The 53,747-nt window shown below is 51.0% G+C and carries 43 protein-coding genes and 1 CRISPR repeat array; of the genes, 13 read left to right on the top strand and 30 right to left on the bottom strand.

Translation table 11 applies throughout. The features are described from left to right. Positions 1 to 515: 515 nt before the first annotated feature. A CRISPR array of direct repeats spans positions 516 to 2,465; the repeat unit is 28 nt; unit sequence TTTCTAAGCTGCCTGTTCGGCAGTGAAC. Positions 2,466 to 2,687: 222 nt separating this feature from the next. Continuing rightward, the gene (locus JW499_RS17665; RefSeq protein ID WP_205211827.1) at positions 2,688 to 3,449 is read right to left on the bottom strand and encodes an RES family NAD+ phosphorylase; all 762 of its coding nucleotides are present in this window, start codon (positions 3,447 to 3,449) and stop codon (positions 2,688 to 2,690) included. Continuing rightward, the gene (locus JW499_RS17660; RefSeq protein WP_205211826.1) at positions 3,449 to 3,832 is read right to left on the bottom strand and encodes an MbcA/ParS/Xre antitoxin family protein; all 384 of its coding nucleotides are present in this window, start codon (positions 3,830 to 3,832) and stop codon (positions 3,449 to 3,451) included. The genes JW499_RS17665 and JW499_RS17660 overlap by 1 nt, the downstream gene beginning before the upstream one ends. A gap of 337 nt (positions 3,833 to 4,169) precedes the next feature. On the opposite strand from JW499_RS17660, the gene JW499_RS17655 reads away from it, so the two are divergent. Beyond that, on the top strand, positions 4,170 to 4,391 hold the full coding sequence (locus tag JW499_RS17655) for a TA system antitoxin ParD family protein (RefSeq protein WP_205211825.1): 222 nt from the start codon (positions 4,170 to 4,172) through the stop codon (positions 4,389 to 4,391). Continuing rightward, complete coding sequence (locus JW499_RS17650; protein WP_205211824.1) at positions 4,384 to 4,662, top strand: type II toxin-antitoxin system RelE/ParE family toxin; 279 nt, start codon at positions 4,384 to 4,386, stop codon at positions 4,660 to 4,662. The genes JW499_RS17655 and JW499_RS17650 overlap by 8 nt, the downstream gene beginning before the upstream one ends. A 141-nt stretch (positions 4,663 to 4,803) precedes the next feature. Here JW499_RS17650 and JW499_RS17645 read toward each other — a convergent pair whose 3' ends face one another. Both JW499_RS17645 and JW499_RS17640 read right to left on the bottom strand, forming a co-directional pair. Next, complete coding sequence (locus JW499_RS17645; protein ID WP_205211823.1) at positions 4,804 to 6,525, bottom strand: protein adenylyltransferase SelO; 1,722 nt, start codon at positions 6,523 to 6,525, stop codon at positions 4,804 to 4,806. Between the two features lie 38 nt (positions 6,526 to 6,563). After that, positions 6,564 to 6,785: a hypothetical protein gene (locus JW499_RS17640; RefSeq protein WP_205211822.1), complete on the bottom strand. Its 222-nt coding sequence runs from the start codon at positions 6,783 to 6,785 to the stop codon at positions 6,564 to 6,566. Between the two features lie 360 nt (positions 6,786 to 7,145). On the opposite strand from JW499_RS17640, the gene JW499_RS17635 reads away from it, so the two are divergent. Next, on the top strand, positions 7,146 to 7,478 hold the full coding sequence (locus tag JW499_RS17635; RefSeq protein WP_205211821.1) for a PBPRA1643 family SWIM/SEC-C metal-binding motif protein: 333 nt from the start codon (positions 7,146 to 7,148) through the stop codon (positions 7,476 to 7,478). 109 nt (positions 7,479 to 7,587) lie between these two features. Here JW499_RS17635 and JW499_RS17630 read toward each other — a convergent pair whose 3' ends face one another. Beyond that, positions 7,588 to 8,607 (bottom strand): TRAP transporter substrate-binding protein, encoded by a 1,020-nt coding sequence (locus JW499_RS17630; protein WP_205211820.1) that lies wholly within the window; start codon positions 8,605 to 8,607, stop codon positions 7,588 to 7,590. A 360-nt stretch (positions 8,608 to 8,967) separates the two neighbouring features. Between JW499_RS17630 and JW499_RS17625 the strand changes: the two genes are divergently transcribed. Continuing rightward, positions 8,968 to 9,891: a LysR family transcriptional regulator gene (locus tag JW499_RS17625; RefSeq protein ID WP_205211819.1), complete on the top strand. Its 924-nt coding sequence runs from the start codon at positions 8,968 to 8,970 to the stop codon at positions 9,889 to 9,891. Positions 9,892 to 9,971: 80 nt separating this feature from the next. Next, positions 9,972 to 12,086 (top strand): methyl-accepting chemotaxis protein, encoded by a 2,115-nt coding sequence (locus tag JW499_RS17620; RefSeq protein WP_205211818.1) that lies wholly within the window; start codon positions 9,972 to 9,974, stop codon positions 12,084 to 12,086. A 91-nt stretch (positions 12,087 to 12,177) separates the two neighbouring features. Here the strand turns inward: JW499_RS17620 and JW499_RS17615 are convergent, their stop codons facing one another. Further along, complete coding sequence (locus JW499_RS17615; RefSeq protein WP_232846494.1) at positions 12,178 to 12,702, bottom strand: response regulator transcription factor; 525 nt, start codon at positions 12,700 to 12,702, stop codon at positions 12,178 to 12,180. Further along, entirely contained in the window at positions 12,699 to 12,890 is a 192-nt protein-coding gene (locus JW499_RS17610) for a PTS sugar transporter subunit IIB (RefSeq protein ID WP_332874440.1), read from the bottom strand. Before JW499_RS17610 ends, JW499_RS17615 begins: the two co-directional genes overlap by 4 nt. 288 nt (positions 12,891 to 13,178) lie before the next feature. On the opposite strand from JW499_RS17610, the gene JW499_RS17605 reads away from it, so the two are divergent. After that, complete coding sequence (locus tag JW499_RS17605; protein ID WP_205211817.1) at positions 13,179 to 13,970, top strand: TSUP family transporter; 792 nt, start codon at positions 13,179 to 13,181, stop codon at positions 13,968 to 13,970. A gap of 65 nt (positions 13,971 to 14,035) precedes the next feature. Here the strand turns inward: JW499_RS17605 and fghA are convergent, their stop codons facing one another. Then, positions 14,036 to 14,878, bottom strand: coding sequence for an S-formylglutathione hydrolase (fghA, locus tag JW499_RS17600; RefSeq protein ID WP_205211816.1), 843 nt, complete (start codon positions 14,876 to 14,878; stop codon positions 14,036 to 14,038). A gap of 54 nt (positions 14,879 to 14,932) precedes the next feature. After that, a complete protein-coding gene (locus tag JW499_RS17595) occupies positions 14,933 to 16,057 on the bottom strand; it encodes an S-(hydroxymethyl)glutathione dehydrogenase/class III alcohol dehydrogenase (RefSeq protein ID WP_091360231.1) in 1,125 nt (374 codons plus the stop codon). Positions 16,058 to 16,182: 125 nt separating this feature from the next. Between JW499_RS17595 and JW499_RS17590 the strand changes: the two genes are divergently transcribed. Continuing rightward, complete coding sequence (locus JW499_RS17590) at positions 16,183 to 17,052, top strand: LysR substrate-binding domain-containing protein (RefSeq protein ID WP_205211815.1); 870 nt, start codon at positions 16,183 to 16,185, stop codon at positions 17,050 to 17,052. A gap of 47 nt (positions 17,053 to 17,099) precedes the next feature. Here JW499_RS17590 and JW499_RS17585 read toward each other — a convergent pair whose 3' ends face one another. From JW499_RS17585 to JW499_RS17495, 19 genes are all read right to left on the bottom strand, one after another. Then, a complete protein-coding gene (locus JW499_RS17585; protein ID WP_205211814.1) occupies positions 17,100 to 17,432 on the bottom strand; it encodes a hypothetical protein in 333 nt (110 codons plus the stop codon). Then, complete coding sequence (locus tag JW499_RS17580; RefSeq protein WP_205211813.1) at positions 17,422 to 18,306, bottom strand: alpha/beta fold hydrolase; 885 nt, start codon at positions 18,304 to 18,306, stop codon at positions 17,422 to 17,424. Before JW499_RS17580 ends, JW499_RS17585 begins: the two co-directional genes overlap by 11 nt. Beyond that, positions 18,290 to 19,927 (bottom strand): ATP-binding cassette domain-containing protein, encoded by a 1,638-nt coding sequence (locus JW499_RS17575; protein WP_205211812.1) that lies wholly within the window; start codon positions 19,925 to 19,927, stop codon positions 18,290 to 18,292. Before JW499_RS17575 ends, JW499_RS17580 begins: the two co-directional genes overlap by 17 nt. Next, positions 19,905 to 20,966, bottom strand: coding sequence for a P-loop NTPase family protein (locus tag JW499_RS17570; RefSeq protein ID WP_205211811.1), 1,062 nt, complete (start codon positions 20,964 to 20,966; stop codon positions 19,905 to 19,907). Before JW499_RS17570 ends, JW499_RS17575 begins: the two co-directional genes overlap by 23 nt. A 9-nt stretch (positions 20,967 to 20,975) precedes the next feature. Further along, positions 20,976 to 21,617: a hypothetical protein gene (locus JW499_RS17565; RefSeq protein ID WP_205211810.1), complete on the bottom strand. Its 642-nt coding sequence runs from the start codon at positions 21,615 to 21,617 to the stop codon at positions 20,976 to 20,978. Next, a complete protein-coding gene (locus JW499_RS22870) occupies positions 21,595 to 22,974 on the bottom strand; it encodes a sensor histidine kinase (RefSeq protein ID WP_205211809.1) in 1,380 nt (459 codons plus the stop codon). The genes JW499_RS17565 and JW499_RS22870 overlap by 23 nt, the downstream gene beginning before the upstream one ends. After that, positions 22,971 to 23,645, bottom strand: a complete 675-nt coding sequence (locus JW499_RS17555; RefSeq protein WP_205211808.1) for a response regulator transcription factor — start codon at positions 23,643 to 23,645, stop codon at positions 22,971 to 22,973. Before JW499_RS17555 ends, JW499_RS22870 begins: the two co-directional genes overlap by 4 nt. Before the next feature lie 5 nt (positions 23,646 to 23,650). Continuing rightward, a complete protein-coding gene (locus JW499_RS17550; RefSeq protein WP_205211807.1) occupies positions 23,651 to 23,965 on the bottom strand; it encodes a PepSY domain-containing protein in 315 nt (104 codons plus the stop codon). A gap of 190 nt (positions 23,966 to 24,155) precedes the next feature. Next, positions 24,156 to 26,372, bottom strand: a complete 2,217-nt coding sequence (locus JW499_RS17545; RefSeq protein WP_232846493.1) for a two-component system response regulator — start codon at positions 26,370 to 26,372, stop codon at positions 24,156 to 24,158. Next, on the bottom strand, positions 26,347 to 29,217 hold the full coding sequence (locus tag JW499_RS17540) for an ATP-binding protein (protein ID WP_205211806.1): 2,871 nt from the start codon (positions 29,215 to 29,217) through the stop codon (positions 26,347 to 26,349). Before JW499_RS17540 ends, JW499_RS17545 begins: the two co-directional genes overlap by 26 nt. A 9-nt stretch (positions 29,218 to 29,226) precedes the next feature. Then, the gene (locus JW499_RS17535; protein WP_205211805.1) at positions 29,227 to 30,360 is read right to left on the bottom strand and encodes an ABC transporter substrate-binding protein; all 1,134 of its coding nucleotides are present in this window, start codon (positions 30,358 to 30,360) and stop codon (positions 29,227 to 29,229) included. 56 nt (positions 30,361 to 30,416) lie between these two features. Then, positions 30,417 to 31,574 carry an ABC transporter substrate-binding protein gene (locus JW499_RS17530; protein ID WP_205211804.1) on the bottom strand — a complete coding sequence of 386 codons (1,158 nt, stop codon included), beginning with the start codon at positions 31,572 to 31,574 and terminating at the stop codon, positions 30,417 to 30,419. 72 nt (positions 31,575 to 31,646) lie between these two features. Beyond that, positions 31,647 to 33,212, bottom strand: a complete 1,566-nt coding sequence (locus tag JW499_RS17525; RefSeq protein WP_205211803.1) for a hypothetical protein — start codon at positions 33,210 to 33,212, stop codon at positions 31,647 to 31,649. Continuing rightward, complete coding sequence (locus JW499_RS17520; RefSeq protein WP_205211802.1) at positions 33,205 to 34,872, bottom strand: MFS transporter; 1,668 nt, start codon at positions 34,870 to 34,872, stop codon at positions 33,205 to 33,207. The genes JW499_RS17525 and JW499_RS17520 overlap by 8 nt, the downstream gene beginning before the upstream one ends. After that, positions 34,869 to 36,020 carry a diaminopimelate epimerase gene (locus tag JW499_RS17515; RefSeq protein ID WP_205211801.1) on the bottom strand — a complete coding sequence of 384 codons (1,152 nt, stop codon included), beginning with the start codon at positions 36,018 to 36,020 and terminating at the stop codon, positions 34,869 to 34,871. The genes JW499_RS17520 and JW499_RS17515 overlap by 4 nt, the downstream gene beginning before the upstream one ends. A gap of 262 nt (positions 36,021 to 36,282) precedes the next feature. Beyond that, positions 36,283 to 38,133 carry a diguanylate cyclase gene (locus tag JW499_RS17510; RefSeq protein ID WP_205211800.1) on the bottom strand — a complete coding sequence of 617 codons (1,851 nt, stop codon included), beginning with the start codon at positions 38,131 to 38,133 and terminating at the stop codon, positions 36,283 to 36,285. Between the two features lie 241 nt (positions 38,134 to 38,374). Continuing rightward, positions 38,375 to 39,856, bottom strand: coding sequence for a PhnE/PtxC family ABC transporter permease (locus JW499_RS17505; RefSeq protein WP_205211799.1), 1,482 nt, complete (start codon positions 39,854 to 39,856; stop codon positions 38,375 to 38,377). Continuing rightward, positions 39,843 to 40,493 (bottom strand): ATP-binding cassette domain-containing protein, encoded by a 651-nt coding sequence (locus JW499_RS17500; RefSeq protein ID WP_205211798.1) that lies wholly within the window; start codon positions 40,491 to 40,493, stop codon positions 39,843 to 39,845. Before JW499_RS17500 ends, JW499_RS17505 begins: the two co-directional genes overlap by 14 nt. Further along, positions 40,493 to 41,350, bottom strand: a complete 858-nt coding sequence (locus JW499_RS17495; RefSeq protein ID WP_205211797.1) for a putative selenate ABC transporter substrate-binding protein — start codon at positions 41,348 to 41,350, stop codon at positions 40,493 to 40,495. The genes JW499_RS17500 and JW499_RS17495 overlap by 1 nt, the downstream gene beginning before the upstream one ends. 313 nt (positions 41,351 to 41,663) lie before the next feature. On the opposite strand from JW499_RS17495, the gene JW499_RS17490 reads away from it, so the two are divergent. From JW499_RS17490 to JW499_RS17465, 6 genes are all read left to right on the top strand, one after another. Continuing rightward, positions 41,664 to 44,009: a transporter substrate-binding domain-containing diguanylate cyclase gene (locus JW499_RS17490; RefSeq protein WP_205211796.1), complete on the top strand. Its 2,346-nt coding sequence runs from the start codon at positions 41,664 to 41,666 to the stop codon at positions 44,007 to 44,009. A gap of 63 nt (positions 44,010 to 44,072) precedes the next feature. Beyond that, on the top strand, positions 44,073 to 44,687 hold the full coding sequence (locus tag JW499_RS17485) for a LysE family translocator (protein ID WP_205211795.1): 615 nt from the start codon (positions 44,073 to 44,075) through the stop codon (positions 44,685 to 44,687). A gap of 43 nt (positions 44,688 to 44,730) precedes the next feature. After that, on the top strand, positions 44,731 to 45,870 hold the full coding sequence (locus tag JW499_RS17480; RefSeq protein WP_205211794.1) for a methyltransferase: 1,140 nt from the start codon (positions 44,731 to 44,733) through the stop codon (positions 45,868 to 45,870). A 374-nt stretch (positions 45,871 to 46,244) separates the two neighbouring features. Beyond that, the gene (locus tag JW499_RS17475; protein WP_205211793.1) at positions 46,245 to 48,362 is read left to right on the top strand and encodes a TonB-dependent receptor plug domain-containing protein; all 2,118 of its coding nucleotides are present in this window, start codon (positions 46,245 to 46,247) and stop codon (positions 48,360 to 48,362) included. 19 nt (positions 48,363 to 48,381) lie between these two features. Further along, positions 48,382 to 49,344 carry an ABC transporter substrate-binding protein gene (locus tag JW499_RS17470; RefSeq protein WP_205211792.1) on the top strand — a complete coding sequence of 321 codons (963 nt, stop codon included), beginning with the start codon at positions 48,382 to 48,384 and terminating at the stop codon, positions 49,342 to 49,344. After that, entirely contained in the window at positions 49,341 to 52,037 is a 2,697-nt protein-coding gene (locus JW499_RS17465) for an ATP-binding protein (RefSeq protein WP_205211791.1), read from the top strand. Before JW499_RS17470 ends, JW499_RS17465 begins: the two co-directional genes overlap by 4 nt. On the opposite strand, the gene JW499_RS17460 is transcribed toward JW499_RS17465, so the two are convergent. Both JW499_RS17460 and JW499_RS17455 read right to left on the bottom strand, forming a co-directional pair. After that, positions 52,034 to 52,408, bottom strand: coding sequence for a hypothetical protein (locus JW499_RS17460; protein WP_205211790.1), 375 nt, complete (start codon positions 52,406 to 52,408; stop codon positions 52,034 to 52,036). The genes JW499_RS17465 and JW499_RS17460 overlap by 4 nt on opposite strands. 7 nt (positions 52,409 to 52,415) lie before the next feature. Continuing rightward, positions 52,416 to 52,895, bottom strand: coding sequence for a DUF2489 domain-containing protein (locus JW499_RS17455; protein ID WP_205211789.1), 480 nt, complete (start codon positions 52,893 to 52,895; stop codon positions 52,416 to 52,418). Between the last annotated feature and the right edge of the window lie 852 nt (positions 52,896 to 53,747).

Here is a 53,747-nt window from a genome sequence, read left to right as displayed (position 1 = left end):
TGCCTTGGGCTTCCTCCAGCCAGCCCCTCGCGGGACTAACCTTGCCCTTTGGCTAACCTTCGGCTCTGCGAATACCTGGTACGAGGACTTTCACCTCGCTAGTTAAGTGCCATGCCTGGCACACACGTTTGAAGAGAAAGCCTCGTTTTGCAACGGGGCTTTTTTGTGTCTGGCGTTTGGGCAGAATGACATAGGGGATTCGCTTTCTAAAAGATCTTGGCCCGCCCTTAAAAGCGTGCCGGTTCAAGCTCTGGAATCAGCGGCCACTGGTACCACTACTTAGAAGCCTCGTTAACTCTTAAAAAGAAACAGGGCTTTTTTGTATCTGAGGATTGGGCAGAAAAGACATAGGGGATTCGCTTTCTAAAAGTTCTTCGCCTGCCCTTAAAAGCGTGCCGGTTCAAGACCTTAAATCAGTAGCCACTGATAATTAAATAAATCTGTCCCCATTATTCTGTTCCATTATTCTGTTCGGCAGTGAACAAAGGGCGACTTTGAACATATTGTTAGATCATTTTCTAAGCTGCCTGTTCGGCAGTGAACTTGATGCAATGCCCGACTCGGTTGCTTATCTGTTTCTAAGCTGCCTGTTCGGCAGTGAACCTGAACATTCCAGGTCAAATTCGATCTTACTCTTTCTAAGCTGCCTGTTCGGCAGTGAACCTCTGGGAACAGGCTTTAGGTGATATTGCCGTTTTTCTAAGCTGCCTGTTCGGCAGTGAACACACGCATCGATATAGATACCTGACTCTTTCATTTCTAAGCTGCCTGTTCGGCAGTGAACGACCTACTAAATTGTTGGCATGCTCATCGGTTTTTCTAAGCTGCCTGTTCGGCAGTGAACTTTTTGTTGTCGATGAAGACGCAGACGAACCATTTCTAAGCTGCCTGTTCGGCAGTGAACTCTTCTACCTCGTCATCCATGTTCGGGTCGTTTTTCTAAGCTGCCTGTTCGGCAGTGAACAACGAAAGGATGCGTAAACGCAATAAACCCGATTTCTAAGCTGCCTGTTCGGCAGTGAACCGTCTATGCTCACAGGTATTGGCGTGGTCGAATTTCTAAGCTGCCTGTTCGGCAGTGAACACATGCAAAACAAGGGAATCCAGCCCCACCCTTTTCTAAGCTGCCTGTTCGGCAGTGAACAAGCTGCATCGACGGCGGCCTGATCGGTCACGTTTCTAAGCTGCCTGTTCGGCAGTGAACACCCTCCCCGAGCGCTTCAACACGCTTGATCATTTCTAAGCTGCCTGTTCGGCAGTGAACGATATCAATAGCTTAGCGTTCCGATATCATGATTTCTAAGCTGCCTGTTCGGCAGTGAACGTGAGATTATCGAAGTTTCGGGTGATGACTTGGTTTCTAAGCTGCCTGTTCGGCAGTGAACGTGTACAACCATCATCCCAGATAAAGCCATCTTTTCTAAGCTGCCTGTTCGGCAGTGAACGTCATAAACTCGGCCAGCCCCTCGGTCTGGGCTTTCTAAGCTGCCTGTTCGGCAGTGAACGTGGGTCAACTAGATACATGAATGGTCGTGCTTTTCTAAGCTGCCTGTTCGGCAGTGAACGTACCGGTACGCTCATTTTGTTAGCGTTACTTTTTCTAAGCTGCCTGTTCGGCAGTGAACGGTATGAGCTGCGAAAAGTGCGGCGGTGAAATTTTCTAAGCTGCCTGTTCGGCAGTGAACCCCGATGACCGCCAAGTAATCGGGACTCATGATTTCTAAGCTGCCTGTTCGGCAGTGAACCTGAAGCGCTTCGTTGGTATGAGTTGCCTCCTTTTCTAAGCTGCCTGTTCGGCAGTGAACGGATTGTGATCTGATTGATACTACTGTTAAGGTTTCTAAGCTGCCTGTTCGGCAGTGAACGTATACGAGCTGTTTGACGTGTTGCAGGCAAATTTCTAAGCTGCCTGTTCGGCAGTGAACTATTATGGAGTAAGCGCCCACAACAATATGCTTTTCTAAGCTGCCTGTTCGGCAGTGAACGTTGGCGTCGATCTCATTGGTGAGGTATGCAATTTCTAAGCTGCCTGTTCGGCAGTGAACTCGCTCAGAGGCTAGGCAGATGGTCGTCCAGTTTTCTAAGCTGCCTGTTCGGCAGTGAACGAGTGCACGTTCCCCATAGGAAGCTTTATCATTTTCTAAGCTGCCTGTTCGGCAGTGAACAAATCATTCACACGTTTGAGCCTTCGGAAGATTTTCTAAGCTGCCTGTTCGGCAGTGAACGACGCCGGGCACATTCACGGATGCGAGTGGCCTTTCTAAGCTGCCTGTTCGGCAGTGAACTGTTGTTGCTGGTTTAGGAAGGAACTTCGCATTTTCTAAGCTGCCTGTTCGGCAGTGAACCATATCTCGCCCTGCAGCACAGGGTTATTAGCTTTCTAAGCTGCCTGTTCGGCAGTGAACGACCCGTCACCAGTTGTCGCTGACTTTTTGCGTTTCTAAGCTGCCTGTTCGGCAGTGAACTGAAGTATAGCGCAGAAAAAGATTGCTGCATCAAACACTTAACCAGATATTATCAAAAATACCAATAGTTTTAGCGCTTTCTGCAACTATTTGTTTTTTAAGTAATTTTTAAAGAGCCTAAAATAAAGGGTTAAAACCAAGGGCATAAAGACGACAAATTTATTTATTGAAAGCTGCAAGACCGCTCTCTTTCTCAGCCCCCCTGCCCTAAAAATCATCCCATCACGCCGGCAACGGAAACTCACCATCGACTTTAAACTGAGACAACGGGTAATGCCAGGTTTGGGGAGAGGCTACGGCTTTGAAGGTGACACCTGTGGCGGTCAGTTCGCAGAGCCACTGGGCGGTGGTGTCAGGCTGATTGCTGGTGAACAGCGCGGCGGTATAGAGTGCAGCACATAGCCCGGATTGTATCGACCGGGCAGAACGATATTGAAACGCTTCCACACCGGCCTCACGCATCGCTGCACCAAGGGCCTGTGTGGCGGTGTAGTCCCGGGGGTGGGTAAGCTGATCGGTATAGTTATCAAAGGGTGAATGCTGGAGCTGTATCCCCCGCTGTGCACGGTAGCCGATGGTAAACAGGGTGTGTTCCGTACAGAGCCGCGTGCCGGGTGGCTCGCCCTCCATCGACAGCAGAAACACAAAGCGGTAATAGGCTGATTCGGCCAGTGTCGCTTCCAGTGATTCCCCGCCATAGAACAGGCCGGGTTCATGTTGGCGGCCAAAGCGCGATCCCCACGCCAGAGGAGGATAGCGAAAAGGGGTTTTCAGCAGGTAGTGCAGCTCTGAGGTTATCTCTTCCGGACTCGCTGTTGGATAGCCCGGTTTTGAGAGCTCCAGCAGTTCTTCGAGTATCGCCTGCTCTTCAAGGGTATTAACATAACCGGTGGTTGCCACCTGCTCCTGACTCTCAACCAGCCGGAACAGCGTGCCTGATATCGGCCTTATCTGTTCTGCACCTTGGCAGGCCTGCCAGATCATTACACCTTGCCCCGGATCGCATCCAGATAGGTGACCACCCGCATAAGGCCCTGAACACTCTGGATCTGCTGCGCGGGGATGCCGCCGGTCTGAGTGTTGTTTGAGCGCATGAAGTGTCTGATCCAGTCCTGATTACCACCGGACAGAGCAAACAGCGCCCGGGCAGCCCGAATCAGCAGCAGAGCCAGCTCCCCCCGTTTGGATGCAGGATCCAGTGTACCGCTCTGTTTAAGACGTGATACACCGGTACGATTGATCCCCACCACCTTGCCCAGCTCTTCCTGGTTTAGTGTCAGTTGCTCAGAAGCGTTGAACAGCGCCTTACACAGTACGGCGGCCGGATCAGGTCGTTGTTGCGGTTGTGCAGATAGTTGTACAGTCATAAGCCACCTCCCCTCTGCATACAGTATTCAACTCGTTACGATCGGTCTTATGATAGCCAACATGAGTGCATAAAGCACTATTTTAACCACATATGTGCGTAATGATCATGAACGACTATCTTTTACCAGCCGTCGACCTGCTGATAGAAAAGCCTTCCACCACGGAGAACACAGAGAATGAGAAAAGGGTGCGCCCTTATTTATTAAAAGAAGAAAGTCAGACTCTGTACACGACAGCTCTTGTTTGAGTTTCCTTGCATTAATGATGCTCATAGTTACAGATTGAGGCAGTATGCTACAATTTACTATTAATAACACTGATTAGCAGGAGTGTGTCATGTCCACCGCAAACTTACGTCTTGATCAAGAGCTAGTCTCTAACGCCAAAATCATGGGTGAAGTCATGAGTCGTTCTGCTGCCAAGCAGGTTGAACACTGGGCAAAGATCGGTCGTATCATGGAGGAGAACCCGGATCTGACTTACGAATTTGTGCGCAACGCTATGATCGCAAAGGCTGAAGCTGATGCAGGTCTGGTAGAGGAATACCAGTTTGGCTGAGACAATCAGGATTCTGCAGACCCGCTCTTTCTCAAAAGCAGTTAAAAAACTCAAAGCAAACCAGAAAAAAGACTTAGACAGCGCCGTCAAACAACTACAGATGACCCCGGAGGCCGGAGAGCAAAAGAAAGGTGATCTGGCTTATCTGCGTGTGTATAAGTTCAAAATGGTGAATCAGCTCACACTACTGGGTTACAGCTTCGTAGAGGGCGAACTGACACTACAGCTGATCGCTCTGGGCAGTCATGAAAACTTCTACCGGGATCTTTAGCGTTAACGGCAGCCAGTCACGAAAGAAAGGGCGCTGGGTACGCCCATAATAAAGCAAAGCCAAGGAAACAGATTTGTTTATTAAGATGAAGAAAGGTATCGGGGCAGCCCAACAGTAACCACCCCATCCGCGGCTATCAGTTCACGACGAACAACTGTAATGAGACACCCCGCCAAGCTCACTGAACTCGGACGGCTTCCGACGGTAGTATTTATCTTCAACCGCTTGTGATTGCTCTGCATAGGGTTGGGTCATCACCTCCTGCAGTTCCCGCACCAACGCGTAGTCACCCTCTGCGGCTTGCTGATAGGCAGGGGCAACCAGCCACTCCCGCAAACTGTATTTTGGATTAACCCGTTTCATCTGCTGCGCAATCTCATCACGGGAGCCTGACTGGCTATCGATCAGGGTATTCCATTTTGCCAGCCACGCTGACCAGCGCTGATCCATCGTTTCCGGATCGGCCTGATAGACCGAGCCTTTGTAGAAGCTTTTCTTGAGTGAACTGATGTCGTCAGGCAGATTCGATAGTTCGCGAAAGAGAATGGTGTAATCCACCGGTGTTTGCACCATCAACCCGCCCAGCTCATTGAGCAGTTCTTTGTTAAAGTGTTCCAGCCCGAGTTTGGCGGCCCACATCGCTTCCAGCTTCGCCTGCATCACGGTAGCAAAACCACTGCGAATATCGTCCAGCTGCTGCAAAGCCGCCTCATCTGCGGCCAGCAGCGGCCGCAATGCGGTCCAGAACATGTGGAAGTTTCGCTCCGCAGCGGCGGGCTGATTCAGAAAGGAGAAGTGTTGACCGCCGCCGGTCCAGGGTTGATATTGCGGATCGAACTGCTCACAGAATCCGAACGGACCATAATCGAGGGTGAAACCACCGGCAGCACAGTTGTCGCTGTTAAAGTTGCCCTGACAGTATCCTACGCGGATCCAGTTCGCCACCAGCGAGGTCAGGCGGTCGCGGAACGCGTCCGCGAGCAGCACCACTTTCCCGGCGAGGGACTGGGCGTTGTCAATAACGTCGGCGTACTCTCGTTCGATCAGGTGCAACACGATCATCTCCAGCTCCTGCAGCGCATGGGGATGCGCCTGTTTGCGGGCCCGGCGGGCGAATAGCTCCAGTTGTCCAACCCGCAGGAACGACGGTGCGACCCGGGTCGAGATGGCGACGGGCTCCGCTACCATGGTGTCGGGATCCATCGAGTGCGACCCCTCTGTATACCAGGGTCGTTGAACCTGCTCAATTTTAGACACGTACAGGCTCAGCGAACGGGAGGTTGGCACGCCCAGGGCGTGCATATGCTCCTGCGCCAGAAACTCCCGGACACTGGAGCGCAGCACCGCGCGCCCATCCGCGCCACGGCAGTAAGGAGTCCGACCGCCGCCTTTAAGCTGCATCTCCCAGCGCTGCCCCCTGATCACCGCCTCAAGCACCGAGATGGCCCGACCATCGCCGTAGCCGTTACCGGTTCGGAACGGGCACTGCTGATCGTATTCAGTGCCATAAATGGACAGTGCATAACCACAGGCCCAACCGGCCCTGCGCAGGGGCGCAGGCACCTGAGAGAGATCGCCTGAGAACATCCTCATAAAGTCGTCCGACTGTGCCAGACTGTCAGCGAAACCCAGTTCGCGAAACAGCGCTTTGCTGTGGGTGATGTACTCGGGATCGGCGATTGGTGTGGGTTTCACAGGGACATAGTGGCCCGTAAACACTTGGCGTGGCGCGTGGTCAGCGCCATCGGCTTTGGCATCAGGGTCGGCGTTGAGCCTGTCCATGAGCGAGTAGTTTGCCAACGGTGCGAGATCGTCAAGGGTCGCAACAACAGGTGAGGCTTCCTCGGTCTTTCGATTGTTCATAGGGGTACCTCATGATGCAGCCAGAACAATGATTTCCCTTAATAACAGGTGTGAGGCGTATTATCAGGATCAACCTCTCCATATACCTCTTCAGGGTCCACATCATTCAGCAGCAGGATCTCTCTGACAGTTTCAATATGAGCAAGAACAGCCTGGTAGCGATCACCGTACTCATACTGAGTCACTTCAATTGCTTTGGGCATATAAGTAAAGGCTATTTTTAATGCCTTCAGTGCATCTTCGTCCATCTTTTCACTCATATCAGATCCTGTATATTGAAATTGAATAGACAAAGAAAAGAGTAAAACGTCAGGCTTTGAACGTAAAGGCCCATGCAGAATGCCCGAAGAATTCACGCATAATGAATCATTCACCGCGAAAAGCATTAAGAATCGATGAACACAGCCGGGTTTACACTACAATCCTGGAGAAAATGAGTGGGAAAATCGTCAGAAACAGGAGCACTTTCTTTACAGTACCAAAGACTGGCATAACTATACGATCAAAGCTGATCCAATCAGATAGGCAGTGCAATCAATTTTCCCGCTCGTCCCCGTTTTCCTGCTAGAATGCCGCCCCTTTCACTGCGATCAGCGAAATAACATTATCAGGAGTCTCCCATGTCTAAATGTTTCTATAAAGGTACTCCCGATATTATGGGTCACTACGGTCAGAGCGGTTATAACACCAAAGCAAAGGTTAAGCCGGGTAGCGACAGCAGCCCATTATTACTGACAGTCACCTCGCAAGAGCGCAAGCGGGAAGTGGAAGCGATTGTTGCGGAACATGATCTGGTGGCAACGATAGAGGTCGATGCTGAGGCTGAAGAGAATATCGTCGAACTGACGGCACTGTTAGCGACACCGAAGACCGTGCAGATCGAAAAGACGCCGGAGAGAAACGCGCCCTGTTCCTGCGGCAGTGGTAAGAAATACAAAAAGTGCTGCGGCTAACTCCCCTTATCACAGCAGTTGACGGTGGGCCATCCGAACCGGTCATAAAAAAACCGGCGCAGTCTGATATAACAGGCTACACCGGTTCATTGACGCTGACGTTAGCGGGTTATTTGCAGTTTTCTGCCAGTTCTTTAGCACGCGCATAGACGGCTCGTGCGGGCAGCCCTTTCGCTTCCAGTTCGGCCAGATAGTCTTCAGACGCTTTATCCAACACCGGTTTCCAGGCCGGGTTCTCACTGCCGCTTTCAACGGTATAGATCTCATGCCCCAGCGCTACTGCCTGCGCACGCCCTTTAATATCCGCGTCATCGAACACACCGGCGGCGATCTGAGACCAGGTTTCACCGGAGTTATCATCAATCACCTTTTGCAGATCGGCGGGCATACTGTTGTACACATCCCTGTTCATAGTGACCAGAAACGACAGGGTGTACAAACCACCCACCTCAGTATGTTTTGGTGTCAGCTCATTCATACGGAAGGTCAGTTGTCCCTCCCATGGTAATGCAACACCGTCAATAACACCTCGCTGAACCGATTGAAACGCCTGCGGCGCAGGCATGCCGACAGGTTGTGCCCCCAACCCTTCCAGCAGTTTTGCCACAACCGCAGTAGGGCGACGGATTCTCAGCCCTTCAAAATCAGCCGGTTCTTTAATCATTTTTTCGGTGGTATGAATATGACCGGGGCCGTGGGTGAACAGGAACAGCGGCCGGGTATCGCTATATTCTTCACTGATCAGTTTTTCATCGTACAGGCGCTGAAGAATACAGGATCCCTGAGCCGCACTTTTGGTAATACCCGGCAGTTCAACCACCTGAGTCAGCGGGAAACGGTTGGCAGTATAGCCCTGTACGGTGAGTGACACATCGGCGATGCGACTGGTCACCGCATCATACAGCGCCGGAGGTTTGGCCAGTGTTGAAGAGGGGTACACCTCCACCGCAATACGCCCGCTGGAGTCAGCCATCACTTTATCTGCCCACGCCTGGGCAACATTTTTATGTATCCCCGCCACCGGAGGGAAGAAGTGCGCCAGACGCAAGGTGACATCTGCCGCCTGAACCGTCTGAACCATTGCGCCTGCTGTCAGAGCCAGAACGCTGCCTAAAATTAGTTTTTTCATTGCATAGATTCCATTTAGATTATTTTTGTTTTGTTTTTTCAGGATATAACGCTTATAACCATTTGATTTAAAAGATATATCTAAAAGGTTTTATAAGCTGACGAGCGTTGCTCAACACTCACTGCAACACGCGGACCTGAAGCCGGAAACCGGGATACTGTTCCGTGTCGGGTATGGCCTTAAAACCGCCACCACAACAGAAACCAGAGGATCAGAGAAACGGGGATAGCCCCGATAAGCGTTTTCACCATAAAGCTGCATCGTTAATCTGCCATTCTTATTATTAGAATGATCACTTTAAACCACAGACAATATAAGGAATAATCAGTTTTTAGCCCAAGATATAAAGAATGCGTATATATGAATCCTAACCTGTTGAAACAATTAGCCATCGTCGTTAAACAGGGATCGCTCACCAGTGCCTGTGAACAGCTGCATGTGACACAACCCACCCTCACCCGGAGTATTCAGCAGCTGGAGATGAAGGTAGGAGCCCCGCTGTTAAAGCGCACCCGTTATGGTGTTATTCCCACCGAGATCGGTGCGCGGCTGTCGCAGATTGGTGAGCGGATTCTGGCAGAAACGGTCCGGGGTGAAGAGGTTATCCGCCAGTTTCACAGTGGTTATAAAAGCGAATTTGTTATCGGTATCGATCCACTCTGGGAGTTTGCCACGGTGAGCAGCATGACCGATTACTTTTTGCAGGAGAAACGCTATGCATTTCATTTTCGCACCGGCTCCGCTGCATCACAAATCAACCTGCTACAGAATGGCGAGTTAGATTTCCTGCTGGCGCCGGCACATCTGTCGGTGTCACAGAAATCGCTGGACCGTCAGATTCTGTTCCGTGACCGCTCAGGCATATTTGCCGGGAAGAAATCAAAACTGATCGATTCAAACACGCCGGTGACAAAAGAGGATATCGCCCGGCAAAAGTGGTTTATCGCCGGGGCCAGCGCCGGCTTTCTCGAGAGCCAGACAGAAGTGACCGGAGCCAATGCTGCTCAGATGGCTTTTACCGGCAGCATCCGTTCTGTGATCCACCTTTTAAACACCACCGAGATGCTGGTCTGGTTGCCTGCCCGTTTGGCCCTGATGACAGAGCAGATCGCTCCCGAACAGATGCTCAGGGTGGAAGGCGTCACCTCATCACGGCGGGATATAGCACTGTGGTCATCGCTGGAACACAACGAGCGTCCCGAAGTGCTCAAGGTTCAGGCGCTGATCAGCGACTTTGTGAAGCAACTCGATCAGCAGAGCTCAACCTTTGGCCTTGAGCTATAGTGCAGGTACCTCCTGATAGGTATTGAATCCCCGGCCGTTACATAAGACGATCCCGTGCTGAATATACAATCGGGTGATCTATGAGCTGGACCTCTTTAATACGCAAAATATCCCTGCCGGTGGCACTGCTACTGGGACTGACCGTCATCATCCAGCTGATCATATCCACCCTGCTGATCAACGCCACAACAGAACAGCTGCGTAACACCATCGAACCGGCCCTGAGCAGCGCCGCTCAGGATAAGATGGAAACCTTTGCCAGTGCCGAGAAGTTACGTATTGAAAAACTGTTTACCTCCAACGTACTGGCCGCGACAGGCTATGCCCGTGATATAGCGTTTCTGCGCACGCAGTTTCGCTCACTCTATATCCCGTCGGATGATGTTCGCCATATTATCAACCAGTACATCGCCGGCACGTTGCAGAATAATCCGGATGTCCTCGGCGTCTACGCCGTCTTCCTGCCAAAAGCTCTGGATGGTGCCGATGAAACCCATAAAGGTGAAACCGATCTCGCCTCCAATGACGCCGGGCGTTTCGCTGTCTACTGGGCCCATAACGCTAAAGGCGAAGCGGTTCAGGAGGTGCTCACTGAACAGGCGCTCAGCGACACAACACCCAGCAGCAGCGGACACCCTTACAATAGCTGGTACAGCTGTCCGCTTGAACGCAAAGGTCCCTGCATTATCGACCCCTATACCGATGAAGTGGATGGTAAAAAAACACTGATGACATCGGTTTCCGTACCGATCTACTTTGCAGACCGTCTGGTCGGGGTAGTCGGTATCGATCTGCCACTGTCACAGATGCAGGCATCGGCGCAAGCCTTTGGCCGTAAACTGGCGGACGGTCAGGGCCGGGTGATGCTGATATCAGCATCCGATACCCTGGTGGCCGACAGTCAGAATAAAAGCACTGCCGGACAGAATGTTGCCGAGCTGCTGCCAGACAATGTTCAGCTCAGCCAGCCCCTGACCCGACAGGATGATCAGCGCTACGCCCTGATCCGCCACCTCGATCTGAATAAACTGGCCACCTGGAAGCTCTATATTGAAGTACCCGCCAGCCATGTTTTGCAGCAGGTAGATAGTGTTATCTCAGTACTGAAACAGGGACAAAACAAACAGACCACCGGCGTTATCATTGCCGGATTGCTGATCGTCGTGTTTGGCTCACTGATCGTCATCTGGCTGGCTATCCGTATTACCAAACCACTGCGTCAGGTAACCGATGCATTGGCACAGATCTCCAGTGGCGAGGGCGATCTGACCCAGCGCATAAGAGTGCAATCACAGGATGAGGTCGGCATTCTGGCAGGACATTTTAACCAGTTCGCCGGTCAGTTAGCGGATATGATACAGAGTATGGCCCACTCCATAAAAGAGGCGCTGCACCGATCCGAACATGCCACAAAGCTCGCTTTCAAAACCAACTATGATGTGGAACAACAGCAGCAACAGATTGTCATGGTTGCCACCGCGTCGGAGGAGATGTCCCAGTCGTCGGTTGATGTGGCAAAAAATGCAGCGCACGCCGCCGATGCCTCGCACCGGGCAGAACAAGCCTCGCTGTCGGGGCGGCAATCGATCCAGACTACCACCCATAACATTGAAACACTGGCGCAACAGATGCAGGTCTCAATGTCCCGGGTTGAGGGGCTGGCCGCTGACAGTGAAAATATTGCAGAAGTACTGCTGGTTATCCGTTCGGTGGCTGAGCAGACTAACCTGCTGGCCCTCAATGCTGCAATTGAAGCCGCCCGGGCCGGCGATCAGGGCCGTGGATTTGCCGTTGTCGCCGATGAGGTGAGAGCCCTGGCGGCACGCACGGCAACCTCTGTCAGCGAGATAGAAATGGTGATAAACAATCTGCAAAAAGCCACCCACTATGTGGTCAGCAGCATCCAGGAAAGCTCTTCTTTAGCTAAAGATTCCGCCGTTCAGGTGCTCGATGCCAGCCAGATGTTTGATACGATCGCCACCGCAGTGGAGGAGATCACCCATCGATCGACCCAGATAGCGACCGCAGCCGAAGAACAGAGTATGGTGGCCGGGGATATCAGCCAGACCCTGCAAACCATTCGTACGGTTGCTGAAGAGGTCACCGACCTGGCGAAAGAGTCGGCGACACTGAGCGATGAGATGACCCAGATGGGCCGGGAGCAGAATCAGTTAATCAGCCGGTTTAAGTTTTAAGACTGCGGATCTTTGCGCTCTAAAGCACCTGAAACCGATCGCGCTGGGGGGGAAGCAGAGGCTAACCACTCGCTGACACTTGTGACCCGAATCAGTCAATCAGATTATGTTCAATCGCATAGCGGGCCAAACCCGCCGCTGTCTGAATATCCAGTTTAGTTTTGATGTTCTGACGATGGGTTTCAACCGTCCTGACCGATATATCCAGTTGCCGGGCCGTCGCTTTATTACTGGCCCCCTGGGCCAGCAGCCGAAGCACTTCCTGCTCCCTGCAGGTCAACGCTTCTTTTGGCTCAGAGGCCAGGGCCGGCGTTAGAAAATCGGTCTGACTAAACAGGGGTTGAGACGCCCCCGCGCTAAAATAGGTCGCGCCGCTGTAGACAGTCTTGATAGCGGTAATCAGTTCGTCAGAGGATACATCCTTTAAGACATAGCCTGCCGCGCCACACTGAATCAGCTTAAGGATATACTCACGGCTCTCATGCATACTCAGAATCAACACCCGGACATTGGGTTGTTTTGCCCGAAGTCGCTCTGTTGCTTCAAACCCGCTCATCACCGGCATAGAGATATCCATCAACACCACATCGGGCTGCGCCTCAGCAATCAGCGTCAACGCCTGAGCTCCGTCATTAGCCGAGCCGCCATATTTTTTGGTGCATCACCAAAGACAGGGAAGTTCGTTGGCCAGGTTTCAGCCAGCTTCAGCCGGTACACTTTCTCGGCGGCCATCAGGGGGCTCGCCAGCAGTGATGCACAGGCGGCAACCGCCAGTAACTTTTTCGCAAAGTTCAGTTTTAACATTGTTATTATCTTCCTCTGTTTGCACCACCCCTTCAGGATTAAGGGCAGATTTATCAACGCCGATAACCGCAATAAAGCGGTATTCGCATAGCAAACAGTCTGACAAAACAGGACGACGGCCACTATTCGTGAAAGTGCGCAACCAGAGATGAAAGACTACGTAGAAAGGTCTCCGTAGTTTTACGGATTTCACCCTTGATCCGCTTCAGAATTTTACTATCGCGAAGACAACAGCAGCTGTTACAGTGCCTCCTGTTAAACAATGGAATATCAAATAAAGAGGTGACGATGGAGCTGGACCTGACACTTATCCTGCTGTTCGTGCTGACCGGCCTTGGCGCGGGGATTATCGATGCGATCGCCGGTGGTGGCGGTATGATTACCCTGCCGGTGCTACTGGCATCCGGTATGAGTCCGGTGGAGGCGCTGGCGACCAATAAGCTGCAGGGCAGTTTTGGCACCTTTGCCGCCTCTGTCTACTTCATCCGTAAAAAACTGGTCGATCTGACGCAGATGAAGCTGATGATCCTCTGTACTTTCATGGGGGCCGTTACGGGTACGCTGATTGTACAGCAGCTGGACACCACCCTGCTGGCATCCATTATGCCGCTCCTGCTGGTCTGCATCGCACTGTACTTTATGTTTTCAAAGCGGGTTGGTGATCTGGATCGCGACCGCAAAATCAGTCACGCTCTGTTCGCCTTGCTGTTCAGCACCGCCATCGGGTTTTATGATGGTTTTTTCGGGCCCGGCACCGGGACATTCTTCGCGCTTGGCTTTGTATCACTACTCGGTTTCAGCATGTCTCGGGCAACCGCTCACACCAAGATCCTGAACTTTACCTCCAACCTGGCTTCACTGATTTTCTTTGCCCTGGGAGGCAATATCCTCTGGCTGGCAGGCTTTATCATGGCTGCCGGACAGCTGATCGGAGGCCAGATAGGCGCTCATCTGGTGGTTAATCAGGGCGCCCGCCTGATCAGACCTCTGGTGGTCATTATCACGCTGATTATGTCGGCTAAACTGCTGTCAGATCAGTATCAAAACGATTCGCTGCTGTCGCTGCTATCGGTGTTTTGAAGTCGCTAAAAAAGGGGCTCATAAAGAGCCCCAAAACACACCTCAACAAACAACTGTAATCGCTATCAGTCAGCCAGCAGGTATCGCTGGTGAAATCTTAGCTGATCCTCAATAAAACTGGCGATGAAGTAGTAGCTATGATCATAGCCCTCATGCTGTTCAAGCTGCAGCGGGTAACCCGATTCTGCGGCTGCCGCTGCCAGTTTTTCCGGCTGCAACTGCTCTGCCAGAAAATCATCCGCCAACCCCTGATCCACCCGGGTTGGCAGGTGTACCGGACTGTTGCGCAACAACACCGTGGTATCGTACTGCTGCCAGTTGCTCTCATCGCTGCCCAGATAGGCGGTGAACGCTTTACGCCCCCAGGGGCAACTGACCGGATTACTGATCGGGCTGAAAGCGGACACCGAAGTATAACGTCCGGGATTACGCAGACTGATCATCAGGGCGCCGTGCCCCCCCATCGAATGACCGGCAATCGCCCGCTTTGAAGACACCGGAAAGGTTGCTTCAATCAGCGACGGCAGCTCTTCAACGATGTAATCATACATCCGGAAGTGCTCGCTCCAGGGTGCCTCAGTGGCGTTGACGTAGAAGCCCGCGCCCTGTCCCAGATCATACCCTTCATCGTTCGCTACATTATCACCCCGGGGGCTGGTATCCGGCGCGACGATGGCGATACCCAACTCAGCTGCAACCCGCTGGGCACCGGCTTTCTGCATAAAGTTTTCATCGGTGCAGGTTAACCCGGACAACCAGTATACTACCGGCACCTTCTCACCACTCTGCGCCTGTGGCGGCAGATAGATGGCAAATCGCATCGTCACACCCAGCGCCGATGACTGGTGATTATACTGTTTGTGCCAGCCACCAAAGCTCTTCGTCTGACTTACAAGCTCAAGACTCATAGATCCTGTCCTCAACGGCTGCCGTGCTGAAATAGCAGCCGCTATCGCTGATGGTTACTTGTCGTAATGAATAACGCTGCGGATACTCTTACCTTCATGCATCAGATCAAAGGCACTGTTGATATCCTCCAGACCCATGGTGTGGGTAATGAAGTCATTCAGTGCAAACTCACCCTGCAGGTAACGTTCAACAATCTCTGGCAGCTCAGAACGCCCTTTAACACCACCAAAGGCGGAACCACGCCATACACGCCCGGTCACCAGTTGGAACGGACGGGTAGAGATCTCCTGACCGGCACCAGCGACACCGATGATGACAGACTCACCCCAGCCCTTGTGGCAGCATTCCAGGGCGGAGCGCATCACATTAACGTTACCGATACACTCGAACGAGTAATCAACACCACCATCGGTCAGCTCAACAATCACTTCCTGAATCGGTTTATCAAAGTTTTGTGGGTTGATGCAGTCGGTCGCCCCCAGCTTACGCGCCAGGTCAAACTTAGATTCATTGATATCGATCGCGATGATACGGCTGGCTTTTGCCATGGTTGCACCGATAATCGCTGACAGGCCGATACCGCCGATACCGAAGATCGCTACCGTGGCGCCCTCTTCAACCTTAGCGGTATTCATGACAGCGCCCATACCAGTGGTCACACCGCAACCCAGCAGGCAGACCTCTTCCAGCGGCGCTTCTTTATTCACCTTGGCCAGCGAGATTTCTGGCAGCACAGTATATTCAGAAAAGGTAGAGCAGCCCATGTAGTGATAGATCGGCTGACCGTCTTTATAAAAGCGGGTTGTACCATCAGGCATCAGGCCTTTCCCCTGGGTCTCACGGATTTTCTGACACAGGTTGGTTTTGCCGGATTTACAGAACTTACACTCGCCACACTCAGGGGTGTACAGCGGGATAACATGGTCGCCAACCGCCACACTGGTAACGCCTTCACCAACCTGCTCAACAATGCCGCCGCCCTCATGGCCCAGAATCGCCGGAAAAATCCCTTCAGGATCTTCACCCGACAGTGTAAAAGCGTCAGTATGACAAACACCGGTAGCGACGATGCGTACCAGCACCTCGCCTGCCTTAGGTGGCATGACATCCACTTCTTCAATAGACAGAGGCTGATTCGGCCCCCATGCAATAGCGGCTCTAGATTTAATCATAGTCATTCTCTTCAACTCTCATTCTGGGTTGTATTTATGACGAGGGATAGTCAGTTAAGTCACCATTGTAGTTGTTAATGAAATCAGGATAATCTATCTTTTCATCAATATACTTTTACGAGACTGTAATAATGAACCGATGGGAAGGGGTATCTGAACTGATTGCAGTCACGGAAACAACCAGTTTTACGGCCGCCGCAAAGCGACTGGGTATCTCTACGGCACAGGTCAGCCGTCAGATAAGTTCACTGGAAAACCGTCTGGGGACCAAACTGTTCTACCGTACCACCCGCAGGGTGACTGCAACAGAAGCGGGCGAAACCTATTATCAGTACTGCCGGCAACTGCTGAATGGCCTGGAAGAAGCGGAACGGGCCGTCAACAATCTTCAGAACACGCCACGGGGTAAGCTGAAGGTCACCGCTCCGGCCACCTACGGTGAGCAAAAGATCGCCCCGCTGATCAACGACTTTATCAGTCTCTATCCGGAGCTGGAGGTACAGTGCCACCTGACCAATCAGACCGTGGACCTGGTGGCCTCTGGATATGACCTGGCGATCCGTCTGGGTAAGCTGGAAGACTCCAGCATGATCGCCCGGCAACTGATCTCCCGGCAGTTATATGTCTGTGCCTCTCCTGCCTACCTGGCAACCCATGGCGAACCCCATGTCCTGAATGAACTGAGTCACCATAACTGTCTGCTGGGCACGCTGGAGTACTGGCGTTTTCTGGAACAGGGACATGAACGTAATATCCGGGTCAGCGGTAACCTGCACTGTAACAGTGGTCAGGCACTGCTGGATGCAGCGCTGAAAGGGATCGGCATAGTGCAGCTACCCGACTATTATGTCGAACCCTATATTAAAAACGGGGGGCTGATCTCGTTACTACAAAACTACCAGCATTCAAGCGAGGGGGTCTGGGCAGTTTACCCCCATAATCGCCACTTATCCTCCAAAGTCAGAATGCTGGTTGATCATCTGGCAAAACACCTGAGTTAAGCGTCTGCCTGATGCAGATATCGCAGGTTGCTCAGAATCGCTTCTGATTACAACCGGTTACCCGTCAAAAATTGTCTATAACGGATGATCTTCTGCAACTGCCCCTGATCATCGGTACGATATTTATAGTAACGATCACCCACCTGGTACACAGATCTGCAACTCTCAGATTTTTGCTCCATCTGCAGGCAGATCTCATCCCCTTGTATTCGCCACTTTCCTTTTCGCCTCTCCCAGTACCGCTCCTGCTCAACCTGCCCATTTGTCGCGTAGTAAGTAAAACTGGTCGAGCCATTTATCAGATTATAAGACTCTACCGTTCGATCCATAAACAGATGTTGCAGCTCAGCTGCAGTTAACTGTGTGCTTTCATCCTTCACCTGACACCCTGATATAGCGGCTATCAGTGCGCCCATCAGCAAGATTTTTTTCTTCATCATTCGCATCTCTCTCACTCTCTAACAGGAATTGCAGAACCAGCTCTGCCATCCCCCCTAGTTGCATGTTGTTATAAAAATTGTGTTCCTGTCCCGCCAGCATTTTTAACTCAACCGGTCGATACGATTTTTTCAACTGTAAACGCCTGATAGCCTCCACCCAGCGAATAGCCCGCTGTATACGGTTTTCCCCCTGCTGCTGATCAAGGTTAACCGAAGTTCTCAGACTGCTGTCCCTGAGATTATCCTGATCGCCCACGGTAACCAGTATTGGAATTCGGAGCATCTCGTCCAGACGCACCCGATCCAGTGCAACGGTACGGGCGATCCCCCGGGGATATTTAACCTGATCATCAGGAAAGCTGTACCACCCCGCACTGCCCAGTGCCATAGCAGCGACTTGTTGCGGATGATGTAACGCATAGCGATGAGCAAACTGAGCGCCGCCGGAATATCCCACGAGCAGAATTTTCAGAGATGACTGTCCATGCATACAGCGCCACAATGCCAGAAAGCTGTTAAGTGCAAGATCGGCTCTGGGCTGACCGGAGCCAGCACAGAGCTGTTGATAACGGGGAAATTTTTCAGCGCTGAATGTTGGCACTATCAGCCAGCATCCCATCTCATCGGCCAATGGCCGGTAACAATCCAGTTGTTCTTTTACATCCCGGGATATCCCATGCACAGCAACCAGCACACGCCTCATATTGCGCACTTTTCGTGGTTGATACAGCCACAAAGGCAGCCCGGGAATCGCAGGAAAGATAACCCGGTTAGCCTCTCCCGGAGACGGTAGCAACTCATTTACCTTTCGCATACTGCTCCATCACTATCACCTTATTATTTGCCGATCCGGCGTCAGATACGCCTGTCAGATCCCAGCGCTGAGGACAGATCTCCTCTGCTCCACTGAAGTCAGCACACAAAACGATAGCCCCCTGAAACGTCCCGGCAAGTCTGCGGATAACCTGTTGTACATCCAGGCTCTGATGGGCAACATCCTCATCCAGCAACAGCAGGGAGGGCTTTCGCAACAGTGCCCTGGCCAGCATAATCCGGTAAATAAGAGAGGCTGATAAGTTTGCTCCGCCCTCTTCCAAGCGAGTCTGTAACCCTTGCGCCAACTCCTGCGGATTATTCAATTCACACAATGAACATACCGCCTGAAGGTCTTTATCATTGAGTTTACGGGCCCCATACAGAAGATTCTTTTTCAGTGTTCCCCGAAGCAATGGCAAATATGAACTGACAAGACAGATATGCTGACTGATTACACGGCTGCGATAACTTTTTATATTCTTATCACTGAGTAGAATCCTGCCGCCACTGATGCGAGTCAGCCCGGCAATCGCCGATAACAGTGTACTCTTACCACTACCCGACCCACCCCTGAGAAGAATCCTGCTATGGCTATTAATGGTAAAAGATTGGGGCGTCAGACGGTTAGAGCAAAACACCTGCTGCAGCTCAACCTTAAATATTCCAGAAATCCTGTTTCTCCGCCCTTCATGGAGCGAATTACGGCTAAGAAACTGTACTAACTTTTTCTCAGCAACCCTTTTCAGGGTCCAGAATTCATACAACCGGGTCAAGCGTCGCAACTGCCCCAACAGATACAGGGCGGCAGTCATCAACACCGCCATATACTGGGCACTGATAATATTCTGTTGTTGCAAATGCAGCCCGGTGCCGATCAGCGTCAGCATTGCGAACAGTAATATCGCCTCATTCATTCCCCGCATCAACGCCGACGTGCGGGCTCTGCAGATCTGGCTTTGCATCAACCGCTGGGACTGGCGAAGAAAACGCCGTGTCTCTTTGGCAGGCTGGTTATAGGCACGAATCAGAGGCAACTGACGCAACTTTTCGGTGACATTGCGTATCATCTCGCCACGACGACGGCGTAGCTGTTCTGATTGAACAAACAGGTAACGCCCCAGCAGATAATTACCTGCGACCGCCACCAGCAGAGGGACCAGCAAAGCAACCCCAAGCAGATAATGCAATTGCAGAAGCGCCAGCAAAGAAACGATAAACCACAGTCCGATAACAATCAGCGGCGCCATCCCCTGCACAATCCAGTTTCGAATCGCGGTCATATCGCCGGTTAGTCTCAGTAAAGTACCGCCCTTATCGGCAATACGGAAATCCTTAGGCGCTAAACTTTGTGACTTTTCAAACACCTTTTGTCTTAGCAAAAATATATATCGCTGTGCCAACAGCTCAGCGTAAAAGCGCTCAACGTATCGTCCGGCAGCCAGAAATATTATCGCCATGACACCCAGTCCCCAGGGAACTGGCGAATGTGGTTCAGCGCCTTCAACCACATGACGCCCCCAACTGATCAACAGAATCAGGCATACGGATTGCAGGATACCGGTTGCCGCTAGCAGTAACAGTTGCTGCCAGCGCTTATCAGCCAGAATTCGCGGCAGCATAGTGTTCTGCTCCAAACAGACTACCAAGGATATAATCCCGGATACTGTTCCGGTGAAAGTCATTCAGATCAAGAATAGGCAGCCCAAGGCTGGCTCTGGCTTCATCACAACTCAATGGAGAGCGCGATATCAGACCGCCAACCCCGAGTACAGAAATGCCAGCATGCAGCACCGTCTGCGCGGTCATCGTAGCGGCGATAGCACCATCAGCGGCAACCAGAGCGGCGCTGACCTCATTGATAAAACCGTCACTTTCCAGCAAAGCCCGGTTTTCCGGCTGCAGAACCCCGTCCGCTACCTCTACGATCAGAATATCGCTCCCCTGCTGCAGTGCATCGGCTTTAAACTGCCGTAATATAGCGATCAGCTGAGAAGGCTTCATGCCCACCGTTGAGGCATAGCCGGCATCAAGAAAATCAACCACCCGGGCCGCACCCGCATCGAGCATTCGCCAATAATCGGGACCAGCACCAGTACCGGTCAGTTTGGTCACGGATATCCGGTAACCCGCTTGTCGCAATCCATTTGCGGCAGCACAAGCCAGGGTTGTTTTGCCACTGTTCATGTCACTTCCCATCACCAGCAGTGTCGGTAACTGCTGCAATGAAACCGGCTTTACTTGCAGATTATTGAGGGGCGCAAACTGACTGAGATTGAGGGGGTTACCGCTGCCGTCACACAGCAATCCAAGTGCGGTAATTTCCGTCGCGCCTTTAACGCCGGCATTTCGCTGTATAACCTCCGCGGCAATACCTCCTGCGGCCACCAGATGACAGGCTCCCAGCTGCTCCGGTACCCGAGCATGAAACTGACCAGTCGCGTAGCGATCAGCCGCCGCGACGACAATTTCATCCCCGGGATAAAGATGTTCTCTGCGGCCAAAAATGTTTTCCAGCCGGGTATGATTACGTACCCGGTCTACCCGGGCCAGGATAAGATCACCCGAGCGAGGCTTCCCCTGACCCAGCGCTGTGGCAAGCGACAGATCTGCATTGCGGGTAATGTAACTACGTTTAGCCTGAGCAATTCGTTTCAGCATATCGATCACCTACCTGGATGTAATTTTGTAGACAGTGCGGGCTATGCGCTTCCTGGTGGCACGCTCTGGCGTGAGAATGCGTTCAACTTGCACCAGCTGTTCCTTACCATAACGATTGGTCTTCACCTGTTTCACGACCAGATTCAATTCTGGTGAATAGGACAGCAGCAACTGTTCGCGGACTTTTTCAATGAAACGTTTATCCACAACCAACCGCCGGCAACTGTACTCATGGGTTTTCAGCTGTTGTTTTCTCAGCACATAGCTCCCGATCCCTGCATAGCTACAGCGCCATAATCGTTTTTTTGTGCCTTTCTGAAGATCCCGGCGGGTCAGATCAAACTGCACAGACTCACGATCACTGAAGGGCTTTAGCTCTACTTCACTTAAATCAGGCACAAACTGATCATAACCACTGGGTTCTTCACCAAAGCGTCGATACTCCAACACAGGAAAATATGGCAGATAGGCGCGCTTATATTGACGCTTACGCTGATCTTCCCAAAGACTCCACTCTTTATTCGCTGCCAACAACTTCTCTGCATCGCCATCGGAATAAATCACAACACTACCTGGTTTAATTTCAGCCATACTCATGACTGGAACAATAACCAGAAGCGCAGCCAACTTAGTTAAATGCTTCTGTCTCATCACTTATTCCTTCTTCAACGGATGGGTTTCCTGACTGCGGTATATCAATAATGACTTGCAGGCCACCTAACTTTGCTGCATGCAAGCGCATCTTCCCGCCATAACTATTCACAACAGACTGACAGATCGACAGCCCCAGACCATGATTGTCATCCCCATGTTCATCAACACGGGTTCCTCTAACACACATTTTTTCAATTGAATCCGGAGGTATCCCCGGACCATCATCGCTGACAATAATGGTCCAGGCACCACGGTTCTCTCTGATACTTAACAGCACCCTTGAGCGGGCATAGCGCCAGGCGTTGTCGAGCAGATTACCCACCAGTTCCAACATATCATCGCGATCAAAAGGGACAGCAAACTCGGGAACATGCTGAACCAGCTCTATCTCACCATCAAGGTTACGTTTGCGGTTTAATAACTGAACCAGATAGGGCAGCTCCTCCACTGGGTTGAACAGTTCACCCGGTGTCGGTGAACCTGAAATTTTCGCGCGGCGTAACTCCCCCTCAATCCGGCGCTGTAATTGCGTATAGATCTGTGCCAGACTTTCGCGGTTGTCTTCAACCTCGATTGCCTCAGACAGTATCTGCAGATGCTGTAACGGAAGTTTCAACTCATGGGCAAGATTGGCGGTCGCTGTTCTGGAACGGCTCAGCTGTTTTCCCGAATATTCAATCAGACGCTCAATCGCATCAGCCAGTGGCTTAACCTCATCTGGAATACTCTGTGGAAGATCAACAGCACCGCTGACTTTTCCTCTGACCAAAGCGGTTTGCAGTGGCTTCAGGGTGGCAAACCCCCTTTGCAAAATACTGCGTTGAAGCAAGATAATTAACAGGGTCAGGGCGACCAACACAGTTAACAGGTAATACTCATATTCGTTCTGTCGGGCAATAAATGCACTGATATCTTCAGCTACCCATATAGTGACATCCTGATTTTGTTTACGGATACCCTGTTGCCATACCTGCCAGTATTCATCACCAATACCGCCAGCCTGTGACTGAGCCTGTTTACCCGGGGGAAGCAGCTCAACATCAGGCCTGATATCCCACAGGCTTCGGGAACGCAGCTCTCCCCCCTCCCAGCGAATGATATAATAATGCCCGGAACGGACCCGGTTAAAAATCTCAGACACTCTGCTTTCATTAATTGTCCAGCGCCCATCTGACCACTCCAGTGCGGTGATAATATTTTCAATATCACCTTCCAGTCTTGAGCCGATATACTCGCTGGTAATACGATTGATCCCCATATGCAGCAGCAGCAACAACAAAACAAAAGCCGGGGCAATCAACAGAATCAGCCCCCGTCGTATCTTCCGTTCCAGTGATTGCCTCTCTGCTTTCACGGATCACTCCTCTCTGTCTGCAGGCAGTATCCCTGCCCTCTGCGAGTTTTAATAAACTGTTTGCCAAACCGATGTCGTAAACGATTAATATAGACTTCGATGACATTGCTATCGCGAATCTGCTCCTCTTCATAAACATGTTCAGAGAGTATGGTTTTACTCACTAAACGGTCCGGATTCATCAACAGATAGCGGAGCAGACGAAACTCAATACCCGTTAACTGGAACTCATCGCCATCCTGACTGCGGGCAACCTGCGTGTCCAGATACAACGTGACCCCGGCATATTCCAGCTGTTGCGAAGTTTGACCATGCCGTCTGCGAATCAGGGCTTCCAGACGGGCCATCAGCTCCTCCATAAAGAAAGGCTTCCCCAGATAGTCGTCAGCTCCGGCTTTCAGACCATCAACCCGTTCTTGCCAGCTATCCCGGGCTGTTAGTATCAGAACCGGTGTATCAATCTGTTCAGAGCGGATCTCCCGAAGCACTTCCAGCCCCGATTTCTTCGGCAGGCCGAGATCAAGCACGATCACATCAAAGGGGATTTCCCGGATCAGGAAGACGCCATTAACTCCATCTGCAGACGTATCAACCACATAACCATTTTTTTGCAGCTGGTTACGCAGCTCATTCACCAATCTGACATCATCCTCTATCACCAGAACTCGCATCCAGATTACTCTCCGAAAGATTCCTGCAACAATTCACCTGTTACTGCATCAAACTCATACTCACTCACATGTCCATCGATATGAAGCATCTCAACCAAATAGGTAAAATCCTCATCGTTCTGCTCCAGCTCAAGATCCAGCATATGACCTTTGGTAAGATTCTGGTGCAGTGCAAGCAACTGATCGAGTGAGATGATCTTACCTGTTGAAACCAGTTCAACCGCCACATCAGAGTCGACCTCATCTTCTGGGTCTGCATAAACAGTGCTGGTACCTAGAAAGAATACTACTGTCAACAATGCCTTAAAGGGGTATGACATATCTGCCTTTTGCTTTCACAAGTTAACCCGTAGTTTAGACGTGCTAACTTAAATGAAACTTAAAAAACGAATAAATACGCGAAAAACAAGAGAAAATAACGGCCACAGGTTAATCATTGTGGCGCAGCATTGCATAGACTGATTGCAAGACCGGGGAGCGATCCCCCGGCGAAGAAACCACTGATCCTGATCAGTGTTCAGACTTTTTAAGTGGCATATAGCCGTTGGAGGCCCGCAGTAACGCTGCCAGATCATCGGCACTCAGCGGCCGGCTGAAGAGATACCCCTGCACCTCTTCACAGTCATGCTGTTGCAGAAATGCCAGTTGCGATTCATCTTCCACCCCCTCAGCGGTGACACTCAGCCCCAGATTATGGGCCACCGCGATAATAGCCTGGGTTACGGAGGCATCTCCGGGATCCGTGGTCACATGGGTGATAAAGGAGCGATCAACCTTCAAGCGGTCAATAGGGAAGCGTTTCAGATAGCTGAGACTGGAATAACCGGTGCCGAAATCATCAATCGCCAGCTGTACCCCCAACGCCTTTAAGCGATGCAGGGTTTCAACCGAACCATCAACATCATCCATCAGCATGTTTTCGGTGATCTCAAGCTCCAGACAGTGCACCGGCAAGCCGGTGTCCAGCAGCACCTGGTACACCAGTTTTTCAAGGTTTTGCTTGGCAAACTGGCGCACCGAAAGGTTAACCGCAACCCTGATCTGCGGCAGTTCTTCCAGTTGCCATTGACGGGTTTGCCGACAGGCTTCCCGCATCACCCACTCGCCAATCGGTGCAATCAGCCCGGTTTCTTCGGCGATCGGGATAAACTCAACCGGCGAAACAAAGCCCAGCTGTTTGCTATTCCAGCGCAGCAGTGCCTCAACACCGACGATTTTACCACTGCTCATCTCGATCTGAGGTTGATAGTTCAGTGACAGTTCATTCTCAGCTATCGCGTGACGCAAATGACTTTCCAGCTCCAGCCGTCGTTTTGCCACGACATTCATCGATTTAACAAATAGTTCATAGCCGTTTTTGCCCGCATGTTTTACATAGTACATAGCGGCATCAACGTTTTTCATCAGGCTGTCTACATCCTCACCATGATGAGGAAAAACAGCGATCCCAATGCTGGGCGTTATAACGACTTCATGCCCGGCAAGGTCGATCGACAGTCCAATAGAGTCGAGCACTCTGCGGGCAACATTTTCGGCATCCATCACCTGATTAATTTCAGGCAGCAGGACGGTAAATTCGTCCCCGCCAAACCGGGCCACCAGCGGGGGCAAGAGATCCTCATCAGTATTGGTGAAGTGATCATTCAGACCCGCCGTTGCAGAGTGGTCAGCGTGTCGGTCAGTCAGGCGGACACTCTCCGTCAGGCGCTGCGCCACCTCCTTCAGCAGCAGGTCACCGATTCCGTGTCCAAAGGTGTCGTTTATCCGCTTGAAGTTATCCAGATCCAGAAACAGCACCGCTCCCAGACAGCCTTTACGTTCTGCCTGATCGATAGCCAGCTGCACCCGGTCACAGAAGACACTCCGGTTTGACAGCCCTGTCAGACTGTCAAACCGCGCCAGCCTTAAGACCTGATCCTGAGCCCGCTTCAGCTCAGAAACATCCAGCATGGTTCCGGCAATGATGGTGGCTTTACCCTGATCATTACAAAACACCTCTGCCTGATGCTGTACACTCTTAATCTCCTGTCCGGCTACACTGATACTGTGATTGATCCCTGACATAAACCCGGAATAACCGCAGTTCAACAGCTGTTTAAGCCAGTGACGCATCTGCGGCCTCTCGTTGGCGGGGATGCAGCGCAAGAAGCTGCGAATGCCGGTATCAGTCACGCCTCGCCTTCCCCCCAACAGCTGAAAAAACTGATCAGACCAGTAGACTTCGCCACTTTCCAGATGCCATTCCCAGTTCCCCAGCCGGGCAATCCGCTGAGCGTTACCCAGTCGGGTTTCACTCTTCTGCAACTGGCGCAACTGCTCAGTGGTATTGCTGGCCCGGATCATATAGCTGAGACGGTGCCCCAGTATTTTCCAGTTGAAAGGCTTGGAAACAAAATCGGTAGCGCCGGCCGCATAAGCCTCGCGCACCGAGTCAATATCATCCTGACCTGTCGCCATCAGAATCGGAACCAGCTTGCCGCAGGGCATATTGCGTAACTGACGGCAAACTTCAAAACCGTTCAGTCCGGGCATCTCCACATCCATCAGAACAATATCCGGCTGAGCCTCCTGGAAAATCTGCAGCGCGGCAATACCATTTTCAGCCAGCAACACTTCAAACCCCTCATGCTCAAGGGAGTGACTCGCCAATATCCGGGCAGTGAGGTCATCATCCACCACCAGCACCCGGTAGATTGCGGGTTTACTCACCTGCGTGACTGTCATCATTGCCCTCTGCATGTCTGATCGCTATTAATATCTCCCGGGCGCTCAGATAGGCCTCCTCTATCTCTGCCAGCAGTGTCGGGGCCTGGTCCAGCATGCCATCCCTGCCTACCTGCTCTAAGGCCTTACATAACTCGGCCAGTGTCATGGCCCCCAGATTATAGCTACTTGATTTAAAACTATGGGCAGCAACCCTCAGCATCTGTCCATCCTGTGCTGCCAGTGCCTGCTTCAGCCGTTTGATGTCGTCCGGCGACTTTTCCAGATAGGCATCAATAATTTTACGCAGAAAAGCGCCATTGGCATCCATTTCGATCAGCTGAGATATAACCCCCTCATCGATAACGGCTTTATCCAACTGGAACTCCCGGTCATTTAACAGGGTTTCTCCGGCTACATAGTCTGTCAACCCGGCACGACTGTCCTCTGTTACCCCCTGAGGCAGCCAGTGCCTGAGAATATGAGCGATCTGTTTTTTGCCAAACGGTTTCGCCAGATAGTCATCCATCCCCGCATCCAGGCAGCGCTGCCGGTCATCTGACATCGCATTAGCCGTCAGGGCTATTATGGGCAGGTGGGCCCGCTGTTCAGCCTGCTCCTGCTTGCGAATCTCTGCGGTTGCCTGATAACCATCCATCTCCGGCATCTGACAATCCATCAATACCAGTTGATAATCGTTCTCACTGATCATTTTCAGTGCCTGAACACCATTGGCGGCAAGATCAACCCTGACCCCCAACCCCTTTAGTGCCTGAAGTGCATATTCCTGATTCACAGGATGATCTTCCACCAGCAAAATATGCCCCTCGATGACCTCCCGGTCCCCGGGCAATTGCAACTCAGAGGGTTCAGACTCGGGCTGAGCATCGGTTTTGGCCAGTGTCAGACCAAACCAGAAGGTCGTTCCTCTACCCGGCTCACTGGAAAAATCGATCAGGCCGCCCATCATTTCAACCAATTGACGAGAGATAGCCAATCCTAGCCCTGTGCCGCCATAGTTGCGGGTGGTAGTGCTGTCAGCCTGAGCGAATGATTCAAATATTACACTCTGATGCTCGGGTGAAATCCCCACACCGGTATCCGCAACACGAATCTGAAAAGAGAGATCCTCTTCGGTTTCTTCAAACAGCACTGCGGTCACTTCAATTGAGCCATCGCGGGTAAATTTAATAGCATTACCGATAAGGTTGGTCAGCACCTGGCGCAGCCGTACAGGGTCCCCCAGCACAACGGTATTCAGCTCATCTGGCAGGTTGCAGGTCAGTTTCAGCCCTTTCTTTTGTGCCTGCAGATTGAGGATGGAGACCTGAGTCCGCAGTAGCTCTGTCAGATTCAAAGGCCGGTAATCCAGCTGCAACTTACCTGCTTCAATTTTGGAGAAATCCAGTATGTCGTTGATGATATCCAGCAACCCCTCTCCGGAATAGCGGATCATCTGCATAAATCTACGCTGCTCATTACTTAGCTGGGTATCCAGCACCAGATCAGTCATCCCCAGTACACCATTCATTGGGGTACGAATCTCATGACTCATGGTGGCCAGAAACTCACTTTTGGCTTTACTGGCACTGATGGCGATCTCTTTCTCTTTGTGCACCTGCTGAATGGTGGATCTGATCGCCTGTTCCATAAACAGAAATGACTCGGCCAGGCGACCAATCTCGTCCGGCTTGTCCCGGACAAGACTGAGAATTTTCTGACGCTGCTCCCCCTGACGGATAAAGTCTTGCTCAGGCAGGGATTTGGCATAAGAGGCCAGTATGTTCAGAGGAGCAGCCATACGGTATACGAGAATAAAGGCAGCGCTGATACTGCCCAGAAAGATCAGCCCTATTATCAGACTTTGCTGCGCGACAACCGCCCGGCCAGGGGCCGCAATTTCAGAAACCGGCACCACCACCGCGGAGTACCAGTCAAATGCCTTAAAGTAACTGAAATAGATCTGCACCTCGCGCCCACCGGTAAACGCGCTATGATGACTGATCGAGCTTTCTCCCCGCTGATAGGCGCTGATAATCTGTTCCAGAACCCCCGCTTTGTTCCAATCCAGATCATCCGTTGTGATCGTGTCGCTCAACCGCTGCGAAGGGGGTTCTATCAGTATCTCCCGGTCACCCCTAAACAGCATAGCGTAGCCTGTCTCAGCCACCTGAAGCTTATTGAAGGTCAGCCGCAGCGTATCAACAATACGATTCATCTGCTTCTGGCTTTCCTCCTCAACGTCGGCAAAACTGACAATAATTCCCATCGTCCAGCCCCAGTTTGCCAGAGGGAGAAAATAGCCCATATAACGCCCCCCTTCGGGTTCGCCCGGCTTATGCCAAAAGAAGATACCACTATCACCATCAGGCGGTAGCTGATCGAAACGCATCGCCTGATGTAATTGCCGCCCTTTCAGATCACGCAACCCCGCTATTGAGGTATCGGTCAGTTTTGGATCAGTTGAACCAACAATCACCCCGTCCGGGGCAAACAGGATAAGGTCGCCATTATTAAAATCAACATCTGCAAGCCATTGGCGGGCCACCTGTTTGGCGGCCTCCTCACTGAGCAGTCCTTGTGCTGACACAGCAGCATAACTGTCCAGTACCGTTTGTCCCAGACGGGTGAGCTGGCGCATATCCGCTTTAATTTTACTGAGGATATCGACCTTTTCGCTGATCAGCTGTTCATAGCCAGCACGGATATTCATATCTGCCAGCTGCAGTACGTTGCGGGCTGACTTCTGTTCAGCAACCAGCATCGCCTGCCCCACATCACGCTGAGTGAAATACATCACCCCCGCAGCCGTGCAGAGCAATACTGCGACAATCAGGGCGATAATTTTAAACTTGAAACTGGACAACATACTCAGTACTCAGGGTTGTTCTATCTGCCAATACAGCTGATCCGCTGCAGCCAGCAGATCTGCATTAAGATAAAGTCCTATCTGCTCAGCCGTTTTCAGATTCAGGGTGATTCGGTTTGCTTCTGCAGAGCGATGAGCCAATGACGCTGGTACGCTTCCCTTAAAAATACCTACTGCCACATCAGCCAGGGCCCGCCCCTCTTCCGGATACCCTTGCGACTGAGACAGACTCATCAGATAACCCTGTTTCACCTGATCCTGCCCATACTGTGAGAAAGTTGGAATACGGTGATGATTGGCTATCTCGACCAGCTCCGGGATGGTGTTATGATTGACGCCTCCCTGAGCGGTCACGTAGATGGCATCGACTTTCTGCACCAACTCCCGGAAACAGTTAATCACGGATCTATCGGCCAGCGACTGGTCGGCCACATCACTCTGGGTATAGCAACTGACCACCTGGAAACCACGCTCTTTCGCGAGTCGTTGAACCGTATCGATAGACGCATAACTGCGCCCCTCAACACTGTCTTCATAGGCAACCCCCAGGGTTTTAAATCGGATCAAGTCATGAAACAGGGTCAGCTGACGCTCATAACGCTGAGGGTCTTCAGTGACATAGATATGCTGATAGTTCTGCGAATCCCGGATCAAGCCTAGATTGCGGGGGTTATTTACGGAGATCACCATCGTCGGTACTGTATGGCGATCAACCGCCATATCGATTCCGGCCCAGGTTCCCATCGCAATCAGCAGACTGATCTCCCCCGTTTGCTGCAACCGGGCAATGACCCCTTCCCGCAGTTCAGCACGGGTATTCCGATCCCAGCCTGCGCTGTAAAAGCCATCTGGCAGAAATTCGAGGTAATCACTGTGAGCACTCTCAGTTAACCAGCGCCACAGCGCCCGGGCGGTTGTCAACTGCTCAGGAACCTTCTGGGGGGTCACCCAACCCCGCGCCATCAGTCCCTCGGCAGTGGCTTTCAGGTATTGATAGTAATCATAGTATTCCCCCCCCTGATAATACGCTACCCGCCACTTCTGCCCATGATTCAACACAGGCGAGGTGTCTGCTTCAGCCCCCTGAAGCCACCCCGTTGATAACAACAAAAGCATCCCCACCAGCCATGTCAGCAGTCTCATTTTCCCTGATTTTATAAGTATCACTCGCGCATATGTCCTTATTTTTTATTCTGGTTTTATTCTGAAGGAATATCCCGATACACCTCATCCGCGGCACCCAACAACAGTAAAGGGGGATTAAAGCCAACAATTTCAGCCGTTTTAAGATTGACCGCCATGCGGGGAGGTTCTTCAAACAACTGGGTTAGCTGGTTAGGCTCTGCACCATTAAATACCTTGGCAAATGTGGAGGCATGAAACTCACCGATATAGCGAAAACCGGCCTGAGACAGACTCAGCAACAAACCTTTGCGAACCTCATCCGATCCGGACTGAGAAAATGTGGGTACCCGGTTTTCATTCGCAATTTTCACCAGTTGAACGATGCTATTAGCGGTAACCCCTCCCTGAACCGTCACATAGATAGCGTCGACCTGAGGAGCCAGTTTGCGAAAACAATCAATGACGCTGGCTTCTGCCCGTGCGGTGTCACTAATGTCACTCAGGGTATGACAGCTGACTATTTTGAAGCCCCGCTGCCGGCTTTGCTTTTCGATTACATCTAGTGCAGCGTAACTGCGGCCGTTCTCTGTATCTTCATAAGCAACTCCCAGCTTTTTAAAGTCCACAATATCGTGAAAGACCCGCACCTGACGCTCATAACGGTTAGGATCAACCGTAGCGTGTACGTGATCATATCCAGAATCATATACGCTCTTAATAATACCGGTGGAGATGGGGTCGCTGGCAGACAACACCATGGTGGGAGTATGATGGCGATTGTTAGCGAGCGATTTCCCCGCCCAGGTACCCATCGCAATCATCAGATCAAGATCATTCTGGTTCAGCCGGGTGATGATCGTCTCAGTTAGCTGACTACGCACTGTTTCGTCCCACTTCGCGGTATAATGCGCATCGGGCACAAACTCAATATATTCACTGTGTATGCCCTGTTGCAGCCATTGCCAGAGCTGTTCTGTTTGTTCACCCTGCTGATCTGGGATTTCAGCTTTTTCAATCCAGCCGAGCTGCATTAGTCCTTTGATCGTTTCAATGAGTACTTTCTGATAATCAACATACTCACCGCCTTCAAAATAACCAATACGCCAGCGCTCACCATGATTCATTACCGGAGCAGTAGAAAACTCACTATTATCTGTCAGCGAGCCCGCCTGGGTTAAAGGCACAGCCAACATCCAGATCATCAGCATCAACAGGCGTTTAACAGATCGCATTATTCTCTCCTAACTAGGACTACAGAAACATTACACTCTTTTATACGCCTGTTTTAAACAGGCCTGCATCAATTAAAGATGCCTTATAGTAATTTTCTCAGACAGCTGCTCTCGCTGAGACCTTAAAAGCTGCGTTAATCGGTTTTCCACCTGTAATACCCCAGGCATTACATCAGCAACGGTTTCGGTCAGCGAAGCTGAGTGCGCGTCTCGCAGAGACATTTTCAGAATCACCTCAAACTCTGCAACACTTATGCTGCCGCTGGCCAGTATCTCAAGTAATCCGGCCGGCAGCAAAAACTCTCCCTGCTCCACCATGATCGTTTGCATACCCGAAAGATAGCCATCGGTGACACTGTCATGAATCACCGCAGCCAGTTCCGGTAAATTATTCTGCTGCAATACCTCAACAACACCTGCCTGTATTTGTGGCAGGTAGTCTCCCTGATAATACCCTCCCAGGCAGGTCACCCCCCGCGCCAGTGCTATAACAAGAAAGCAGCCGAACACCGATGGTAAAAGCCGACCATCACGAATCGCTTGAGAAAGTGCAGCAGGCTCGAAGCAAAAGTAATACTCCTCTCCATTATCATCGCAACCACAGAGTTGTAATCCACCTGAGATCTCTGTCAGCATCAGTGGAATGCGGCGAAAACGCTTATCAATCCCCCAGAAACAGAAGGTTCCGCAACCCGATGTTTGCAGCTGTTCAAGCTCACCCCTATGGGACCAACGTTGTTCTAAAAGAGCCTGATTCCAACAACCAGGCACCGAGTCCAGCCGTTTACAGACAGCCGTTATCAGCGGATCAGTAAATAATTGTGCAACCAGACTGGCTTCGCTGTGAAGGTCTTTAAGAAACAATCCCTCTGCCAGTTTTTCAAGCTCAATCGTAACCAGATCTGGCATACTAGCAGAGGAACAAAAGAGTCGACTCCAGATCCGTTGGTTTAAGATCACAGATTGGGCAGCATACCCCTGCTGCGACAAGACATCCTCAGACAGATACTCTGTTTCAATCAGCTCGAGCAACGTTTCAAGCAGAGCAGCATCAATCCCATGTCCCATCAAATCATGGACACGTTTAACCAGTTGCTGCAACATCGGCCTGTCCAGCCCTTTAACCCGGGCCACCAACTGACGCCTATATTTATTGGAGAAAGCAGGAAGTCGCAACGGCCAGCTCCCGGCATCCCGGTTGCAGGCATACAGAAGAGCCCCCCGGGGATAGGTGAGATTATCCAATGGAATATTGGCACAGGAAAAAACCGGGAGAGTTGTAACCCCTTCAATCTGCCGTTTTGCCAGCCCAAACAACAAACTGCCCTGAACGGACTGGGCAAAAAAATCAACACCATGGTGATTTGCCGTCAACGCAACCGGATGCTGGAGAAAATCTGCTGCGGTCCGCTCTGCTATCTTCTCACCCAGCAAAGGTGCTACATATTCGTAAATCACATCCGCTATGTCAGAGCGTGGCTGATAGCTCTGCTGACTGAACTGACAAACCTGCTGAAGATATTCGGACAGGGGGCTGCCACCCGATAGCCGCAACACCCGATCAACCACCGGAACCCGATTGCGCACAGCGCCGAGCAACTGCTCAGCCATACCGGCGCCGATCTCTTCACTAGTCATTGGCAACAGCCTTAACCTGGGAGGCCGCTTCAACACGCGTTGGAGCCCAGGTGAGCAAAGCAAACAGTATCGCTGTCATCAAATACGCTAGGCCAAACAGCATCACTCCGGACTCAATATCAGTCATCGCGATAATAGCGGCAAAGAGTACCGGCCCCAGCATCTGGCCAACCCGACTACTGGAACGGAATATTCCCATCGCTTTTCCTTCCCCATACTGCGCAGTCACAGGTTGTTTCAGGACAAAAGCGCTCTGGGCAGAAAGCACCAGACAGTTGGATAACCCCAGCAACAGAATTGCCAGGGTAACAGCGATAACGCCGTCAAATATAGCGAAAACCAGAAAAGCAAACCCACCCAGCATACAGCCCAGAATGATCGGCGTCCGCTTTGATTCGCTCAGATCGGCAAAGCGGCCAATCGCTGGCCCAAACAGCGCCAGAATCACACCAAACAACATCAGAACCTGACCAATAGCGGCGTCATTAACCCCCGCACGATTCAGATAGAGGGGGCTAAAGTAGTTCAGAAAACCCACCACAGCAATAGATGCCGGCATACTGCTGAAGAGCACCGCCGCGAACACCTGCCGGTCTCCCAGAAAGGTCAGAAAACCGCCGATCAGCCGTGGCTTTTGAGGATCGGGATGTGCCTCTTGTATGCTTGTCACCGGTTCAGGTGTTTCCCCAAACGTAACCCAGCCATAGACGATTACGCTGAAGACGATAACCGCACCTGTCAGGAATACCGGACCATAGCCAAACTGCTCCGCCAGCACCGCTCCGGTTGCCGCACCGCATATACTGCCCGAATACAGCCCGGCAAACAGATGCGCCAGCCCTCTGGATTTATTACTGCTATCCGTGTTCCGGATCACATAACTTTGCGATGCCAGCAGCGTCAGGCCATAACCCAACCCAAGCACCCCGCGGGAGAGAATAAACTGCACCGCATCCGGAGCCAGCCAGGAGTAAAAGCATCCCAGCCCTGTCAGCACCAGGCCGGTATAGAAGGGGGGCTTCCAGCCGCTTCGGTCTAACCAGACACCGCAGCAAAGGATTGCCACGCCGACACAGAGAAACTCAACTGATATCGGCAAGCCGATTAACAGATCCGGACTAAAACCGCTAAAACTCCGGGGTAAAGTTTCCATATGCAGTGGGATAAACGCCATCGACAGATCGATCCCAAACAGAAACAGAAAAATAGCCGGGCGCATCTGTTTGTAACGTTCAGGTTCAATCCGCCTCTGGCGACAGCGGCTCTGCTGCAACACAGCCAGCTCCAGCGATACCAGACAGGCAATCAGGAGTACAGTGGCCAGATCAAACAGGCTCAAATGCTTATTCCCCAACCAGAAATGTTGCCAACAAAGCAACCCAAGAGCGGCACCAGTAAGCCCCATCATCATCCGGCTCATCGCTTTACCTGTTAACGCGCCACTACGGTTTAGCAAACCCAGCACGCACAACAGCAATAACAATGAGGTGGAGGCAGCAGTCGCCCCCCAGAGAACGATCTCACTTAAATCTACGCCAAACCCTGCCCGCTGATAGGCAGCACACAGCAGTAAAGCGGCTAACAGGAGAACAGCGTAGAGCTGCAAACCGCCCCACAGCAATGCCCTGAACCGTTGTCCGTGACCTGATTGTGCCGTCATGTTATCAGCCTTTTAAGCTCAACTGACTCATCCAGTGAAGGGGAAAGCTTACCCACCACCCGATGATTATCGGGCAACAACCGGTAAACACCATCAAACAGCATGACCGGAGCACTCGCCAGGGACCAGCCACAATCAGTACGATGGATCCGGATCCGGGCTTCTTTATCATGCCAGCGACAGCGATGCGGTAAAATATCGATCTCGACCAGATCAGGCTGGCAGATATGATGATGGATATAGGCTACCGCCAGGGCCCCGGTACCACAGGCAAGTGTTTCCCTGTTAATCCCCCGTTCAAAACATCGGTTCTCAATCACTGTGTCACTCTGTTGTCGTGCCAGGTTAACGTTGATCCCGACCGGAAAAGTAGAGCTATAGCGTTGATTAAAATACTGCCCGATATGCTCTACCAGCCAGGTACCAAAGTTCTCACGACGCTCTTTAGTCCCTCCCGGGTTAGTGCTACCGAAGATACAGTCCGCCAGTTCGGGCAGAGAGAAGTCCCGGTCCGGAAAGATCACCAGATGAGGCTCACCGGTAAACACAAGATGCGCTCTGATTGTCAATTGCGTTGCGTGGCTAAAACCACGCAGGTCTCCTTCGCGGAACCTGATGGTCATCTGGGGGTAAAAGTCGATCGTCGCGGTCAAAGGGGTTGAATGCTTTGACCCCGCCAGTTCAACAGGCGTTCGGCGAGGATGCCCAAGGTTAACCCAGCCCCCCTGCGGATCATCACCGGCACCGATCTGAATCACTTTTGGGGTCTGCAATGGCACTTCCGTCATAATCGAAGTGGATGACACACCATGTTGATTGAAAAGATGGCTGGCAACACACATTAAGCCGTTGCCACAGCAAAGAGCTTCTTCGCCATCTGGCTCAAACATACGAAACAGATATTCTGCCTGGTCAGCATTCGGCAGCGTGTGCCAATAGCGCCTTGCGACCGCGATCGATTCCAGTGTTGCCGCATTGCAACGCTGGATAACCAGCAGGTTGTCACACCCTATACCGAAGCTGGTATTAGTCGCCTGAAAGGCAAACCTGGACATCTCAGCTTCCGTGAGCCATGAGTGCTCCGTCGCATCAACAATGACAAAGTTGTTACCGCATGATGTGTACTTCACAAACGGAACTAAGTTCATATCAGGTTTCCGGGGGTATGGGTTAGGTACTTCATATCCATAGCCAGGCTATATCAGACTGGTCAGGATAATTGCCTGTAAATCCCCCTGACCTGTCTGCTGCCGACAACCAAAGGTTGGTATAGTATCGCATATGCTCTGCCAGGGTTAATTCTCAGATAATAGAAACCAAACACGTGTTTAAATTATTCTTTGAGCAGCAATCTATCACTTGCCCGCTTAAGAAATCAAATAATAGGATACCCATTACGGGCCAGAGTGCTCAGCTAACCACTTGATTTCGACCGGTTAGCTTAGCCTGATAGAGTTTTTCATCGGCCTGGTGAAGCACCTCATCAATGCCACAGTCTTCTGGCCAGGTGACCACACCCGCACTGAACGTCAGTTGCACCACTGCGCCATTTTCAAGTGCGATCTGACTCTGCTGCACAGAGATCAGCAGGGTCTCAACCAGTTTGTGAGCTGTCGAAAGATCGGTATCGGGCAGAAGCAATACAAACTCCTCTCCGCCAATACGACTAAACAGATCGGTTTTTCGCAATACCCCCTGCATGATTCGGGCAAACTCTTTCAGCACCCAGTCTCCGGCAGCATGACCATAGCGATCATTGATCTCCTTGAAATGATCCAGATCGATCATGGCAATCGCTATTGTGGTGTTTAACCGTTGCGCCCGGTGACGCTCTTTGATCGCTTCCTCATTCAAGGCCCGGCGGTTCATGAGCCCGGTCAGAGCATCCTCCCGGGCCAGACGGGTGAGTTTGTCTTCACTGCGTTGCAGAGCATTGGTCATACGATTGAAGGCGCTGGCCAACTGACCTATTTCATCAGATGAACTCACCTCAGCTTTTACCGAAAGATCTCCCGCCTCAACTTTATCCACCGACTGTTTCAGTCTGACAACCGGGGCGACAATGTTCTGCGCCAGCATAAAGACCAGAACAAAGAGCAGAAACATACTCACCAACAGCCATGTAGACGCTTCCAGCAGCAGCTTCTTCCCCCCTTCCCGCCAGCCGTGATCGGCGATAAACACCAACAGAGATAACGATGATAACTGGTTGATAGCGTTCTGATACTCAGCAGCGGACACATTCAGTGTGGTTGTACTCACCTGCTCCATCAGTTGATTGAGCACCTGTTCATCGGCAACGGGAGCTGATGCCACAAAACCATCAAACTGATGCCTGAATGCCCCTGATGGCAGACCCGATTCTTGTAACGCTGCGACACTCAGATAGCGATAATCTGATTCAAAACGCAGAGGATTGTTTCTCAGCAGCACAACATCCACAGAGTGGATCCCCCGGTCTGCCAGACTGTTGCGCAGGTCATTAAGGATGTCATCGATCTTACTGCGGTCCAGAAAAGCCGTTACATAACCTTTTAGATTCCCATCACAGGAGAGTAGTGGCTGAGTAAAGAGGAATGTATCCCTCTCAAACAACAACCCCAGAAGCGCGGCTTCCCGCCCCCCGGCATAGTCGATATGTATCGGAGGCCGGGCGATATGCGAGGTCAGCCTGAATATTCGGTTCTGCAAACGGCGGTAATCAACAGAGTTGGCGTCGCCTCTGCGCTCCATCTCCAGCGCCTGCATAAACAGTTCGTTCTTTTGTCGTTGTAGTTCAGGTAAGTCATCCCGCCAGCGTTGAAATAATGCGTCTATATGCTCAAAGTGCCAGGCATCAAATAGCCAGCTCCCCTGCAGAGAGTGTGGCAGCTCGGATTGAGAGCTGCTGGCACGGGCTGTCAGGCTAATATCCACTTTGCCCTTTTCATCGGCAATGATCAGCGCCGAAAAACCCTGACTCTGTTGCAGCACATTGCGCACTGACAAGACAAAATTATCAGTGTTGCCCACGTTATCGCAGCTGTTAATACTGCTGCCCAGAAGCTCGAACTCACTGACTCTTAAACGGAGAAAGTCGTTAAGCCGCTGAGCACCTGAAGTTGATGCCAGAGAACTTATATTGCCAATCTGTTCGGCACTCGCATCCAGTTGCACATGATAATAGCTCCAGGTAAATCCCATCACCGGTAGTGCAACCGGAAACATCCAGAACAGGATTTTGGTCAGCAGGTTCATTCGCAACGCCCCGACAAGCGGCATACAGTGGGTAGCCCCCTCATTGAGACGGCTGCACCACAGTCGAACGGTGCGCCTCTTCGGTTTAACAGCCCCTTAGCACTAAAGCCTGGAGCATTTGCAAGCTGCTCTGACATAACTGGCACAACGTCTCTCTCCACGTTGGGTACTCGCTGCGATTTAGCATGGTAACGATAAGCCTGTCTCTCATCATAGCGTCTGATCAGGTTTGTGCAGCTTTAAGCCAACAAAATGAGAGGTAAAATCAGGGATGCAGCTGAATCCGGCGTGCCAGCAGATCAACCAGGATGTTCATCATCGCCGCAATCAGAATCAGTAACAGAGCCACATCGAAGCGGATCTCCTGAATCGCGCTGTCGACAAAAAAACCGATCGTCTGAATACCCAGAATACCCAGAATAGCGGTCTCCCGCATAATCACTTCCCAGCGATAGAGCATAAAGGATAAAAATGCCGGATAACTGCGGGGCAGCAACTCATAAAAATAGCGGTCTGTGCGTCTCTCTGGCGCATCGGGTCTGAGCCGTATTTCATTGCTATTACGCCCGGTCAGATAGCCGATCAGGGCACCATTATGAATCGCCAGTGCAATCACTGCCGGTAACATCGAAGGTCCCAGTAACTGCAACAGAATATAAGCCAGCAGATATTCAGGCGTAGAACGGGCAACCACCAGAAAAATATGGCCGGGAATCCGCCCCACTGTATCAAAGCAATAACGATTGATCAGGGGAAAAAACAACAGCGCAAACAGGCCCGTCACCACCAGTGCTATCTGTGACAAGAGCAGTGTATTCCACACCCCTGGCAGCGCCTGATCCATTACAATAGTGCCTGCCCAGTCCACCAGAGAGTGCAGAGATGCATCACCACTGCGCAACGGGGCCGGGATAATATCCTGAGAAAAGAAACGCCCGACATTACCCCAGATAATCGGCATCCCCGAGCCCATAAAAAAAGGAGACCCCAGCAAAAAAAGCGGCAGCGTCCAGCGTCTGAGCCACAGTTTTTTCGTCGCGATTAACAGGTAAAAGAGAATCATCAGCCCCGCAACTTCGGAGTAGTACCCCTGCGAGAAAGAGGATTCCAGATAATATCCAAGGGTTGGCAGACCGACAAATCCTAAAATCGCACTGCTGCGGATGCCGCATTCAAGGCGATAGGAGGTATAGCTGACCAGATGGGGCCAGGCTTGCGGCAACCGGGTATAGAGAAGCGCACTGAAAAAGCCACTGCCCACGGGTAGCGCTTTTTCCGGCTGGGTTGCCACCTGATCAAAAATTTCGGCATACATACGGGCAAAAATTCCGCAATAGGGAACTGCGATTGCCAGCAAACCGGTTAACGGATGCAGTCCAAAAAACTGCAAAAAGATCAGCGCCCAGAACAGTTCATGAATCGAACGGATTAACGCACAGATAGCACGGACCAGGAGATTATGAAACATCAGTGCTAACAGAAAACCACAGATCACGGCCAGCGCCACACCGGCGAAGGCGAAAGCCAGCGTTGCCAGCAAAGCTTCGGTCACCAGAACGGGATCCATCAGCTGTGGAGAGATAACGCCCTGCAGCATCCGGCCTATCTCACGCCAGGGGTCCAGACTGGAAACATCCAGATCAGCGAAGGGCAAACAGAGCAGCGCAACCAGTAAAAACCACACCCCGGTCCGGACACCTCCAGGCCAGCGGTAGCGAGGCAGCGACAAGGGCTTAGTAGAATTCATTCAGCGCACTTGCAGTCAAACGCCCGGATGGCTGATCAAGGACAAGTTCACCATTCTGAATGGCAATAATCCGCTGACCATAGCGTAATGCCCGGTCAACATCATGCAGAGTAATCACTGCGGTGGCGAAGTTCTGGCCAAGCAGAGACATCACCCGATCCGCTTCCGGTCCGTCTAATGCAGATACCGGCTCGTCTGCCAGCAACACCGGGGCATCCTGAAAAAGCGCCCGGGCGACGGCGACACGTTGCTGCTGACCTCCCGACAGGTCCGCCACCTGCGAGAAGCACTTAGCGGCCAACCCCAGCCGCTCCAGCAGTGGCAGTATTTCAGCCACCCGTGCCTGAGCAGGGCGGATCAGGTTGCGAATATTGTGCAACACGGTGTAGCGCGGTAAACGTCCCATATAAACATTATGAAACACGCTCAGACACTCAACCAACCCCAGGCCCTGAGGGATCAGGGCGCATTCGCGACGGTTTTCGCTATAAATATGATTTAGCAGGGTCGACTTACCACAACCACTTTTACCCAGCAGAATCAGATGCTCGCCAGCCCGGATATCCAGGCTGACAGGGCCCAAAACCCGCTGATCACCGTAGCCCAGCGCATCGCTTTGTATCGCCAGCAGGGACATTAATCCAGCAAACCCACCTGCCTGGCCACCTTACGTACCGGCTCGAAATCATCATTCGATGCGGGAATAAAGCCTGAACGGGGGAAGCTGTTCAGCAGTTCAGGATCATTCATCTCCAACAGCGCTTTTTCCAGCCGGGCGGTAAAACCGTCACCATAGACAGCATCCAGATCACCGCGCACGCTCCACTGATAATCAGGGTAGGTGGGGGTTTCCCAGATAACCTGTACCTTAGAGGTATCCACTTTGCCTTCAGCCACAGCCGTTTCCCAGACTTTATAGTTCAGGGCACCCACCTGATAGGCTCCGGATTCGACCAGCGCAATCGTGCGCGAGTGGTTACCACTGAAACCGACCCGGCTGAACAGCTCATCAGGGCCGATTCCAAACTGCTCCCGCAGGTTGTATTCAGGCATCAGGCGACCGGATGTAGAGCCTTTTGAACCGAAGGTAAAGGTCAGCCCCCGCAGAGATTCCGGCAGATGATCAGACGGGCTGATACCGGTGCTGGTGTTGGCAATAAAAAACGATTTAAACTCGGGATCTTCAACCCCCTGAGCCACAGCACGAGACCCTGGCACCAACTCCCGGGCCTGTACACCGGACAACCCTCCAAACCAGGCGAGTTGCACCTGATTATTTCTGAACGCGGTTATCGAAGCGGCATATGATTTAACCGGAATAAACCGCACCTCAGTTTTCAGTTCCTGTTGCAGATAATCAGCCACTTTCTGAAACCGCTGCTTCAGCTGAGTTTCATCCTGATCAGGAATGGCAGTAAAAACGAAGACCGGGGCCGCATTAACAGCGCCCGCTAATAGCATTAAAAACAATCCACGGATCAATATTCTGAGCATTTTTTCATTCCTGAATAATCAGTAAAGTTAAGGCGGCTATTTTCGCACACTCCCCCATGATAATGCAGCTTGTTTAAGCAATGCAGATAGAAAATCAATGAAAAATACAAACACCTGTTTAATAAACTTTACTTTTTTAAAACATAAAATAATGGCTCCCGGTCTATGCTGAAAGGAGGCTTACCACCCTGTGACAAATAATTAGCCTGGGAAAACGGATACGAGTTTGGATCAGACTGCGTTAATATTCACCTGATCTTCAGTAGCTCCCCTCGCTGTATCAGGGCCTGAACACCTGCGCCGGATATACTATATGCTGCTTCATGCGTTAAAACTGCTTTCACTCTTGCTGTTATCACTGCTGGCCAGTATCAGTCATGGTTCGGAAAGTAATACCGATAATCTGACCCCTGTCAGTCTGCAGCTTATCTGGAAACACCAGTTCCAGTTTGCCGGATACTATGTGGCGAAACACAAAGGGTTTTACCAACGGGCGGGCCTCGATGTTTCAATTCATGAGTTTGAAAATGATGAAGATCCGGTCGCCACAGTGCTCAGTGGCAAACGGGATTTTGCTCTGGGCCGCTCAACTATTCTGGCGCAACGTATCAACGGAGCCAGAATTACCGCCCTGCTGGCCACCTTTCAAAGCTCCCCGCTGATGTTGCTGACCACCACAGCGTCTGGAATCTCAAAACCAGCCGACCTCAGAGGCAAACGCATCATGATGACCAGTGATGCAAAGAAACAGGTTGAGCTGCTGGCAATGCTACACCAGTCCGGCATCACTGAAGCTGATTTTGAACGTCAGAATCATAGTTTTGACATCAACGATCTGATCGACGGAAATACCGACGCGATGGCGTCCTACCTGTCCAATGAACCCTTTCAGCTAATGAAAAAAGGGGTCGGCTACACCATGATCCGGCCGGAAAAATTCGGTTTCAGTATGTACTCGGATCTGCTGTTCACCTCAGACACTCTATTGCATGAGAAACCTGAATTGGTTGAAGCCTTCCGACAGGCAACCATTGAAGGCTGGCGCTACGCTTTCAGTCATATTGAGGAAACCGCAGATCTGATTCTCGCAGAATACAACAGCCAGAATCGTTCAAAAGAAGCTCTGGTCTATGAAGGAGAACAGTTGGCAACCCTGGCATTTGATCAGGAGGGCAGATTCGGATCAATTAGTGAAGAGAAGCTTAACGCAATCTCACAGCTCTATCTGCTCTTTAACTTAATCCCATCCGATTACACCATTGGCAACTTTATCTACCAGCCGAAAGATAATAACCGGCTGTCACTGAACCATCGAGAACAACAGTTTCTGGCTAACAATCCAACGTTTAAAGTCTGTGGCGATCCTCTTTGGGAGCCCTATAGTCAGTTGACATTCAACCGTTACGAAGGGGTTATCCCTGATTATCTGCAGCTGATAAGTGAGCGCACCGGTCTCCAGTTTGAAACCATCACCTCTCAGGTATGGAGCCAGTCAATTGCCGCCATGAAAGCAGCGAAATGCGACATTATCGCCGGGGCGATGCAAACTCCGAACCGGGCGCAATACATGCAATTCTCTCACCCCTACCTGAGCATGCCAGCGGTACTGGCGGTGAGATCGGATACGCCAGCAGATATGCCGCTACAGGAGATCTTCAGCCATCCGGTAGCGATCATCGAAGAATCAGCCTTTATTGAGATTATTCGCGGACGTATTCCAGACGCCAATATCGTGCCGGTTGCCTCGGTTACCGATGGCCTTAAGCGAATTCAGAGCGGTGAGGTCTTTGCCTTGCTGAATACCCCCGATGGACTCAGCTCTGCTATCAGCCAACGCCAGTTATCCGGGATAAAAGTGATCGACCAGGTGAGAGACACCTGGGATATCAGCGTTGCAATCAACCGCACCTATCAGGACACGCCGTTACTCTCGATCATCAACAAGGCGATCAACTCAATTACCCCAGCGGAGCGAGATGAGATACGCAACCGCTGGATCAGAATAACCTTTGAACATGAAACCGATTACTCGCTGCTCTGGCGGTTTGTTTCCATCATCAGCATTGTGCTTCTGTTTCTTATTTATCGCTACCGGCTGATCCATATGCACAACCAGCAACTGCGCGAAATCGCCCGCCATGATCAGCTTACCGGTCTGTATAACCGGCGCATGCTCAACGATGCGCTCACCGACAGTATTGAGATATCCAGGCGTTATAAACGCCCGTTTTCGATCGTGTTTTTCGATCTGGATAACTTTAAAGAGATTAATGACCGGTTTGGCCATAATGAAGGAGACCGGGTACTTAAAGTGGTCGCCGATATATTACACAGTAATTGTCGGTTGAGTGATCATTATGGCCGTTGGGGAGGAGAGGAGTTTCTGATTGTTCTGCCTGAATCAACGCTGAAAGATGCGCAATCCAGCGCTGAAAAACTACGTCTGGCGATAGAGAAACATGATTTCACATTCTCTCCGTCCACGCAGATCACCGGCAGCTTTGGTGTTACACAGTTCGAACCGGGGGACACCATTAACAGTGTTATTGACCGGGCAGATCAGGCTCTTTACCGGGCCAAGTCTTCAGGTAAAAACCGGGTTTGCAAGGCCCAGGGGAATCAAAGGAAAACCGTTGCAGAGCTGCAGGAAAACCATTGATAACAATAGTCTTAAAGCAGGCGAAAGAGTAAACTAATCCCCGTTCATACCGAGGAAACACTCATGTCTTTCGAAAGCGCTATCACCTTTTTTATCGCTATATTTATCTTTGGCATCACTCCCGGCCCCGGCGTGTTTGCTATCCTGGCCAAAGCGATGGTAGAAGGCTCCCGACGCTGTTTTATGCTGGCACTGGGGATGACCTGCAGCGACATTATCTACCTGACCCTTGCCTGCCTGGGACTGGCCACTATCGCCGCGCACTGGGGCGGCCTGTTCACTCTGATCCGTTGGATTGGTGCAGCTTACCTTATCTGGCTGGGCTTCAAACTATTTACCAGCAAACCCAGTATTGACCCCGCAGCCACATCCATCGCCAGACGCTCATCGATGGAGTTTATGCAGGGCTTTCTTATCTCGGCTTCCAACCCCAAAGTGATACTGTTTTATATCGCCTTCCTGCCCACCTTTATGGACCTGTCTTCACTCGACAGCAGGGACATTGCCCTGGCGGCAGGACTGACACTGGTAGCCCTGATGCTGGGGCTGATGCTGATCGCGCTCTGCGCTCACTGGGCCAGTAAACGATTACAATCCCCTACGGCAACCAAGCGACTGAACCAATGTGCCGGGGGCATTATGATGGGGGCCGGCGTTTATCTGGTTTCACGCAGCTGATGCTTTATAATCAGCTTCCCACTTTTCAGGTTACAGAATTACGATGGAAACCCTTGCAGCCCCTCAGGGGAATTTTAAACTGTCCCGCTTTCCGGTCCGACAACAGGAGACGCTGCGCGCCTGGGACGCAGCAGATGAGTATCTGCTGAACTACCTGAATGATGAACAGCTGCTACACAGTAACTGCCACATACTGATTGTGAATGATAGTTTCGGCGCGCTGGCCTGCGCCCTCTCAGGTTATGACACCGTATCGGTGAGTGACTCATTTATTGCCCAGCAAGGGATGCAACTAAATCTCAACCAGAACCAGCTTGACCTGGATGCAGTCGAATTCAGGCACTCACTGATGGCTTACGGTCAGGCAGATAAGCCTTACGATATAGTGCTGTTAAAGGTCACTAAAAGCCTGGCACAACTGGAAGACCAGTTGCATCGCATCCGTCCCTATATCACGCAAAACAGTCGAATTATCGCTGCAGGTATGACAAAGGGGATTCACACATCGACTCTGCAACTTTTTGCAACGATCATCGGTCAGACGAAAACTTCTCTGGCACGCAAAAAAGCCAGACTGATTTTTGCCCGCCTCGATCCAGAACTGATTCCGCCTGAAAACAGCTATCCGCGATCATACAGACTGGCAAACACTGAGTATCAGATTCTCAACCATGCCAACGTATTTTCACGGGAAAAATTGGATATTGGCACCCGTTTTTTGATCGAAAACCTCCCCACTGATAGCCGTTTTCAACAGGTCATCGATCTTGGCTGCGGTAATGGTATTGTCGGTCTGATGGCGGCAGCGGCCAATCCGCAAGCGACCCTCCACTTTGTTGATGAATCCTATATGGCAGTAGCGTCTGCCAGGGAAAATTTCAGCCAGGCATTTCCTGACAGAGAAGCGCAGTTCGAGGTAACCGACTGTCTGAAAGGTATACCCTCAGATAGCAGTGATCTGATCCTCAACAACCCTCCCTTTCACCAACAGAACGCTATCGGAGACTTTATCGCCTGGCAGATGTTCACCGAAGCCAAAACGATTCTTAAATCAGGCGGCGAACTCTGGGTGATAGGCAACCGTCATCTTAACTACCACGCTAAGCTGAAAAAGCTTTTCGGTAACTGTTCAACCATCGCCAGCAATACTAAGTTTGTTATTCTGAAAGCAATCAAACGCTGACCATGGGCCTGTTGTCACATCCGGACCGATGAGTGTCAATCACAGGATAAAACCGTAATAGCAAGTTAACGGTTTTGCCGAGATTAGCGGGAAAACACACCGTTTTTCAAACAGATGTTTACATTTTCCTGGAATATTTATCGGAATCAGAATCGACCGAAATGGTGATATCAGGTATATTCGTAGCCTTTATTTTCCCTGATCTTTCTCGCCATTTGTTTATCAGGAACAGGTAAACATGTCGTAGGTTTTGAGTATGCAATGGATAATCGAACACAATGGTTTTATTATCGAAGCAATATTGATGGGTGTTATTGTTATTTGGGTGGGTACACGGATCTGATCAAACCCAATTGCAGGTTAAAACCACAACCATGTCATTTGTAAATATACGCAGGTTTGTCGCTACACTGTCTGTAGTCATCTTGTCTCCCACTTCTGCATTATGTGCCGATCAGAGCGAACTGTCTGAACTGGATTATCTGAATGATATTCCCGTTACTTTTTCAGCCACACGCCTGCCTCAGACACTCAGTGATGCACCCGTTTCTATCACGATTATTGATCAACGAATGATAGAGGCCTCCAGCGCCACCACTATTCCAGAGCTATTCAGACTGGTACCCGGTATGCAGTCATACCATATCGCCACTAACGCATCTGCAGTGGCTTATCACGGTATGAGTGATAAGTTCCCTCCCCGAATGGAGGTTATGGTTAACGGCCAGTCCATATACCTTCCGCTGTTCTCCACAGTCAGTTGGGAGACCCTGCCCATCACAATCGCAGATGTAGAGCGTATAGAAGTGATCAGGGGAACCAATACTGTCACCCAGGGCTCAAACGCTTTTCTCGGTGCTATCAATATTATTACCCACACGCCTCTCAGTGAACGGGCAGATTTTATTCGCTATACCCAGGGGGAGTTCGATACTCAAAATGTTCAGGCGGAGCACAATCAAAAGACAGCATACGGGCATTACCGGGTTGCTACCGGCGTATTAAGTAATGATGGATACGACTTCACTTACGACGCCCAGGATCCCTATTTTAAGCGCTACTTCAGTTTTGAAGGCACCCTGTCACCAACTCTGCTGGACACCATTTCAATTGATCTCGGATACTCTGAAGGCTATAGCTCTGTAGGCGATATAAAGCCAAGCCCCGGCTGGGGTTTCAAACGCCGGGAATTTGATACCAACTCTCAGCATCTCACCTGGTCGCACTTACTGAGTAATTCAGACGAACTAAAGTTGAGCTATGCTCACGCAGTCAACAATCTGAGCGCCAGATTGTTAACCGCAACGGAGGCATCTCAGTTAACCGGCCTCCCGGTCAACATAGCTCAGGAGTTTCTTGACACCAATGCTCCGCTGCTAATCACCGCTGAAACTGGCAAAATAGAGCAGCATGACGTTGAAATAACGCTGCAGCAACACCCTTCTTACGACTCAAAAGTAATCACGGGTATAGCCTTTCGTGCTGAAAAAGCCAAAAATCGACAATTACTGGGTACAAATGAGTGGGTCAGCGAAGAAAGCAGCCGCATATTCACCAACTGGGAGTACTCTGGATTTACAGACTGGACCCTCAATACCGGGGCACTGCTGGAACATGTATCGGGCAGTGGCACCCGACTATCTCCCCGTATCGCAGCCAACTACCAGCTTTCCCCCCTGAGTACATTCAGAACATCTCTCAGCCGGGCTTACCGGATGCCCTCACTGTTGGAAGCTAACTTTGAAAATATTATTTATGTGCCTGCCCCCTACACAGGCGCTTTCGGGGAAGTCTACGAATATGACTTCCTAGTTAATCAGGAACTCTCAGCTGAGCGACTCGACTCTATTGATCTTGGAGTGATGATCAACTGGCCTGAAATCCACTCACAGTTGGACACCCGCATCTTTTATGAGGAGATCAAAGGGGGGATTACGCCCAGTTACCAGTTCCTGGATCCCGCGATGTTATCCTCAGCGCCCTATGACCCAGACCAGCTGTATCGTACATTTATGAACCGCGCGCACTGGAGTAATCAGGGCATTGAGTTGCAGTATAAATATCAGTCCGAGGGCGACCTGAAACCACTGTTCGTTTTCAATTATGGCTATATTGATAGCAACGGTTATAGAAACGATGGCAATCAGAATAGAAGCGCGACTGACGTTTTCGACAGGCTGGAAACCCGTAACCCTATGCACACGGCTTCACTCCTGGCCAGCATCACCTTACCTGACAACCTTCAGCTAAGCATGAGCCACTATTATCTCAGCTCTGTTCGCTGGCAGGAGGCGGTCAAGGATACTGATCCTCCTAACGCCCCCTACCACCGGACCGATCTGAAAATTTCTAAGGGATTCAGACTCTCTCCTCAAAATGAGCTAAGTATTGCGCTGATTGTGCAGAACTTACTGGATAAACCCTATTCTGAGTTTTATGCTGAGAATATGTTTGAACAACGAACCTACTTACAAGCCCAGCTAAGTTTCTGATTTTCTGTCAAAACGGATTATGCCGAACGCGACACAGGAAGTAGTCACAAGCACCTTTCACAACTGTCAGATCGTCTGTTTACTGATAGCTCTTGTGCTTGCCTGCGGTAATGTGAGGGCGGCTGACTCGCTGCTGTTACTCAGCAGCGATAACCCTGCCTATCAGAGTGTTGCATCGACAATCATCAGCCAGGGCCCAACCATCCGCATGGATACATCGTATCCGGAACACCTGACGGAGAATGCCACAGCCCACCTCGCCGCTTATCAGTTGCTCATCACAGTCGGCAGCCAGGCGACTGAATTTGCCATGCAGTTCGCCCAGCAAAACAGCACCATCGTTAGCACCTTCATCCCCAGTCAGCGATTCCAGCAGTTATCACAGAAATACGCTGCTGAGATGAAACAGAGAAAAGTCAGCATAACCGCTATCTATCTGGATCAGCCGCTGCAACGTCAGCTCAGACTCGCCTCGCATATAAAGCCGGAACTAAAAAGCCTGGGGTTCACCCTTGGGCCTGACTCGCTGTATATGCTGCCACAACTTAAAGACGCGGCAGCCAGCATGGGGCTCAGCCTTAACTATCAAACACTGAGCCTTGAAGACAACCCTATTCAGCGTATCCAGCCAATCATGGAGAGCTCTGATCTTTTTCTCGTCATTCCAGACCAGAGCACATTCAATAAAACCACCGCTAAATGGTTGTTATATATGTCTCTACGCAACCGGGTACCCTTGCTTGCCTTCTCGCAAAACTACGTTAAGGCGGGAGCTATCGCCGCATGTATCACCACCCCGGAGGATATCGGCCGGTTCACCGCTGAACAACTACATCTGATTGCCGGGGGCACGCTACCGCCGCCGTCCTTCAGCCCCTATTTCAAAGTGATCACTAATCCACGAATTGCCAGACAGTTAAACCTGTCAATACAAACAGCGGAACAACTCCAGCAACAGATTATGGAGGCAGAAGCCCAGTGACAAAGGACCGGAAAAACCGTTACGGGATTCGCCAGCAGGTATTACTGATAGCGCTGATCCCCTTGGTCGCCATGACGCTGATTTTAGCAGGCTATTTTATCTCAACCCGTATAGCAGATAATAAGTCTGCCCTGATTGAGCGGGGGGAAACCATGTCACGCCTGCTGGCTCAGGCGTCTGAGTTTGGTTTGATATCAGAACTGACCCATCAGTTATCAGCACTCAGTCAGGGGCCTATACAGGAAGCCGATGTTGCCGATGTCATCTTTATTAATCGCGATCAGAGAGTGCTATACCGCTCCAACGATTTCCACCTGAAACCCAATCTACAGCCACAGCCCAGCTATCAGACCGATGCTTCTGTCTGGCTATTCACCACACCCGTAACCACCCAGGGAATCATCGTTGGCGATTCCCCCGAGACCAGCTCTACTCTGGCCGAGAGGGAACTTCTCGGCTGGGTCGTGGTTGCCATGTCGACCCAACCCATGCATAGCCGTGAAAACCAGATTATTACCAATAGTCTGTTGATTCTGCTGGGCGGGCTGGTCTGCACATTTATCATTGCAGCACGATTTGCAGAAACACTGACAAAACCGATTATCAGCCTGACAGCCGTGGTCAAAAGGCTTGAAGAAGGACATCTCGACGCCAGGGTAGATATCCAGTCTTATGCTGAACTAGGCTCTCTGGAGAAAGGGGTTAACCTCCTGGGTGAGCAAGTGCAGAGCTCAAATCAGATTCTGGAAAGCCAGGTAGAAAAAGCCACTGAACGTTTACGCAAAACCCTTCACCACCTTGAAAACCAGAATATTGCCCTGCAAAAGGCCCGTCAGCGGGCAGATCAGGCCAATATGGCTAAAGATCAGTTTCTCGCACGCATGAGTCATGAGCTAAGAACGCCACTGACCTCTATTCTGGGCTTCACCAATATTCTGCGCCAGACAGACCTGAGCTTTGAACAACAGGAACATTGCCGGATTATCAACCAGACCTCCAATATGCTGCTATCGATCATCGATGACATACTGGATTTTGCCAAGCTACAATCCGACGCTATAAAACTGGAGCGTATACAGTGCAATCCAGAACAGGTCATTTTTGAAGCGATTGAGATGCAGTCCCAAAGCGCAGCGGCTAAAGGACTTGAGTTGTCCTATCAGGTTGATGAAACGGCCTATGCTGATGTGTTAGGCGATCCAACCCGACTGCGTCAGATCGCAACAAACCTTATCAGCAATGCCATAAAGTTTACCGATACAGGGCAGATCCTGGTTACACTGCGAACCCTGAAAGAAGCCCATGGAGTAAAACAGTTACAGCTGTGCGTCAAAGATACCGGTATCGGTATCTCTGAGGAGCAACAGACACTCCTTTTCAATGCTTTCGCTCAGGCTGATTCATCGATAACACGCCGTTTTGGCGGTAGCGGACTGGGACTTGTTATTGTACAAAAGCTGGTACAGCTGATGCAGGGAAATGTTAAGCTTTCCAGTAAAGTGGGAGTTGGAACGGAGATCTGTTGCAGTTTTACCGTCAAAACAGACCATAAGTTACTGCCTGCTTCTGAAGTTGAACCTTCTGCAACCAGAGTGATCATCTTTGACAGGCACCCCGAAAGCCTCCATGCACTCAGCGATATGGCGCAGCCACTCGCATCACATATACAGACCTGTGCAACTATCCAGGATCTTGAAAAGACACTATCAGGTATTGAAGGGCATTTAGCCGGACTGATCTTCGGTCTGAGTGCCAATGTGGATATAGCCAATCAGCAAAAGCTTAAAATCACTACAATATTCGCTTCTTTTAAAGGCAATATCCTGCTACTGACGCCCGCCCTTGCGGGTAATACCGATGAGTTTTCCCACCTCATCGATAACCCTCGCCTCACAATTAACAGCAAGCCTTTACAGCGGGAAATACTAAAAAAATGGCTACAGCATGCCCCCGTCAATCATCAGCGACTGAAAACAGAGCACAGCGATGACTGCCTGTTAGCTGACCGGGTCATTCTGGTTGCTGAAGATAATGACTTTAACCGATTACTATTACGAAAGATCATTGAGTCCACCGGCGCCACGGTGTTCGAAGCACGGGACGGTGAGCAAGCGATCAAACGGATCAATGAAATAAAGCCTGACATTGTTATTATGGACGTGCACATGCCCAGAATAGATGGTATCAGAGCAACCAGTTCGGTACGTGAAGATTTTCCCGACCTGCCGATTATAGCGCTAACCGCCGATGTTATCTCAAGTGAAGAGCACGCACTACGCCAGGCAGGGGTAACCCGCATCGAATATAAACCGATCAATGACACGCGCCTGATCAAACTGCTGAAGATGCTCTGCGAAAAGGAGAATCAGAACCATAATGCAGACACTCCCTCGCAAAGCGAACCAGTGGCGAGTACGAACCTGCACAAGTATCAGATGAGCAAAGAGGATCTTCATCAAGAACTGATAACACAGATAGAAGGGTTACAGCAGGCTTTTAATGATAACAACAACAGAGGTATACGGGATCACAGCCATCAGCTTATCGGGCTTGCCGGACTGTTTGAGCTACCAGAGCTGGAACACTGTAGTATAGCGTTAAACGATGCTGCGAAAGCCGGCGACACCAGACAGGTATGGGAGACCCTGACCCGTTTACGGCGACTGATAATGCACCAACAATACCTTGATTAGAAATCGACCGTCAAAGGAGCATTACGGATAAACTCCTGTAACTCTGACGCCTGCTGTTTGACATAGTTACGGCCCTTAAGATCATAGAGATAGCCATTTAAGCCCGGCCCTGAAGCGATGTTGTCCACCTCCCCCTGATCCAGCTGATAACAACGACGACGAAACTCTTCAAGATCAGCATCATGGGTAATAGGAGTATGCACAAACAAACTCCAGGCCTGCTCCGTTGTCGAGCGGTCCTCAACCCCCTGCATCAATTTAAGGACATACTCTTTATCAGGCCGGTACGTTGGTGGACGACCAAAAAGTAGTCCAATAACCAGCAACATGAGTATGAAAAGACTCACCAGAAAAACAACGAAGAACTCCATCTACACCTCAATGATAACGATTGAAGTCCTGAGAGAGTAAACATTTAGCAGCGCTGATAACCTGATCGCTATAGCCAGACTCCAATACATCCATGTGTGCTATATACTCAAGCTTTTCAGGCCCTTTGAGCTTCTTCCAGGCCTCTTTACGCGGAATATGCTTACTCTGTTCGAAGACCTCATTAAACACAATATAGGCTTCTGACTGAGCTAACTGAGGGTCTAAGTTATCCAGCAACACTTTACACCGGATGCAAGCCTCAGTAAGCGGTATCTCATCATTCAGTATAGCCTGGCCAATCACTTGCAAGCTCTCAATAATATGCAATCGATTATCCCTGACCTCTGCGGCTATCTTCTTTAATTTGTTTTCAGCTTCCATCCGCTTCTGTTTCTGCTGCTTTACTAACCGCAGAATGTAATACACCAGAGCCACCACGATAAACAGATTTACCGAGATTAAAATATACAGCGTTGTTTCAGACATAAAATACCTACATTAAAAGCTGTCATAAAAGCAGTCGCCAGACCACTGCTTCGCAGCTCGCTAGACGTGGCTGCGCCACTTGCCAGAACGGAGCCTGCGGCTCCTGCCAGAAAAAGCTATCGCAACGAGGGCGTCCCTCCCACACTTGATATGGTGTAAGAGCCCCTTCCAGGGGCGATAAACAATCGCTGCTGGAAGCAGCTCCTACAAAACCACCTACCCTGCGGGGTTGTGATTGTGGGAGGCGCGCTGGTATGCCCTTTGGGTACCTCGCGGCAATAGTTTAAACCAATGCCTTTGCATGCGAGTACCCCCCTTCCTGTAGGAGCCCCTTCCAGGGGCGATAAACAATCGCTGCTGGAAGCAGCTCCTACAAAACCACCTACCTTGTGGGGTTGTGATTGTGGGAGGCGCGCTGGTATGCCCTTTGGGTACCTCGCGGCAATAGTTTAAACCAATGCCTTTGCATGCGAGTACCCCCCCCTTCCTTTAGGAGCCCCTTCCAGGGGCGATAAACAATCGCTGCTGGAAGCAGCTCCTACAAAACCACCTACCTTGTGGGATTGTGATTGTGGGAGACGCGCTGGTATGCCCTTTGGGTACCTCGCGGCAATAGTTTAAACCAATGCCTTTGCATGCGAGTACCCCCTTCCTGTAGGAGCCCCTTCCAGGGGCGATAAGCACTCGCGGCTGGAAGCAGCTCCTACAAAACCACCTACCCTGCGGGATTGTGATTGTGGGAGACGCGCTGGTATGCCCTTTGGGTACCTCGCGGCAATAGTTTAAACCAATGCCTTTGCATGCGAGTACCCCCTTCCTGTAGGAGCCCCTTCCAGGGGCGATAAGCACTCG

The organism is Amphritea pacifica (genome assembly GCF_016924145.1).
Taxonomy (GTDB): Bacteria; Pseudomonadota; Gammaproteobacteria; order Pseudomonadales; family Balneatricaceae; genus Amphritea; species Amphritea pacifica.
The sequence above is the reverse complement of the archived record's forward strand: the minus strand, read 5'-3'. Positions and strand labels throughout refer to the sequence as shown.

What these genes read in the sequence shown, in the direction of transcription:
- JW499_RS17510 (WP_205211800.1), bottom strand. Translation starts at nt 38,133, where the DNA reads ATGCCGCTTGTCGGGGCGTTGCGAATGAACCTGCTGACCAAAATCCTG.
- JW499_RS17505 (WP_205211799.1), bottom strand. Translation starts at nt 39,856, where the DNA reads ATGAATTCTACTAAGCCCTTGTCGCTGCCTCGCTACCGCTGGCCTGGA.
- JW499_RS17575 (WP_205211812.1), bottom strand. Translation starts at nt 19,927, where the DNA reads ATGCTGCCGCGAATTCTGGCTGATAAGCGCTGGCAGCAACTGTTACTG.
- JW499_RS17620 (WP_205211818.1), top strand. Translation starts at nt 9,972, where the DNA reads ATGAGCTGGACCTCTTTAATACGCAAAATATCCCTGCCGGTGGCACTG.
- JW499_RS17610 (WP_332874440.1), bottom strand. Translation starts at nt 12,890, where the DNA reads ATGTTAAAACTGAACTTTGCGAAAAAGTTACTGGCGGTTGCCGCCTGT.
- JW499_RS17550 (WP_205211807.1), bottom strand. Translation starts at nt 23,965, where the DNA reads ATGTCATACCCCTTTAAGGCATTGTTGACAGTAGTATTCTTTCTAGGT.
- JW499_RS17655 (WP_205211825.1), top strand. Translation starts at nt 4,170, where the DNA reads ATGTCCACCGCAAACTTACGTCTTGATCAAGAGCTAGTCTCTAACGCC.
- JW499_RS17495 (WP_205211797.1), bottom strand. Translation starts at nt 41,350, where the DNA reads ATGCTCAGAATATTGATCCGTGGATTGTTTTTAATGCTATTAGCGGGC.
- JW499_RS17470 (WP_205211792.1), top strand. Translation starts at nt 48,382, where the DNA reads ATGCCGAACGCGACACAGGAAGTAGTCACAAGCACCTTTCACAACTGT.
- JW499_RS17590 (WP_205211815.1), top strand. Translation starts at nt 16,183, where the DNA reads ATGAACCGATGGGAAGGGGTATCTGAACTGATTGCAGTCACGGAAACA.
- JW499_RS17555 (WP_205211808.1), bottom strand. Translation starts at nt 23,645, where the DNA reads ATGCGAGTTCTGGTGATAGAGGATGATGTCAGATTGGTGAATGAGCTG.
- JW499_RS17645 (WP_205211823.1), bottom strand. Translation starts at nt 6,525, where the DNA reads ATGAACAATCGAAAGACCGAGGAAGCCTCACCTGTTGTTGCGACCCTT.
- JW499_RS17630 (WP_205211820.1), bottom strand. Translation starts at nt 8,607, where the DNA reads ATGAAAAAACTAATTTTAGGCAGCGTTCTGGCTCTGACAGCAGGCGCA.
- JW499_RS17540 (WP_205211806.1), bottom strand. Translation starts at nt 29,217, where the DNA reads ATGTTGTCCAGTTTCAAGTTTAAAATTATCGCCCTGATTGTCGCAGTA.
- JW499_RS17520 (WP_205211802.1), bottom strand. Translation starts at nt 34,872, where the DNA reads ATGACGGCACAATCAGGTCACGGACAACGGTTCAGGGCATTGCTGTGG.
- JW499_RS17640 (WP_205211822.1), bottom strand. Translation starts at nt 6,785, where the DNA reads ATGAGTGAAAAGATGGACGAAGATGCACTGAAGGCATTAAAAATAGCC.
- JW499_RS17545 (WP_232846493.1), bottom strand. Translation starts at nt 26,372, where the DNA reads ATGATGACAGTCACGCAGGTGAGTAAACCCGCAATCTACCGGGTGCTG.
- JW499_RS17460 (WP_205211790.1), bottom strand. Translation starts at nt 52,408, where the DNA reads ATGGAGTTCTTCGTTGTTTTTCTGGTGAGTCTTTTCATACTCATGTTG.
- JW499_RS17455 (WP_205211789.1), bottom strand. Translation starts at nt 52,895, where the DNA reads ATGTCTGAAACAACGCTGTATATTTTAATCTCGGTAAATCTGTTTATC.
- JW499_RS17480 (WP_205211794.1), top strand. Translation starts at nt 44,731, where the DNA reads ATGGAAACCCTTGCAGCCCCTCAGGGGAATTTTAAACTGTCCCGCTTT.
- fghA (WP_205211816.1), bottom strand. Translation starts at nt 14,878, where the DNA reads ATGAGTCTTGAGCTTGTAAGTCAGACGAAGAGCTTTGGTGGCTGGCAC.
- JW499_RS17485 (WP_205211795.1), top strand. Translation starts at nt 44,073, where the DNA reads ATGTCTTTCGAAAGCGCTATCACCTTTTTTATCGCTATATTTATCTTT.
- JW499_RS17535 (WP_205211805.1), bottom strand. Translation starts at nt 30,360, where the DNA reads ATGAGACTGCTGACATGGCTGGTGGGGATGCTTTTGTTGTTATCAACG.
- JW499_RS17475 (WP_205211793.1), top strand. Translation starts at nt 46,245, where the DNA reads ATGTCATTTGTAAATATACGCAGGTTTGTCGCTACACTGTCTGTAGTC.
- JW499_RS17605 (WP_205211817.1), top strand. Translation starts at nt 13,179, where the DNA reads ATGGAGCTGGACCTGACACTTATCCTGCTGTTCGTGCTGACCGGCCTT.
- JW499_RS17665 (WP_205211827.1), bottom strand. Translation starts at nt 3,449, where the DNA reads ATGATCTGGCAGGCCTGCCAAGGTGCAGAACAGATAAGGCCGATATCA.
- JW499_RS17530 (WP_205211804.1), bottom strand. Translation starts at nt 31,574, where the DNA reads ATGCGATCTGTTAAACGCCTGTTGATGCTGATGATCTGGATGTTGGCT.
- JW499_RS17515 (WP_205211801.1), bottom strand. Translation starts at nt 36,020, where the DNA reads ATGAACTTAGTTCCGTTTGTGAAGTACACATCATGCGGTAACAACTTT.
- JW499_RS17635 (WP_205211821.1), top strand. Translation starts at nt 7,146, where the DNA reads ATGTCTAAATGTTTCTATAAAGGTACTCCCGATATTATGGGTCACTAC.
- JW499_RS17570 (WP_205211811.1), bottom strand. Translation starts at nt 20,966, where the DNA reads ATGCTGAAACGAATTGCTCAGGCTAAACGTAGTTACATTACCCGCAAT.
- JW499_RS17565 (WP_205211810.1), bottom strand. Translation starts at nt 21,617, where the DNA reads ATGAGACAGAAGCATTTAACTAAGTTGGCTGCGCTTCTGGTTATTGTT.
- JW499_RS17625 (WP_205211819.1), top strand. Translation starts at nt 8,968, where the DNA reads ATGAATCCTAACCTGTTGAAACAATTAGCCATCGTCGTTAAACAGGGA.
- JW499_RS17580 (WP_205211813.1), bottom strand. Translation starts at nt 18,306, where the DNA reads ATGCGAAAGGTAAATGAGTTGCTACCGTCTCCGGGAGAGGCTAACCGG.
- JW499_RS17500 (WP_205211798.1), bottom strand. Translation starts at nt 40,493, where the DNA reads ATGTCCCTGCTGGCGATACAAAGCGATGCGCTGGGCTACGGTGATCAG.
- JW499_RS17595 (WP_091360231.1), bottom strand. Translation starts at nt 16,057, where the DNA reads ATGACTATGATTAAATCTAGAGCCGCTATTGCATGGGGGCCGAATCAG.
- JW499_RS17525 (WP_205211803.1), bottom strand. Translation starts at nt 33,212, where the DNA reads ATGACTAGTGAAGAGATCGGCGCCGGTATGGCTGAGCAGTTGCTCGGC.
- JW499_RS17660 (WP_205211826.1), bottom strand. Translation starts at nt 3,832, where the DNA reads ATGACTGTACAACTATCTGCACAACCGCAACAACGACCTGATCCGGCC.
- JW499_RS17490 (WP_205211796.1), top strand. Translation starts at nt 41,664, where the DNA reads ATGCTGCTTCATGCGTTAAAACTGCTTTCACTCTTGCTGTTATCACTG.